At 60.5% G+C, this 57,671-nt stretch carries 44 protein-coding genes (2 of these 44 cut by a window edge); 16 read left to right on the top strand and 28 right to left on the bottom strand.

Annotated features, from left to right (window positions below):
- Positions 1-1,806: the 5' portion of a DNA/RNA non-specific endonuclease gene (locus N2597_RS22525; RefSeq protein ID WP_183596177.1), read on the bottom strand. The gene continues 165 nt to the left of window position 1, outside the view; only the first 1,806 of its 1,971 coding nucleotides appear in the window; it begins with the start codon at positions 1,804-1,806; its stop codon lies beyond the left edge, outside the window.
- A gap of 363 nt (positions 1,807-2,169) precedes the next feature.
- Here N2597_RS22525 and N2597_RS22520 point away from each other — a divergent pair, with 363 nt between their 5' ends.
- The 5 genes from N2597_RS22520 (at position 2,170) to N2597_RS22500 (ending at position 8,570) form a co-directional block, all read left to right on the top strand.
- On the top strand, positions 2,170-5,094 hold the full coding sequence (locus N2597_RS22520) for a Dyp-type peroxidase (RefSeq protein ID WP_183596254.1): 2,925 nt from the start codon (positions 2,170-2,172) through the stop codon (positions 5,092-5,094).
- A gap of 127 nt (positions 5,095-5,221) precedes the next feature.
- Positions 5,222-6,319 (top strand): hypothetical protein, encoded by a 1,098-nt coding sequence (locus N2597_RS22515; RefSeq protein WP_225881330.1) that lies wholly within the window; start codon positions 5,222-5,224, stop codon positions 6,317-6,319.
- A gap of 35 nt (positions 6,320-6,354) precedes the next feature.
- Positions 6,355-7,371 carry a heparin lyase I family protein gene (locus N2597_RS22510; RefSeq protein WP_225881331.1) on the top strand — a complete coding sequence of 339 codons (1,017 nt, stop codon included), beginning with the start codon at positions 6,355-6,357 and terminating at the stop codon, positions 7,369-7,371.
- 68 nt (positions 7,372-7,439) lie between these two features.
- Positions 7,440-7,931: a DUF1439 domain-containing protein gene (locus N2597_RS22505; protein ID WP_225881332.1), complete on the top strand. Its 492-nt coding sequence runs from the start codon at positions 7,440-7,442 to the stop codon at positions 7,929-7,931.
- Positions 7,932-7,961: 30 nt separating this feature from the next.
- On the top strand, positions 7,962-8,570 hold the full coding sequence (locus N2597_RS22500) for a hypothetical protein (protein WP_225881333.1): 609 nt from the start codon (positions 7,962-7,964) through the stop codon (positions 8,568-8,570).
- Positions 8,571-8,691: 121 nt separating this feature from the next.
- On the opposite strand, the gene N2597_RS22495 is transcribed toward N2597_RS22500, so the two are convergent.
- Positions 8,692-10,527 carry a type II toxin-antitoxin system HipA family toxin gene (locus tag N2597_RS22495; protein WP_183596173.1) on the bottom strand — a complete coding sequence of 612 codons (1,836 nt, stop codon included), beginning with the start codon at positions 10,525-10,527 and terminating at the stop codon, positions 8,692-8,694.
- A 257-nt stretch (positions 10,528-10,784) separates the two neighbouring features.
- Here N2597_RS22495 and N2597_RS22490 point away from each other — a divergent pair, with 257 nt between their 5' ends.
- Positions 10,785-12,797 carry a hypothetical protein gene (locus tag N2597_RS22490; protein ID WP_183596170.1) on the top strand — a complete coding sequence of 671 codons (2,013 nt, stop codon included), beginning with the start codon at positions 10,785-10,787 and terminating at the stop codon, positions 12,795-12,797.
- Positions 12,798-12,832: 35 nt separating this feature from the next.
- Here the strand turns inward: N2597_RS22490 and N2597_RS22485 are convergent, their stop codons facing one another.
- From N2597_RS22485 to N2597_RS22440, 10 genes are all read right to left on the bottom strand, one after another.
- Positions 12,833-14,476, bottom strand: coding sequence for an ATP-binding protein (locus tag N2597_RS22485; RefSeq protein ID WP_183596168.1), 1,644 nt, complete (start codon positions 14,474-14,476; stop codon positions 12,833-12,835).
- A gap of 15 nt (positions 14,477-14,491) precedes the next feature.
- On the bottom strand, positions 14,492-16,354 hold the full coding sequence (locus N2597_RS22480; protein WP_183596166.1) for a PIN-like domain-containing protein: 1,863 nt from the start codon (positions 16,352-16,354) through the stop codon (positions 14,492-14,494).
- A 115-nt stretch (positions 16,355-16,469) separates the two neighbouring features.
- A complete protein-coding gene (locus N2597_RS22475; protein ID WP_225881334.1) occupies positions 16,470-17,999 on the bottom strand; it encodes an ATP-binding protein in 1,530 nt (509 codons plus the stop codon).
- A 38-nt stretch (positions 18,000-18,037) separates the two neighbouring features.
- Complete coding sequence (locus N2597_RS22470) at positions 18,038-19,675, bottom strand: radical SAM protein (protein ID WP_183596161.1); 1,638 nt, start codon at positions 19,673-19,675, stop codon at positions 18,038-18,040.
- Positions 19,668-20,693, bottom strand: coding sequence for a DGQHR domain-containing protein (locus N2597_RS22465; RefSeq protein ID WP_183596159.1), 1,026 nt, complete (start codon positions 20,691-20,693; stop codon positions 19,668-19,670). The genes N2597_RS22470 and N2597_RS22465 overlap by 8 nt, the downstream gene beginning before the upstream one ends.
- 102 nt (positions 20,694-20,795) lie before the next feature.
- Positions 20,796-21,809, bottom strand: coding sequence for a ParB/RepB/Spo0J family partition protein (locus N2597_RS22460; RefSeq protein ID WP_183596157.1), 1,014 nt, complete (start codon positions 21,807-21,809; stop codon positions 20,796-20,798).
- A complete protein-coding gene (locus tag N2597_RS22455) occupies positions 21,806-23,287 on the bottom strand; it encodes a DEAD/DEAH box helicase (protein ID WP_183596155.1) in 1,482 nt (493 codons plus the stop codon). The genes N2597_RS22460 and N2597_RS22455 overlap by 4 nt, the downstream gene beginning before the upstream one ends.
- A gap of 7 nt (positions 23,288-23,294) precedes the next feature.
- Complete coding sequence (locus tag N2597_RS22450) at positions 23,295-23,714, bottom strand: hypothetical protein (protein ID WP_183596153.1); 420 nt, start codon at positions 23,712-23,714, stop codon at positions 23,295-23,297.
- A 1-nt stretch (position 23,715) separates the two neighbouring features.
- Positions 23,716-24,735, bottom strand: coding sequence for a hypothetical protein (locus N2597_RS22445; protein WP_183596151.1), 1,020 nt, complete (start codon positions 24,733-24,735; stop codon positions 23,716-23,718).
- Positions 24,736-25,182: 447 nt separating this feature from the next.
- Positions 25,183-26,184: an RHE_PE00001 family protein gene (locus N2597_RS22440; RefSeq protein ID WP_406549626.1), complete on the bottom strand. Its 1,002-nt coding sequence runs from the start codon at positions 26,182-26,184 to the stop codon at positions 25,183-25,185.
- Between the two features lie 459 nt (positions 26,185-26,643).
- On the opposite strand from N2597_RS22440, the gene N2597_RS22435 reads away from it, so the two are divergent.
- On the top strand, positions 26,644-27,552 hold the full coding sequence (locus N2597_RS22435) for a nucleotidyltransferase and HEPN domain-containing protein (RefSeq protein WP_183596149.1): 909 nt from the start codon (positions 26,644-26,646) through the stop codon (positions 27,550-27,552).
- 95 nt (positions 27,553-27,647) lie between these two features.
- Here N2597_RS22435 and lpdA read toward each other — a convergent pair whose 3' ends face one another.
- The 7 genes from lpdA to N2597_RS22400 form a co-directional block, all read right to left on the bottom strand.
- Positions 27,648-29,045, bottom strand: a complete 1,398-nt coding sequence (gene lpdA, locus N2597_RS22430; RefSeq protein WP_183596147.1) for a dihydrolipoyl dehydrogenase — start codon at positions 29,043-29,045, stop codon at positions 27,648-27,650.
- Positions 29,046-29,048: 3 nt separating this feature from the next.
- Positions 29,049-30,308 carry a dihydrolipoamide acetyltransferase family protein gene (locus N2597_RS22425; RefSeq protein ID WP_183596145.1) on the bottom strand — a complete coding sequence of 420 codons (1,260 nt, stop codon included), beginning with the start codon at positions 30,306-30,308 and terminating at the stop codon, positions 29,049-29,051.
- 3 nt (positions 30,309-30,311) lie between these two features.
- A complete protein-coding gene (locus N2597_RS22420) occupies positions 30,312-31,325 on the bottom strand; it encodes an alpha-ketoacid dehydrogenase subunit beta (protein ID WP_096764731.1) in 1,014 nt (337 codons plus the stop codon).
- A 1-nt stretch (position 31,326) separates the two neighbouring features.
- Positions 31,327-32,559 carry a 3-methyl-2-oxobutanoate dehydrogenase (2-methylpropanoyl-transferring) subunit alpha gene (locus N2597_RS22415; protein WP_106796264.1) on the bottom strand — a complete coding sequence of 411 codons (1,233 nt, stop codon included), beginning with the start codon at positions 32,557-32,559 and terminating at the stop codon, positions 31,327-31,329.
- A gap of 62 nt (positions 32,560-32,621) precedes the next feature.
- Positions 32,622-33,749 carry an acyl-CoA dehydrogenase family protein gene (locus N2597_RS22410; protein ID WP_183596143.1) on the bottom strand — a complete coding sequence of 376 codons (1,128 nt, stop codon included), beginning with the start codon at positions 33,747-33,749 and terminating at the stop codon, positions 32,622-32,624.
- A 19-nt stretch (positions 33,750-33,768) separates the two neighbouring features.
- On the bottom strand, positions 33,769-34,956 hold the full coding sequence (locus N2597_RS22405; protein ID WP_183596141.1) for an acetyl-CoA C-acyltransferase: 1,188 nt from the start codon (positions 34,954-34,956) through the stop codon (positions 33,769-33,771).
- Between the two features lie 20 nt (positions 34,957-34,976).
- Positions 34,977-35,744 (bottom strand): 3-hydroxyacyl-CoA dehydrogenase, encoded by a 768-nt coding sequence (locus tag N2597_RS22400; protein ID WP_040142589.1) that lies wholly within the window; start codon positions 35,742-35,744, stop codon positions 34,977-34,979.
- Between the two features lie 136 nt (positions 35,745-35,880).
- Here N2597_RS22400 and N2597_RS22395 point away from each other — a divergent pair, with 136 nt between their 5' ends.
- Both N2597_RS22395 and N2597_RS22390 read left to right on the top strand, forming a co-directional pair.
- A complete protein-coding gene (locus tag N2597_RS22395) occupies positions 35,881-36,888 on the top strand; it encodes an AraC family transcriptional regulator (RefSeq protein WP_183596139.1) in 1,008 nt (335 codons plus the stop codon).
- A gap of 131 nt (positions 36,889-37,019) precedes the next feature.
- Positions 37,020-37,289: a type II toxin-antitoxin system ParD family antitoxin gene (locus N2597_RS22390; protein ID WP_051650000.1), complete on the top strand. Its 270-nt coding sequence runs from the start codon at positions 37,020-37,022 to the stop codon at positions 37,287-37,289.
- A 352-nt stretch (positions 37,290-37,641) separates the two neighbouring features.
- Here N2597_RS22390 and N2597_RS22385 read toward each other — a convergent pair whose 3' ends face one another.
- Positions 37,642-37,902 (bottom strand): type II toxin-antitoxin system Phd/YefM family antitoxin, encoded by a 261-nt coding sequence (locus N2597_RS22385; protein WP_009984109.1) that lies wholly within the window; start codon positions 37,900-37,902, stop codon positions 37,642-37,644.
- A 105-nt stretch (positions 37,903-38,007) separates the two neighbouring features.
- Here N2597_RS22385 and N2597_RS22380 point away from each other — a divergent pair, with 105 nt between their 5' ends.
- The 5 genes from N2597_RS22380 to N2597_RS22360 are packed head-to-tail and all read left to right on the top strand — an operon-like array spanning position 38,008 to position 43,918.
- Positions 38,008-39,153, top strand: a complete 1,146-nt coding sequence (locus N2597_RS22380) for an isovaleryl-CoA dehydrogenase (protein WP_183596137.1) — start codon at positions 38,008-38,010, stop codon at positions 39,151-39,153.
- Entirely contained in the window at positions 39,150-40,760 is a 1,611-nt protein-coding gene (locus N2597_RS22375) for a carboxyl transferase domain-containing protein (RefSeq protein WP_183596135.1), read from the top strand. Before N2597_RS22380 ends, N2597_RS22375 begins: the two co-directional genes overlap by 4 nt.
- Positions 40,761-40,767: 7 nt before the next feature.
- Positions 40,768-42,633, top strand: coding sequence for an acetyl/propionyl/methylcrotonyl-CoA carboxylase subunit alpha (locus N2597_RS22370; RefSeq protein ID WP_183596133.1), 1,866 nt, complete (start codon positions 40,768-40,770; stop codon positions 42,631-42,633).
- Positions 42,633-43,085, top strand: a complete 453-nt coding sequence (locus N2597_RS22365) for a MaoC family dehydratase (RefSeq protein WP_040142575.1) — start codon at positions 42,633-42,635, stop codon at positions 43,083-43,085. The genes N2597_RS22370 and N2597_RS22365 overlap by 1 nt, the downstream gene beginning before the upstream one ends.
- Entirely contained in the window at positions 43,082-43,918 is an 837-nt protein-coding gene (locus N2597_RS22360; protein WP_183596131.1) for an HpcH/HpaI aldolase/citrate lyase family protein, read from the top strand. The genes N2597_RS22365 and N2597_RS22360 overlap by 4 nt, the downstream gene beginning before the upstream one ends.
- Before the next feature lie 8 nt (positions 43,919-43,926).
- Here the strand turns inward: N2597_RS22360 and N2597_RS22355 are convergent, their stop codons facing one another.
- The 3 genes from N2597_RS22355 to N2597_RS22345 form a co-directional block, all read right to left on the bottom strand.
- Positions 43,927-45,378 (bottom strand): efflux transporter outer membrane subunit, encoded by a 1,452-nt coding sequence (locus N2597_RS22355; protein ID WP_183596129.1) that lies wholly within the window; start codon positions 45,376-45,378, stop codon positions 43,927-43,929.
- 116 nt (positions 45,379-45,494) lie between these two features.
- The gene (locus N2597_RS22350) at positions 45,495-46,784 is read right to left on the bottom strand and encodes a HAMP domain-containing sensor histidine kinase (protein ID WP_183596127.1); all 1,290 of its coding nucleotides are present in this window, start codon (positions 46,782-46,784) and stop codon (positions 45,495-45,497) included.
- A gap of 2 nt (positions 46,785-46,786) precedes the next feature.
- Positions 46,787-47,473, bottom strand: a complete 687-nt coding sequence (locus tag N2597_RS22345) for a response regulator (RefSeq protein WP_183596125.1) — start codon at positions 47,471-47,473, stop codon at positions 46,787-46,789.
- 206 nt (positions 47,474-47,679) lie between these two features.
- Here N2597_RS22345 and N2597_RS22340 point away from each other — a divergent pair, with 206 nt between their 5' ends.
- Together N2597_RS22340 and N2597_RS22335 are read left to right on the top strand one after the other, a co-directional pair.
- Positions 47,680-48,780 (top strand): efflux RND transporter periplasmic adaptor subunit, encoded by a 1,101-nt coding sequence (locus N2597_RS22340; RefSeq protein ID WP_183596123.1) that lies wholly within the window; start codon positions 47,680-47,682, stop codon positions 48,778-48,780.
- Positions 48,780-51,932 (top strand): efflux RND transporter permease subunit, encoded by a 3,153-nt coding sequence (locus N2597_RS22335; protein WP_183596121.1) that lies wholly within the window; start codon positions 48,780-48,782, stop codon positions 51,930-51,932. Before N2597_RS22340 ends, N2597_RS22335 begins: the two co-directional genes overlap by 1 nt.
- A gap of 265 nt (positions 51,933-52,197) precedes the next feature.
- Here N2597_RS22335 and N2597_RS22330 read toward each other — a convergent pair whose 3' ends face one another.
- From N2597_RS22330 to N2597_RS22310, 5 genes are all read right to left on the bottom strand, one after another.
- Positions 52,198-53,619, bottom strand: coding sequence for an enolase-like domain-containing protein (locus tag N2597_RS22330; protein WP_096764448.1), 1,422 nt, complete (start codon positions 53,617-53,619; stop codon positions 52,198-52,200).
- Positions 53,616-54,632, bottom strand: coding sequence for a hydroxyacid dehydrogenase (locus N2597_RS22325; protein WP_183596119.1), 1,017 nt, complete (start codon positions 54,630-54,632; stop codon positions 53,616-53,618). Before N2597_RS22325 ends, N2597_RS22330 begins: the two co-directional genes overlap by 4 nt.
- 4 nt (positions 54,633-54,636) lie before the next feature.
- Positions 54,637-55,455, bottom strand: coding sequence for a sugar phosphate isomerase/epimerase family protein (locus N2597_RS22320; protein WP_096764450.1), 819 nt, complete (start codon positions 55,453-55,455; stop codon positions 54,637-54,639).
- 11 nt (positions 55,456-55,466) lie between these two features.
- Positions 55,467-57,332 (bottom strand): GH39 family glycosyl hydrolase, encoded by a 1,866-nt coding sequence (locus N2597_RS22315; RefSeq protein WP_183596117.1) that lies wholly within the window; start codon positions 57,330-57,332, stop codon positions 55,467-55,469.
- A 68-nt stretch (positions 57,333-57,400) separates the two neighbouring features.
- Positions 57,401-57,671 carry the 3' portion of a 5-deoxy-glucuronate isomerase gene (locus N2597_RS22310; RefSeq protein WP_010033052.1) on the bottom strand. 563 nt of this gene lie beyond the right edge of the window, so 271 of the gene's 834 nt are visible here — the last part of the coding sequence; its start codon lies off the right edge, out of view; the stop codon is at positions 57,401-57,403.

The raw sequence follows: 57,671 nt of genomic DNA, 5'->3' as shown, positions 1-57,671 counted from the left end.
GTAGGGCTTCAGTCCTGAAAATACCTTTGCCTCATACAGCGCCTGCACGTACTGGGTCTGACCGACAATGAACGCTGCAGCGGCGACCTTAGTTGGCGACTTCTGAAGCACGGCAATCTTCCAAAACGACAACGGGATTTTCCAAGGACCACCCTTTCGGTCTTTGCCGTAAAGGGGGTCGTTCTCCCGAAAGATCGGGCCAGTGAAAATGGTCAGCCGCTTATCCGTGCTTTGGGCTTTGTCGAGCAGATAGTCTTCGAGATTGCCCCAGTCGATATCATTGTAGGTTTGAACCTGTGGGGCCGCGTTGGTGTAATGAAACGTGTCCTCTGCGCTCATTTGTGACTCGGCCAGCGCCTGGTCCCTATCGGCTACGCTGCTCCAGCAGGGGTCGAGCAACCGAACCTGGTGTCCGCGGCTAAACTGCACCGGGTCTTTTCCCTTGTTCTTTTCATAGAACTCCCCATCCGGCTGGAATTCAGCGGCGATCCGCCCATCGCGCCGCCACGCGTCCTTGCGCGGGCCAGGATGAACCAGCCTGTTTCCATCGATATTGACGGCAGTCAGCAGTGGAAACTTCCTGTCCGCTCGGATCACGGAGGTGAAATGATGATAGGCCAACTCGTGTCCGGACCCATCCAGCAGTGGCGCAATCTGGTCTTGGGCCAGCCATGGTGCGTAGATGTCGGGGAGATCGATCCGCGCGCTGAGGAAGAGTGGATCATACCCGCTGACGCCGGCCCAGCGCTTGAGCGCCAGCGGTTTTCGGTCCGCTTCAAGCAGGGCTTCTCCCTGCATGCCGCCTTGAGACAGCGAAGGCAGCCCAAGTGAGTTGTCGAGCCGGTCCAGCACCAGGCCTGCCTGTGGCTGTTTGAAGCGCTGCTCTTCGAGCAGTCCGAAGATTGCACTGATGCGGACGCCTTCATTGGCGATCCATACTGTCTCGCCTTCAGGCCTTCCAGGCTTTTTCGGTTCAGGGACTGCCTTGTGATGCAGCGCCAGCACCTGCCATTGGTCGTTAAGGACCGGGGCGCCTGAGGAGCCCGGCTCCGTATCGGTGGAATAGTGGATAAAATGATCAAGATTGAGGTCCGGCGCCGCCTGCGGATCGAGAATAATGATCTGGCTCGCTCGAATGGCAATCTGCTTCGGCTCGCTGTTCGGATGCTGGATGATAGTGACCCACTCACCATCGACCGCCTTGCCGGAAAGCGGGATCAGCGGCAACCGGCCATAACGGTCGATCGGTACGCCCTCATCCGACAAAGGCGTGACCGCGACGAAGGTGATGTCGAGTTCGGCGTTGGTAAAAAAAATCTCGTGCGGACGCAGATTAAACCTGACGCCCTCACGCAGCACACCATCGATATCGTGCTCGTAGCCGAACTCGGCTTCGCACTGGCTGGCTTCGTCAGCGTTGCCGAGGACGTGGTGGTTGGTCAGCAATAGGCGTGGCCCAACCAGAAACCCTGTTCCATACCAGGCGCCGCCATCGCTCGGCACCTTGATCCGGCACACTGCTGCGGCCGCCCGCCGTCCGCGATCGAGGAAATTGATCGACATCAGGTCGCTTTGGCCGATGATGCGCTCGAAACCGTTCGGATCGCTTCGCGGGGGTTCGAGGAAATTCTTGCGAGCGGAAAAACGAATATCGGCTTCAGCGCGGGTCCGCCTCAAGCGGCGCTCTTCGGCCGGGACATAATTGGATTCGGCGAGCGCAACCTTTTCCACCTCGACGGACAATGCGGCCGACTGGGTGGCGACGATGTCCTTCTCGCCATCTGACGCTTCCGGGTCCTTTTCCATGCCATGGTCTCCAATCTTGGAAGCAGCAGTGTTGGCTTTGGCGGGTAGGCTTCCGGGCGGCGAAGAGAAGACAACGCGCGGCCCTATGTCATGCAAATCATTGAAGCATATTTCACGCTGAACGCGAACACGCTTTTTCTGTCGTCCCGTTCTGTGCGGCAGCAATCTTTTTCGCTTGATTTGACAGCTTTATGAAACGACCCACGAGACAAGTATCTCCGATGGTTTTTGCTTGTGAGTCCACAAATAAAGTGGAACATATGTTGCACGCCTGACGCGAAGATCGCTATCGGCCTCGAGGGGACCAGCGGACCGTGCGACAGCGGGAGGTTTGCGCGACTTCGTCGAGTCATAGGGGCAGGTATGACACAATCGCTTGTAACAAGTGCGATCCCGTTTGGCATCGAAAGAGCCGATCAGGTCGATGCAAAGCTCAAGGAATTTCGCCCCGAGCTGTTCGGCAAGGAAGGGCTCATCCGTAGCGCGCTGCGCGACCAGGGTGTGCATTTCATGTCGATCACCGTGGTTCGCGGCGATGTTGGAGAGCCGACGCATCTGGTGTTAGAAATGTCGGTCGATGGCGAGCCGCAACATGCCTTCGACACGGTCGGCACCAAGCTGGCAGCATTCGTCAGCGACATCCTGTCGGTGGCTGCAATTCAATCGACTGGCTCGCTCAGCCAGCTTCTTGCATCGCACCATGTTCGCACCGGCCAGGGCCTGCTCGATGTCCCAGGGCTCGACTTCTGCGGCACGCCTGGCATGACAGTGGCGCGGATCAAGCGTGAATATCTCCTCGCCCGCGAACTCCGTTCCTATTTCGACACACACCCGGCCGCCGGCGCTCCGCTAGCCACCGTTGCGCGCGTGCGGGATTTCGTCAAAGCCAATGCCGACCTGGCGCCGCTGCTGAGTCCCGAACCATTCCCCCGCCTTGCCGCCGAAGAACCGCCCCGGCTTGATTTCAGATTCATGCTGTCTCTTGTCTTCCGGGGGCTGCTCAAGTTTTTCTGGCCGGTTCTTGGTTTGCTCGGGCTTTTGGTTTTTGCCGCGACGATCGCGGCTGGACTTTCGCAAGGGGTTGCGGTCGGAGTGATTGCCTTCTTCCTCTCGGCCATCGTTGCGGCCGGGGCCGTCGCGGCGGTCGTTGTCAGTGTCTACCTTGGCCTGCGCCGGCTCGAGGCCGCCAACACGCCAGTCGACACCTTGGTCAATCCGGATGTAATGGCTGCGCTGACCGAGGCCGAAAATCTCAAGGATACGCAGCAGAACCATCTTGCCGGCATCTCGATCATGCAGGCAGGGCGGTTGCGCAGCCTGACGCTCAGGATGGCCTTCTGGGTGATCGGGCAGATGGCAACGAGGCGCTTTCGACCTGGCTTTCTTGGCGACATCAGCACGATCCACTATGCCCGTTGGCTGCGACTGCCGAAAACCAACAAACTCCTGTTTTTCTCGAACTACGGTGGCAGTTGGGAAAGCTATCTGGAGGATTTCATCACAAAGGCATCCACTGGCTTGACCGCCGCGTGGAGCAATACGGTCGGTTTCCCTCGTACCGAAAATCTGTTCTTCAAGGGTGCGACAGATGGCGACCGATTCAAGCGCTGGGCGCGCCGCCAGCAGCAGCCGACATGGTTCTGGTACAGCGCCTATCCCCACCTGACGACCGCGCGCATTCGCACTAACGCCGCAATCCGCCAGGGACTTGGAACGGTATCAACCGAAGACGAAGCCGCGGCGTGGCTCGGGCTGTTCGGCTCAAAGGTAAGACCGGCCACGTTGATCGAGACTTTCGAGGTCCAGACGCTTCTTTACGGCGGGCTGAGCAAACACCCCTATGCGACATGCCTTGCGATCAGGTTATCCGACGACTCCAAGCAGGCATGTGCCTGGCTGAAATCGATCGAGGATCAGATCACCTTCGGAGATCAGCCACCCGCCGACAAGGTCTTGATCTGCGCGCTGACAGCAGATGGCTTAAGACGGTTGGGCTTGCCCTCAGATATCGGGGACGCCTTTCCGACCGCATTTCGTTTGGGGATGGGTTCGCCCGGTCGAGCCAATCTGCTCGCCGATACCGGCGACGACCAGGCCGGGCAATGGCTATGGGGCGGTCCGGAGAATGCGGTCGACGCGGCGCTGCTCATCTATGCAAATTCTGAACCTACTCTTGCCTCTTACGCCGGGGAATTGACCTCAGGCATCAATGACGCTGGCGGACGGGTGATGCATCGGGTAACGCCGACGCCGCTGCCACAGCCAGGACCAGGTGAAACGGCGGCGCAGACCGTCCGCGAGCCGTTTGGCTTCGCCGACGGAATTTCCCAACCGATCATCAAGGGAACCCGCCGCTGGATGCGCCAGTCGGACACAATCCATGCGGTCGAGCCGGGGGAGTTCCTGCTCGGCTATCCCGACACGCGTGGCTTCTTCCCGCCATCGCCACAGGTGCCGGCTGCGATGGACCCCGGCAAACTTTTGCCGCTCGCCGAGCCTGCGCACTCCCGTGGCGCGCTCCAGCCTGATTTTGGCACGAGCGGCGCTACCGCCGCGCGCGACCTCGGACGGAACGGCACATTCCTGGTCATCCGTCAGCTTGCGCAATATGTCGATGTATTCAACGACTATGTGAATACGGCGGCCGAACGCTACGCCGATCATCCGGCGGTACCCGATCAACTCGATCCAGCGCTTTTGCCGGAATGGATCGGCGCCAAGATGGTTGGGCGTTGGAAGGATGGCTCCTCGCTGGTGCGCTATCCGCATGGTCCGGCGACCAGAAAGCAGAACGGGGGGCATTTTCGGCCCGACAACGATTTCCTGCCGGGCGCCGAGGATCCGCTCGGCGAACGCTGTCCCCTCGGCGCGCACATTCGCCGCTCCAATCCTCGCGACAGTCTGGCCCCGGCCTCAAAGGATGAACTTTCAATCGTCAATCGTCATCGCATCCTGCGTGCGGGGCGAGGCTTTGACGCAGAGGGAGCCAATGATCCGAAGGAACAAAAACCCGGCCTGCTCTTCATGTGCCTGAATGCCGATATCGAACGTCAATTCGAATTCGTTCAGCAGACCTGGGCCATGGCCTGGCAGTTTCACGGTTTGGAAAACGAGGTCGATCCCATCACCGGCCGCGGGGGCGGCATGGGGCGGCTGACGATACCGTCACCGCGTGGCCCGCTGAACCTGACCGGAATAAAGGATTTCGTGCGGATGCGGGGCGGAGCTTATCTGTTCATGCCGAGCAGGAGCGCGGTCCGGTTTCTCGCTCGACTCGTCAACGATTAACGGCTGCCCTAAAGGGTCGCTGAGTTTGCCGAGCCAGAAAGACGTACGGCACGGCGTCATCGATGACATGCACTTCGCTGATAGAAATAGCCACGCACCACAGGACTATCCATAAACGGAGGGGAAAATGCTGACACGCTCGACATGCATGATGCTCATCTCCCTGGTCGTACCGATGCAGGCAGTGGCAGCGGAATTCACGGTCGGCAACTGGAACATTCAAACGCTGGTCTACCCGAGCGACCCGAAAACCGTCTTTCCCGATGACCATATCCGCACCAGCCAAGACTATACGGACCTTAGACACTGGCGGGACGCAGTCTCCGCCGAGGTGATGTTTCTCCAAGAGGTAACAAGTCCGGCTGCGCTCGACGCGGTCTTTCCGGTGGCCGACGGTTGGGAGCATTGCATCAGCGGTCAATTCGCGGAGGCCGAGGGTCAGGCCGTCGCTCCTGTTTGTACCAAGAGCGGCATGGCCGCCGTCAAACCGACAACTGCGACCCGCGTGCAGTATCCGGCAGTGGTCTTGCGGCCGAACTCACAGCTGAAGATCATCTCCGTAGCAGACTACAAGCCGCTCGACGTCACCTTTGACGATAACGGAACAATCCGCCGAATCCGATGGGGCTTGGACGTCACGATCCAGTCAGCGGCCGGATCGACGTTGCGGGTGCTTGACGTTCATCTTAAGAGCGGCTGCTTCGACGACTTCATCAGTTTCAAGCTGTGGAACACCGACCCGGCGACGGGACAGCCGGCCAGCCGGGCGTGCGATACCCTCGGACAGCAGATGTATCCGCTTCGCAAATGGGTGGAGGCGCGCGAAACTGCAGGCGAAGCGTGGATGATTGTCGGTGACTTCAATCGTCGCCTTGATGCGCAGCCGGGCGCGATCCCAGACGAAGTCTGGATTGCACTCAGCGGCTATAGCGCCGACAAGTCCGGTCACGACAGAGATCCGCGTTCGGATATCCAACTGTTCCGACAGCCATACAAAAACATGTCGACATGCTGGCGGGAGTTTCGTCAGCCGAACCCGTCCGGTATCGCTAACCCCGACGCCTATAACATTCTACCCATCGAGTTCTTCATCTATGGCACCCGGGCCGCGACCATGATCGTGCCGGAATCGGAAAAGCAGTTTCCTTGGCCTACCCCGACGCCGGCCGACAAGATACGTCTTTCCGATCATTGCCCCAGCAGCTTAACCATCAAGATGGACTAGGAGGGCCGACCATGAATGGGCGATGGAACTGTGCAATGGTTGTGATCCTGGCGATGGCTGGCGTCCCGCAGGCGAACGCGGCCTCACCGACGATCCGGGACGAGTTCGAAGCCGCGAGCGTCTCCGACAATTGGTTTTCATGCAGCCGGGACGAAAACAGCTTCTCCTTCGGCAAATTGGCAGGCGACGCCAGATCTGCCGCAACGCAGGTCGTGAGAGCCCTGCCGCAAAACAACGTGCTGGCCTTTGCCTGGCGCCCGAAAGGATGTGCCCGGGAAGATGGTTCCTATGACCGCGACGGCAGCGAACGCTCGGAGCTATGGGAAGCCCAGAAAATCCTGGCGCCGATGGGAACCGACATCTGGTACCGGTTCGATATGTTCATCGACAACAGCATAACGCCGACCACCGGCCGATTTGTCATCGGCCAGTGGAAACAAACGAATTCTCCGAAAGACGCTCCTGTCCTGGCGCAACGTTTCAACGGTCGGGCCTTTACCGTCTCCCTCGAGCAGGACAACGCCGATCCGGACCGCGACCCGAAGAATGTCTTATGTCGCGTCTTCATCGCCTCGCAAGAGACTGCTCCGGTCGAACCAGGTTTCGGCACCCCACATATGCTCGTCAAGCCGGCGCAGGTCTTCTCCTTGATGAAGACCCAGACGCTGTCGGTCGGACACGACACCGACGACCTCGCCCATGGAACAGCACCGTTGTCGCTGCCGGGTTTGACGGGCTGTGCACAAGGGTTGTCGGTCACCCGCTACAATTCGCTGCCCGATCCGTTCGGGAAATGGACGACCATGGTCTACCACTTGCGTCTGGTTTCAGACCAAACAGGTCTGATCGAAATCTGGGCCGACGGCAAAAAGATTTCCAAGACCGAGGGCACAATTGGATTTAAGCCGTTTCTGGCAAAGGAGAGCCAATATTTCAAATTCGGCTCGTATCGCAACCACGCGGAGTTCGAAACGGTAACGCGCCTCGATCACTTCATCCGTAGCGAGCGGAGGGAGGATGTCGATCCAGACGGTACGCTCGCGCCGCCCTGATCGACGACACGCTGGCGCAATGACGCAGTAGAGGGAGAGTTAGCATGGATGAGCGGAGGCTGACGGCAATGGCCATACTGAACAAACCTGGATCGCCCAGGTCATCCGAACTCTGGCGAATCTTTCTCGCCACTTCCGTGTTGCTGGCCCTGGCGCCCTCTGCAAAGGCCGGAAATGCCCTCGAGAACGCGATCGAGAAGGCGCAGCCTTGCCAAGCACTAAAGGTAAAGACCGGGTTGTTCACCATCGGCGTCGACCACTTTGAGAAAGTTGAAATCGAAGAACTTGCCATCGACGTGAAGGGGGATGTTGCAACGACAAGAGCCATAGGTTCTCTGACTTGCCGGACATCAGATGCAGCGGCACTGAAGGGTAATGTCTCGGCCCGGCTTAGTTTCGACGCGGAAATGAACCTCGCCACCTGCGCGGTCAACCGCCGCGAGATCAAGCTTCTTTCTACCGGCGGGACATTCGGCGACGTCGTGAAGGCGCTCGGCGAACAGATTTCTCAATCACTGGGCGATGGCCTGTCCAACGAGGCCAAGAAATTGTGCCCGTAGCACGGGCAATAGCAAGAGGGAGAGCTGTCAATGAGCGAAGCATCCACGGAAGACGCCGGAACGTTATTGAAGGATCCGGTTGTCCGGCTTGCCCTCATTACTCTGGCGGGCCTCGTTCTTGCCCTATGGATCGCACGCGCGCCGACAAGCTATACCGGCAACCTCCCCTTGATCGGTGACTATGTCCCTCTCAAGTTGAATGCCGTGTACTTCATTATTCTTGGTCCCATGCTTGCGTCTTTGATCGCCGGAGTTTTGCGGTTCCAAGCGGCTCGCCGCGGGCGAGTGCAATCTGGCAAGCTGTCATCTGGCAACGTCGGTCGCGACGGAATCGTGCTCGTGATTGTCTTTGCGCTTATTGTTCTCGCATCGGCTGCATTGTCGCTACAGTATTTCCTCACCTTGGCGCCGGCGGAGATGTGTCCATCACGGCCGCATTACGACTTCCTCTGGACGAATGTGCCTGGACCGACGCGCATCACCCACTGCATGAGCGGCACCGAGGAAATAAACATGGAAGCGCCATACTATCTCGAGCCGCAGATCCTCCAATCGTGGGGACATGTCGTATGGCCTGTTCTGACAGCGTGTTTACTCATCGGAACATGGCGTTCATGGTGCAGAACAAGGGGCGAATAAGGCGCAATTGCTTCGGCTTGAAAGGATGTGAACCACAGACCTGTGGTCGTCGACCCCATTTGATTGAATCTGCTCAATTTTCAGGCGCAGTCCTCAGGCCGGGTGAAGTCGAAGCTAAGTTTCAGATGAAAGAACTCGTGCGTTCGGCAATTATGCCACGCACGCGATCTAACATTCGACCTCCCATCACTTCATACTCCTCCGGAAGTTCAAGGGCCGCCGCGCTGTCCACCAGCTTTCGCGCCAGAGATGCCATCGCTTCTGAGGCCCAGCGAGCGGGTAGTTCAATGGTGCGGGCCAAAGTCGAGAAGTCGTCGGGACCGAGCCTATCATCTCGCCCATTAAGCTTCAGCGCCATGCGATCGTTTTCTAATCCTGGAAACACGCGCGTCGTCACTGCATCATAAACTGGTGCAAAGCGGACCGAGCTGAAATGATCACTCCCTATCTCTGCGGTCTTCAACAGTGCCAGGTTCTTGAGATGCATGTCGCCGTCAGCAATGAACCATGCGTAAAGCGCCCTGAGAAACAATATACGGAGATCGTCATCCGGGGCCGTCGACAGCGGGCGCAGGCCGCGCGCCATGCGCTCGATCGTTCCTTCATACTTTCGCTCTGCAGGCAGCTCGAGGATTGAGCAAAAGTCTTCCATTGCGATCAGACGCGTGTCGTTTGCCGATCGTCTGATGTCGAAACGTTCGACCAAAAGAGCCGGCGAGAGATTTCGAGCTATTGGCACAAGTGCTGCTTGTGGCACTTCGAAATCGACCGACTTGGCGAGAGACAGTCCAATCCACTCGACGATCGGAAGCATCTCAAATCCATTCGTCCCTGCCGGCTTCAATATATGCGTGAAGGGCTCCTCGACAGCGGCGATCAGATTACCATTTTCCCTCAAGCACATAGGCGCCTTTATCTGGACCCCCGAAAGGCGTGGTGTGGCGGCCGAGGCAAAGAGCCGGGCCAGCTTCTGTTGAAAGCTGTCATCAAAATCCTTTTGCCGAGGTCCCTTGTAGCTGCCTGTGAACAACCCATCCTTTTGGAAATGCAGAAGCCGCCCTTCGAGGACATCCGCCGGTACAGCTGCCAAGTCATCGACATTCTCGACGATTGCCATGTTCGACATATAGCGTCTGCCGCTTTTGAGGACCTCCCGCTCGTCACGGCGATCGAGGACCTGAGCAAGCCAGCCCTCTGGCATAAGAGACTCAATAAAAGGAGGCAAACTTCCCGGTCGTGTCGGACGGACCAGTGGCGGCCGAGAACCCGGTTCGATCGACCACCTCCATTCTGCACCATCATGAACGAGGTGCCCCACAATCATTCCATGCCATGCCACCGTTAGGTCGATGGCCGCTTGATTCCTTGGCGCCCAGCCTTCGATTAGATCGTTTTGAAGATATTGCTCTGCCGCCTCGGCTTCATTTGTCCACCGATTAGACCTGCCGACAGTCCACAGCGCGTCGGCGGCGGCGGCAGGTGAACCATATTCCTCAAGGAGGCGTTCGGCCATCTCCCGGCGCATATCGAGGCCAATTGCGCTCGCGTGTTCACTGCGACGGCGAAACGCCTCCAGGAAGCGCTGGCGTGGCGACGAAGCGGTTAGCGTGATCTCCCCCATACTGTCGCCAACAATGACGGGAACGGTTGACGGATGGTCTGGCGCTTCGTTCTGGATGATCTCCAGTGCGCGAATTCTATTGCGTTGATTTCGGCGCCCACTTAAAAACAGGCGGCCATCGGGGGTTGGGGAAAGTGTCATCGCACTGGCACCGGACAGATAAGCCTGCGGATAGAAGAAAGCCGCGATTCGAACGGCGTGGTCCATGACAACACGATTGGCATCGTCGCTGGCATCTACGTAAACGCCACGAGCCAAGTTGACTAACTCGCCAGCTTGGGCGGCAGCATGTGCCCGCTGGCGATCGATATTTAAGCCAACCAAATACAGGGTCATTTTATTTTCTCGCATTTCACATGCGCGAAAGTTAGGTGAAAGACGCGAATTTTAAAAGAGGCTTGGCAAAAATGCGCGCAAAAACCAGCCACAATCCAAACATCCGCACACGCGGCATATACATATTGCGAATTTTCGCAGTTTAGGTATTCTCAAAACAGGAAAGTGAGGAAAGTATGAGAACGCCTATTCCCGCAGAGGTCCTACGTCACGTCCGTGAAGCAAGCAATATGAGTCAGGCAGCCTTGGCGAAAGCCATGGGCACCGTCGCAAGCGTTCTGTCCAAATTGGAAAAGGCCGACGAGGCCGAACCCGAAATCGCGGAACGGTATCTGACTGCCGTCGGATCTGACCTCGCTCGAGAAGTCGAGGACTATTACCGGCGCGATTGGCTTCAGCAGCCTCCCCCCTCCTTTCTCCATCCCGACCGTGAAGCGCTTTGGGTCATCGATCAGGCTCTGAAGACACTCGAAGAGTTTGAAGCCGAAAAGCAAGATCCGATTTTGCGCGGGCCAATCGACCTATTGCGCGGCGAGCTCCGCGCTTCTGAGGCCTACCTCCGTCGCCGCGACCATACCGTTGCATGGGTCGGCGATATCGGGGTGGGAAAAACCACAGCTCTGAGTTACGCGGTCGACCTCCTCGTCGGAGACGGCCGAAGTGGAAAAAGGCCGGCCTTTCCAGTGGGGCCGGGCCGAACGACGGTCTGCGAAATTGCGATCCGCGTTGCGCCCACCTTTGGGATCCTCGTCGATGCAATTGACGAAGAGGAAGTCGTTCGGCTGGCGCGTGACTGGGTCTCCGGTCTCGCGCCAGGCGCAGCAGGGGTCGGCGTTTCTGCCGAAATCGGCCGCCTGCTTCGAAACATGGCCAAACTGAAAACGACGACAACGATGGTAGGAGACGAGCTGGTTACCAAGGACCCAGTGGTCGACCTCCTCAATGACGGGCTCGGCATCGATGAGGTCACGGACCGGGTCGTTGGGTTGATGGCGCTCAAGGAGCGAACCGAACGTCAGATCATTCTTCCGGAAGGCAGTGATGATGGCCTTTCGTGGGTTTCCCGCTTGGCGACGGACATCAATTCGGGCCAAGATTGGCGTTTCGGCGTGCCCAGACGGGTGGCCGTTCTCATGCCTTCCAAAAATCTCAATGCCGATGGGCAGCAATTGTCGATCGTCGACACGCGTGGTGTCGAGGGCGTGACCCAGCGTCCAGACCTTACAATCCACAACGACGACACGCGCACCCTCGTTGTCCTTTGCACGAAATTTGCCGACGCGCCAAATGCAACCGTGCAACGGCACCTGCGGGAGTCTGTCGATGCGGCGTCAGACGCGATACAACGCCATCGACGGTGCATCCTCGTGCTGCCACGAGGCGATGAAGCACTGGAAGTTCCAGGTTCAGATGGGCCTGTTTCATCGCGTGAGGAGGGATATGCATACAGGCGCAAAGAAATTGAACTCTCGCTTGTAAATGCGCAGCTTCCGTCGATACCGGTCTACTTCTTCGACGCTCGAAATGACGCCTCGGACAAGATTTGGGCGCGTCTGCGCGGGCAAATCGCGCAAATGCGGAAAGGCTATGCGCTGCGCGGCGCGACCGCAGCCGACGGCGTGCGCGATCTCATTGAGAATGTTGACGGTGTCCGCACGCTTGAGGCCCGGCGTGAAATAGAGCAAGAAATCGCTCGTATGTTGGAGGATGTCACCCCGTTGACCGGCAACATCCGGCCAGCTTACCTCAATCTCATCGAGCAGATGGCGATTGGACACCATAGCTCCATCGCCGCCTCCGTCCATCGCCGGGGCGCGTGGGACAATTTCCAGTTCGCGCATATTCTTGGCAACGGCGTGCGTATCGACGCTAATCTGCGGTCGCAATCGCTGGTCAGCCGCATCGATCACCGGCTCATGGATTTCGAAAGCAAATACAAGGATATGGATCCAGTCTTGCGCAACCTGGCAGCATTGAGGGCAAGGTTGGGTGAAGGACGGCAAGATTTCCTCGGCGCTGCCCAGACGATTGGCCGGGATGCGTACAGTTCGCTGCTCGCGAAAGAAGGCGACGTCTGGAGCGACAGCGCGAAGCGTTACGGAATGGGGCCAGGCTATAAGAGCGACGTCGCCAAACTCTGGAAGGAATGGTTCGAACAGTCGGCCGACGCCCATGCCGCATCCGAATCCGTGACCGAGAGACTGCAGGATGCCTGGACGGCCTGGGTTCTGGAACCGCTTCGGCGGGCGACGCAAGCAACTGCCGACTGAGATTATGTCGGGCCGAAAGCTCGGCCTTAATCAGGCTATTTGAGGCGTCGTTCCAGCTCGTCCTTTACGTCTTCATAGACGTCGATATCGAGATAACGATTCAAAACAGACAATGTCACCTTGAGAAATTCTGCTTTGATCGCTGCACGAAAGCGCTCGTACTCCGGCGTCTTTGGCTGTTCCAACAGGCCTACCCGAATCTGGGTGATTTCCTTTGTGAGTGACTTCAGTCGTAGCTGTTCGGTCGACGGCGCTCCGAGACTTGCCTTCTCAATATCCTTTTGCAACGCATCGCTGTCACGGAGAATTTTTTCAGCCTTCTTTACGTCGTAGGTCCTGGAATTTACGGCCTTAAGATAATTTGTGCGGAGTTTTTCGGCCTTGTCACTCAACACTTCAACTGAAGTCTGGTGCTCCTTCGAAACGCGGCGGGCCTCAGCCGTCAAATCTTGGCAAACCTCGTCCAGCTCCTTGCGGATCGCAAGCCATCGGGGATCCTCTTCGAAGTTGTCACGCCGAGCGTTAGGGACCACTGCCCGCGGATCAATATGGATCTCCCCGATGAACCAGTTGGACCACCGGAACGCCGATCTAATTTCGTTTGTTGTGGGGACCAGAGTGATCAGCTCATTTCCGTCAATCTGGATGTTCTTCAGACGAAATCTAAGGCCGCTAACTGCGTCTTCCTGATATTCGCCGGGCTTGGTTTTGTGGCCTATCCAGCCCCACCACGCGCCGCTTTCGCCGGTGTGAACAGTAACATCCCGCAACGGAACGTTGTCGCTGTCGGCGACTCCGAGCTTCTGCCGGTAGGGCTTGAAAACCTGCTCCTCGCGACCTGCTGCTCCGCCACGGATGACAACCGACACATAGCTGAAGGGGATGCGCTCGAGCATTGTCCCGGACTCATCCTCCAGAACTGACCAGTCAGGAAGTTCGTCGTCTTCTTCTTCTGGGGGCTCCTGCAAGTCCGGCGTAACCAGCCCCTCGACTTGTTCAAGGATTTGGTCCCGATAGGCTTTGAAGTCCGGGTGAAAATCGACAGGTGCCACCTGCGACAAAAACGTTCGCAGCTGCAGCGGGTCGGTCGCCTCGGCTGGCGCGTTCTTCAGGCCAATCAACGAGACCTCAAAATAATGGGCGCGGTCATCCGCTACATCGGGCTGGTCATAAGTGGTGCAGGCGGTGATCAATTCGGCAGCCGGTTTCCTGCCGGAACTAAGCATTCCCTCCCTGAGTTTATCGCAATCGAATTCTACTATGGTCTCGACATCGTCTCCTGCCGCTTTCGTGCGAAACCGCAGGGTCTTGCAGAACGCTATTCCCGCCAGACGACCAATGCCACGGAAGCCGGCCTCGCGTCCTCGCTCCTTGCGGGAGGCACCGACGGCCGTCAGCGTATTGACTGCGACCCGATAGGGGAGCCCGACACCATTGTCGAGAATCACCAATGTCTTCGCATCCGGGGACAAGGTGAGGGTAACCTTCCCGGCTCCCGCACGAAGGACCTTGCCCTCGATAGCCGCCTGGATGCCATCATAGCTGTTTTGAACATATTCCCTGATGGCGTTTTTTCGCTCGCCATACATGCCGGTCGTGATCGACTCGAGAAGGAAGGAGCCGATCAAAGGTGCGGGGACGGCTTTGCCACGGGAGCGGGTTCTTGGTCTTATAGTCATGATTTCTGCCTCCGCTCAGATGTCGACTTCGACGCCGGCGTATTGCGGCACGCGGACTTCTTGATCGGTATTGATGTTAACTTTGATCAACTGCCTGGGCAGCCGATGGTAACGGGCAATGACGTCGATCAGCGATCCGATATCGGCATCGAAGGCCTCGTCACCTTTGCCCAACAGCTGTGAAAACTGATGGGGTTTTTCATCTTGGAGCGTGGTGATGAGATTGGTGTCCGCAAGTTTGATCGCTTGAAGGTCCGCTTTTGACTTGTTATCGGCGGCCGGCTTCGTGACCACCTTGATTTCCAGATCGACCTTCCCGCTCCCCGGTTTGTAGAGCAGACGTGCCTCAGCCAGGCCATCCCCGATTGCTGCAGCGGCGTGCCGAACCTCCGATAGGGCGACAAGATCGAGCAGGGTCAAGGCGACAGGCGAATTTGTCGGAGCACGGATGGTGAGGTCATCAGCGAAGTACGCAGCGCCAAGCGCTCCGAAGTAAAAACACTCTCGAAGTTGCTCAGAGAGGCTTGGCGTGCAATCCCTGAAGTTTGCGATAAAATCGAGTGAGGCGGGATCTCCCGAGTCGGCGGCTCGGAGGAGTGTGCGTCCAAACGCTATGATCGCCGCGGCATCCCAACCCTCCAACTTTTCCCAGTCCAGGTTTTGGAGAATAAGTGCGCGTTTGGCCGTGTCTGCGCTGGCCAGGGCATTCAAAGTTTGACCAACAATCCTGGGCAAAGCAATCGACGGCTTCAGGCTTTCCAATTCCAGAACCGCAGGATCGAACGGTATCTCTTCCGGTAGCACGCCGCCTTCGTCTTCGTCGCCTTCGGCGGTCTCTGCAGCTCCGCCGCCAAAGAGGCTCGCGGCAACGCCAAATCTTCCAGCCCAGCTGCGAGCCGCCGAAGCCTTGCCAGGAAGTCTCGGCAACTGCGTATCCAGGGCTGTGGATGCAAAGTTGCGATAATCGTGTCCCTCAGTTTCGAGGAGCACGCCGCAATACATCGGGTCCAGGAGTAAGAATTGACCGATGCCTCTGTCGAACGCTTCGCGCTTCAAGAGCGGATGCGGTGCCGGAACGGGTCGCGGCTTTTGGATTCGCCTGCGTATCGCCTCGGTCAGGCCCTTGTCGCCGTGCTGGTTTTCAAACCAATCGTTTTTGCGGTCGGCGGTCAGCACGACAATCGTCGAGGCATTGACCGATGATGCATGTCTCAACACCTCGCGCCAAAAGACAAGGTCGCCAAAGCTGTTGTCACCCGCAACTTGTTCGTCCTCGCTTTCACTGTCAGTGCGACGTCCGCCGCGTTTGTGTGCATCTTTGAAGCTGGGTGGAATGACGCCGCGGTTTCGCACACGTTCATCTAAATCGATGTTTGCGATGATTTCGTCGAGTGGCCCGGAAAGTAAAAAGTCGTCAATAAACGATGATACAGCCTGGACACCTTGCTCAAACTGATCAGACTTCTGGGCCAGTTGCAGCATTCCGCGTATCGGCTGGATCGTCCGCGTATATTCATCCAGGAACATCACACCACTGTTCTTGAAACCGAACAACTCGTCCGAACAGTAGAGTTTTAGTTTCTCATAAAGATTGCTGGCTGCATCGTCGAACGCCTTGGCGTCAGCAGCGAACTCCTTTGCGACAGTCTTCTTCAAGCGGTGCTTAAAAAACTCGTGAGCCGCCCAGAGCGGCACATGGAAGCGGGCGCTTCCAATCTTGCTTTGCCAGCTGGAGAATTCCGCTCTCGTTGGTTCTCCGGCCTTCGCCAGCCACATCAAAAAGGAGGTATCGAAATAGAGATGGGTATGTGCGGCCTTAACCAACTGCTTGAGCCGCATTAGATAGTCATCAGCATTCTCAGGTCCGGCCCCAATCAACGGACCTTCCCATCGCCGTTGAAGCGGCCGTGACTGAACCTGGGCTCTGCCCTGTCTCAACTTATAAGGATAAACCACGTTCTGACCTGAAAAAAATGATCCCACTCTGCTGGTGTTACTCCAGTCGTAGCAGGATCCTGTCAATCAATGCTTTAGCTGCAACACGATTTGCCGAGCATTCGTAAATCAGCTCAAAGAAACTCTCAAATCTTTTCCGGTCTTCTTCCGGCAGCCTCGCAAGCGGTGAGGAGACGGGATGTTCGTCCGCCATTAAGTCCTGAAGTCTGCCGCGCAATTCGGATATCGTCTGGTTACGATCAGACGCCTCGTTTACGAGGATCGGCATGTCGGCAATCTTGGCCATCTTCAGGATGTTTTGCTCGGCCGCCAGCGCCACCTGATCTCGCGCTTGGACACCCAAGCTTCCTTGTTTGATGACGCTGAACGCTTCGCGCACCGAAGTGGCGGAAAGCTCAAATTCACGTTCCCACTTCCGGCGGACCGAATTGGTGCGGCAATGCTTGGCGATATCTCGCGCAATTGGAGCCAATTGGTTGGTTAGGTTGTGATAATGTGCATTTTGCTCGAAGTGATCGCGTCTACCGTTCGGCACGATCTTGCGGTCAATGACGTGAATCTCACCAACCGCCCATCCGTTAAATCGCGTCTCGGGAAACAGCTCCTCAAGCAATGCGTGCTCACCGATCTGGACATTGCCACACCGCAAGCGCAAACCTTTAATGCCCGCTGCGCCAGGTACCGCGCCCTCATAGTCGTGGTGCAGGACCCAAGCAATGGCGGCAGGATCTCCATCTATGCCGGGAATCGTGCTCACCGACAGGTCATCGAAACTTATCATTCGACCATTATCGTCCTGATAAGTGTCGCGATGCGGCCGGTAGACTGGATGATCGTTGCCTTCGATGCGTATGGTGAGCTCGCCAAGTTCAACGAACTGTGCAAGGGCTGCCCTAATTTCCGGTCCGAACTTAAACTCTGGGGCGAACGGCACCGGTGCTACCTGGGCTAAATAGTCCTGCACGGCGGCAGGGCTCATGAGCCGGTCACTTCGAAGCCTGATAACGCCTCGCAGCTCGACTTCGAAAAACCGCTCCGGGAAATCAGCAATCGGTCGCTTTCGAAACGCTGTGACTGCGCGGATCAAATCCTGGATTTCGCCATCGCCCTGACGCAGTCCAGCCTTCAATTTTCGGCAATCCCAAGTCAGCTCGCAAACTGCATCGTCGCCCTGCGTTTTGGACCTGAAGATCAGCTCCTGTGCGTAGCCTAGTCCAGCAAGGCGACCGACGCCTCTGAAGCCGCGGGCTTTTGTGCCGCGTTTCCCGCTGGAGCCGAGAGCGGCCATTTTGCGTGCGAAATCTTTGTTGGAGATTCCAGTGCCGTTGTCGCGGATGCGGATCGTCCGTGAGCCGGCATCTATTGCAATGGCAACATCGCCGCTCTCGTCCGGCAGTAACAGACCGTTCGCGCGCGCTTCATCAATAGCATCCGCGGCGTTCTGGACATACTCGCGATACACTGTCATTGGGTCGATGTACATCGCACTCGACACAAGTTCGAGAACGTCGCGGCCGACGACCACCTCATCAAGCGGCATGGTTTCGCCGGCGTTTTTGGCAGCCAAGAGCTCAGCCCGCGTTAGGCGGGAAGCGGATTCGGATGTCATGCGACAGCCCTTTGTTTTGTACTGGATTTCGGAATAACGGCGGGAGCTGGGGCATCATCCTCATAGTCGAGACCGGCGTCTTCGACACGCTCGTCCTCTGCCAAACCAAGGTCGGAAACGGATTCCATCCGAACGAATTCCTTTTGCTTAGCCCAGATAGCGGTCAACTCGTCCTTCGATACGGGAACATAGAAGCGCAGGATTTTGCTCACCTTATCATTCGATGCGTGCTCCCCGAGAGAAAAGAACTCGCGCGGGTCCCGCGAAGAAAGCAACTCCAGCAGTTCTGCACGATCATGATCGTCCAACTGAGCAAATTCACTTTGGAATTCGTAGAGTTTCTGATCCGGGTCGTAACGCTCGTACCAATTGCGGTTAAAGATAAAGTCATGCGGCATCAGCAAGATGCGGGAGTAGTCGTCAAACGTATCGCCAAAAGCCCGCTTGAAGAACTCAGGAGCGCCGCTGACGATTCCGTGCGTCGCCTGAAGAATGATCTGCATCGAGCGGAGCTGATAGCGGGACCACTTCTCACCGATATGCCCTCGGTCAGGTCGATTGGTTGGCTGGTACCGCATTGGAAAGGACCAAATACGAATGCCCAGCTCTTCGTTTAGGGTGACGTTGAGACGCATGCGCTCGAACAGGTCTTCCGGACCATCATGGAAATTGTAGAGCATGTAATTGGAGAGTTCGGTCAGTCCGTATTCTGCGGCGTAGCGCACGGCCTGTTCATATGGCTTTTTCACACCGAGGTGGTCGAAAGCGATGCGTAGCGGCTTCAGGCAAATCGTCGCGAGCTCACGCAGGTACATCGGGTCCTTGCAAAGAATCCTAGCGTCGACACCTTGATTGAAGTCGACGCGACGCTGGACTGGCACCTTTGCGCCTGGCCTCAAAAGCTTGGCGCCGGGAACAAAGCCGAGGTCGCGAATTTCCGCGATGATCTCCTTAAACCTTGGCGAGGCGACAACATTGTTGTCCATCAAGATCAGATCTTTCTTGGGACCATAATGCTCGTCGATAGCCTTCACCAGATCAGTGAGGGATTCTGTATCGCGCTGCATGCCTTCAAGCTTCGGCACGCCACAAAAATGACATTTCCGAATACAGCCGCGCGAGGTGTAGGCAAAATAGGCATCCCTGACGGGATACCTGTAATCGATCTGCGAAAGAATATTGTAGTCCGGCACCAGATCTTCGATAGGCCGCCCCGCGATGTCGTCGGAATAAAGCTCCTCTGCGAATTCGTCCAATTGCAGGGAGACTGCCGGCGCGTCCGAAAGAAGCCCCTTGATGAAGCGGATTCCATGCCATCGGCGCTCGTCAAGAAAGCGTTCATGCATCAAGGAAGCGGCGATGCCGCCTACAAAGACCTTGTCAGCCTGACCGTTCGCTACTTCCAAGGCAAAGTCGATCGACTGAGATATTTTCGGGTACTCAAACGAAAATAGCGTAGTCACATAGATGCGATCCCACGCTTCATTCATCACTGAGCGATCCTCGCCCTTGATAAATCGCACCTTATCGCGCTTTCCGCGCGGCCCATGATATTGCGCAATTTTCATAAGGCCGAGGGGCGGATACTTGTTCTTGTAACCTGGCTCGATGAGAAGGATTTTCTTGTTAGCCATTGCTTACGACTTTCAAATGCGAGCGCTTGCGCATCTCCCGGATATAATCGGCGGCCTCATTCACGCCGCCCTCACCACCAAGCCCCTTCAGGCGTCCGCTGGTTGTCCAATCGACATCCTGTGCGAAGTCCGTGAGCCGGTTGACAAAATAGGCGCGGTCGAGTTTGGCAGAGGCGTCAGCTTCATTGTAAAGATCAGCGGCGATGTCCATCAGCGCGTAGACCCCGACGCCTTTGGTTAGGATATGCTTGCGCGGGGTGGTCCATTGGGCAGGCAGCACTTCAGCGATAGCTCGCCAGAATGCGAGTACGATCTGGGCGATTTTTTCTGGCGAACGTGTCTTCAATGCCCGGCTCGCGGCGAGGAAACGCTTGATAGCTTTCTGCATTGTCCGCAGCGAAGCACGCCGGGCCATGCCCGATGTGCTCTCACCGCCGAGGTCAAGCTGTCGACACCAGGGCGACTCGGGGTCGTTGTTGAGATGCAGCGCAATGAATATCTCCGGACGGTCCTTTGCGAGGTCACCGGCAAGGTGTGCGTCGTGGAAGTCGAGAAGGCTGGTACTGAGGCCCTTCGCCTTGCTGTTAATGGTGCTGAAGACTTCCATTTCTTCTTTCAAGGAAAGTCCCACGTAGCACATGAAGGGCAAGGGGATGTCGAGGTCTCCCAGACAGCCAAGCCGATGCTGGCAATCTACCTGCGCCATGACCTTGCCGGCGGACGCCTCGATTTCGAGTCGCGCTTGGCCTGAACCCAGGTCATCGACCTTCCACCCCTTTTCTTGAGGTCTCAAGTTGAGAGTTAGGGGAATGGTCGAGGCGCCGGGCTGACGAATGTAGCGGCGAAAATCCTGGCTATGCTGCGAATTGAAGCGCCGCTGGTAGCCAAGACCAGTGTCTTCGTTGAGAACGTCGGCAAAACTATAGGCATGGAGCAGCTTTGCCGGTGCAAAACCGAGAAGAACCGGCCTGTCGACTGATAGACCAGTCGAACAAAGTATGACATGGGGCTTGGCCATTGCATCCCTTCAATGCCGAATTTGCATTCGTGGAGTGCATATTCCGCAGCGAGTAGGTACAAGTCAAGGAGTCGCCGACCGCAAAGTGGCGGCGGAGTTCGATTATTTTCTAGGATTTAGCTTCTGGGTCAGCGCATCGATCCGGCCGGACAGTTTGCCGAGTTCGAACAGAATTTTCCGCCGCGTTTCGTCCTGCGCATGATTAAGTGCTGTTTCCGTCTCGGGAAGGACCAGCCACTGCCGAAACTTGGCGATTTTCTTGAGAGGCGTGTTGTCAGCCCCCGCCTCCACCGCATGGTCGAAGGCGTCCTCGAATCCAGATGCGCGACTGGCAAACTTTTGGAGAGCCTTTGGCGCCGAACAGATCACAGGCAGACGGTCGCGAACATCGACCGCCCTGGCAATCTCCTCGCTCTTGATCTTTTCGACAACCAGGTCGTCAAACGACGCGTTCGCTAAGCGAGCCTTCTTGATTTTGGAGGATTTCAGATACTCATCATAATAACTCCATTTGGCGGTGTCTGCCTCATCATGATCGAGCATGAATTGATAAACGGCGATCAGATGTTCGACCTTGCGCCTGGAGAGGCCGATTTCCTGGGCAAGCTTCCCCGTGTCGACGTCGTGGGTTTTATGGCGCCGATAAAGGAAGCCGGCCTGCTCAAACGGCGCCCAATCCTTTTTTCCCTTTATGTGATACTGACCAAGGAGAGCAAAGATCAGTGTCTCGTCTATGTCTCGTGGAAGCAGGCGAACCTTCATGTGACCCCATTTCACGGGGTCGGATTTAGCTAGCGCCCTGTATGCTGCAAGACGGCTGTTGCCTTCCAGGACCTCGAGCGTTCCGGACCGGACAACGACCGGATCCGTCAGCCCGCCGTCGCGCTTTATATCCTGAATCAGTGCCTTAACGTGATCCATCTCCAGCAGTTTTCGTTCAATGTCTGCCTGGCTGGGCTCTCCGCCATCCATGCGCAACACCGAATATACCCGCGGGTTTTCTACGAAGAACCGGAGGTCTTTCTGGGGAAGTGAGCCAAGTTCGACTGGAACATTGACCCCACGGATGAGGATCGCGTCGCCGGCCGACAGCGGAGATTTTTCTATCGCGTTCATGTTTCCTCCTGAGTATCGAGCCGCAGCACGTCACGAATTATGTCGGCAAACGCATAGTCGGCGCGTTTATCATATTCAGCCCGGCTAATATCACCTTGTCCGAGTTGGGCTGCCAGGTGTTTGGATGACAGGAGCGCATCCACCCAACCATCGACCGTATCGGAGGCTATGAGGTTCGTAACAAAGCAAGGCTTTTCCTGCGATATGCGATGGATCCGATCCTGCGCTTGCAAGTAATCATCAAGGCTGAAGCTGCGGTCAAAAAACACGGCGTGATTGGCCACAGTCAGCGTCAACCCTTCCTTTGCTGCACCTGGCGTCGCCACCAGAACGCGGGTCTGCGGATCGGTTTTGAACGATCGCAGCGAGTCCTCGCGTGCTGACATCTCAATCCCGCCATGGACCAAAACCGCACCAAACTCGTCCAGGTGCCTGCGAATAACCTCGGCATTCTTTGTGAAATTCGTCCAGACAACGATTTTCTCACCGGCATCGACCGCTCCGGTGACAAGCTCATCGAGGGCACGCATCTTGCCTGGTACGGCCTTGTACGATTGGTCGACCATCGCCGGGTTGGACGCAACTTGCACCAGCCGCAGGAGGCGCTTCAGGATATCTTCCGCATCATCCAGGATCGGACGGCCTTGTCGTACGACGATTGCTGCAAGTTCATCGCGGAACTGCGCATAAATTTCCGCCTGCCGCGGTTCGAGCTCACACTCCAGATTGCGTATTGTCTTGTCGGGCAGCTTGAGCCCAGCCGTCTTCTTCGTTTCTCGAATGGAGAACGGCCGTATCTTCTCAAAGACGGCCTCCAATTCATTTGCGAACGCCTGAGCGCGGTGGTCGTCTCTACTGAGATCGTTGCTGAGATCGAGTTCACGTTTGAACGCCGTGAACTCGTTGCCGAGACTCTCACCGAAATCGAGAAATTTGATCTGCGACCATAGATCGTAGGGGCGATTTGCGACGGGGGTTCCTGTCATGATGACACGCCGAACAAAGCCAGAAGAGAGAGCGTGCAGAGCCTGACTGATCTCCGCATCGGGATTTTTGATCTTGTGCGCCTCATCAAGCAGCACCGCTACCTTGCGCGTCTTCAGAAAGAGGTCCAACCTCTTCCGCTCTGAGACAATGGTCTCGTAATGCGTCAGGTAAAGACGGGCCGGACTGTTGAGCGCATAGAAATTCGCGTTGCGATCCTGACCGAGGATGCGTGGACGCAAATGGCTGTGATCGGATATTTCATTTCGCCAGTTTTCGATCAGACTTTTCTTGGTGACGATCACCACTGAATCTGCGACATCGCGCGCTAGCCATGACAAGGCCAGGTCGAGGCCAATTTTCGTCTTCCCCAAGCCTTGTTCATGGAATACTGCAGCGTAGGTCAAGTCCTTGACCGCAACAAACGCATCCAGCTGGTGCGTGAATGCTGCGCGTTTGGATTCAAGGCTTACCGTTTTCTGTAGTTTCAACATCGCCGCCTCAGCATCTCATTACACTGATCCCGTCGATGACGACGATGCGTGTTTCAGCTGTGCTAAAGGGAGTTTTGAGCCGGGCAATCAGTCTGCGACCTGTCGCAGCCGCACTCAGCGGGACACTAAGGACAAAGATTCCATTCGGCGTTTGTGACAGGTAATCCAGGAATGCGTGGATCTGGTCTTGTGTGTGTGCGGTCTCGAGGTCGGCACGCGTTTTGGCCTCACCGATCAGTGTCGCCGTCGTCGGTACGTCGGTGGCAAAAACGTCTGGCACATAGCCGTTGATCCGCGGCGGCCGCTCCCCCCTCAGAGGGCGGACCGCATCGTTTCGAATGGAAAGATTGACGAGCCCTCCGAGCTCGGTCGCGGCATAAGCGACCAACGCCTCAACCAATCCGGCATGTACCGCGGTTTCGCCCATGTCACGAAGTCAATCTGAGACTGGCCAAAAGCTTGGTCAGTTCGGCCTGCGCATCAATCAAAGCCTGTGCTGATTCTCCGCCTGGGTCCGCCTCTATTCGTTGCTGTTCGTCGTACCGGAGAGCCGCTATTCGCGTAACTAGCGCGCGTGCGAGCTGACCGATTTCGGCATCCTGAAGTGTTTTCGTCAGGTCGGGCTTTTCGAGAACGGCCTCCGCTTTCTTTATTCCTTGCTTCAGGAATATTTCCCGCGCTTTCTCGTGGCGCAAAACCCGAGGCAGAACGCGCACTTTTTGAAGCGGATGTAATTTGCCGTCATGAATCCATCTGGCGAAATCAAAGCAGTCGAAACCAGCGGAATGGATTGCCTGCTTTATTCCTGCCTTTTGCAATTCGACAAAACCGCTGAAGCGGGTTGTGTCAAACTCACCATCTTCACCGACGACAGGACGATAGTATTTCTCGATATCAGCGTAGGCGTTGATGCTCTCGAGCACCTCTGATTGTCGACCGCCACAGTAGTCAACGATGGTGGCGAAGGGCAGGTGCTCCTGCGTCCTGAGTTCGTATAGATATTTTGCTTTCGAATACGGATCCCAGGGTCGAGTTCCGACCAAATGGATCTGAAGCCGGATGGCATGCACCGACGCATCGTCGATTTCATCGTGAACTAGCGACGGAATGTGCGTCCAGTTTCCTTTTACGCCCTCGTCCAGGAAGTTCTTATAGAGGGCGACTCGAGTGTTACCTTCGACGCAAACCAGCGTTCCATCTGCACGCCGATTGAGAATGACCGGTTGAATTATGCCGCCATTCGTTAGGATCGATTGCTTCAATTTTTCGAAAGTGGTGCTGCTTGAACTTCCCGGCTCGTCCTCGTTGCCAGCACCCAGCGCCAGATAGATCGCTTCTGGGGAGGGGTTGTCACCATACATCTCAAGGAATTTTCGAATGCGAGGGTTCGACTGGTCGAGCTCGATCTCATCGACTGCTACATTCTGATGCTGGCCTGCGTTGACCACTGATTCTCCCCCAATTTCTGTACGCCAGCACTCTAGACCGTGTTTGAAGTCGATTCCAACTATGACGGAGTCAACGAGTGCAACTTTTGGTGGGAAGCGTTAATCAGCACGCAGAGTATTCCCAGTTTCTATTTAATTTTTGTTACATGACTACTGCTCCAACATAGAGAGCATAGAAGGGGTTGGACCTTTCGTACGCGATCGTCCAACAATATCTTTCTCTCTGATCGGCGTGCCTACAGAGTTGTCCTAAACAGCCACAATGAAGTCCGCAAAGATCCCAAACTTCGCGCATACCGCGCGTGCGATCACAACGTCGCGTTCGACGCAGGCCGTTGTATAAAGCACTGTCTCCGGTCCTTCGCTGTCGCTATACTAGTGCCTGCACCTATACCGGCGCAGAATTTGATAGCATGCGGGTGATCGGTGAAATCGGGAGGATCCGGTTTATATTACTCCCCATGCTCGAAACCTCCCCCTGCCGGTCATCTCGCGCAACCCAAGCTCCTCGACAATCCTCAGCGCCGCCCTCGGCGTCACCTTCAGCGTCTCGGCGACCATGCCGGCCGAGACGAGCGGCCGGGACATCACGAGCTCAATCAGGCCCGGCAGATTGGAGGACGATCGCCGGCCGACCAGGCGCCGCTCCATCATTTGTTTTGCGAGCGCCAGCCGGTCATGCTCCTTGAGGCCAAGCTCGGCGGCCGCGATGACGCCGTTGACGACCGCGAGCAGGCGGATGTCGCGCGCGCGATGCCGGCGGCGCTCCACGGGGATCGATTTGAGGCCGAGATTGACGGCAGCGAGATGCGCCGCAGTGGTGAGACCCGCTTGCCGCAGCGTTTCGGCGGCGAGCAGCCGGCCGAGCCAGGGCGCGTGCTGAAGGACGGCCAGCTCGTTCCAGGCGTCGAGGGCGATGATCGCCTGTAACACCGATGGCAGATCGTCGGTCTCCGTGAGGACCGCGTGCCACTCCTCGAGGCGTTCATCCTCGTCCCAATCGAGATCGTAGACCAGCGATTCCGTCTCCCTCGCCGCACCCCGTCTCGGCGTCTTCGCCTCGGCAATCGCGGCGTCGGAACGAGCCAGCACGGCGTCGATCGCCGCCAATTCCGCGGCCAATGGATCCGACGTGTCCGGCTCAGCCCCCTCCCCTCCCCCGGGCGCTTCTGTAACGGTCGCAGCCCGAAGCTCGGATTTTGGGGTTGCCGCCTCACCGGGTTCGGCGCCTGTCCCCTCGCCGCGCAGTCGGCGCAGGCCGTCGGGGCTGAGCGCCCAGCCCGAGGGCTGGGCTGCAATCCGCCGGCGGCTTCGCAGCACGTCGCTGGCGATGGTCAGCTCATGGGTCGGCGCGCGGATGTCGGCGCCGCCGTCGTGCAGCACCAGGTCCTCGAGGTGGACTAGCTCGCCGTCGATCCACAGCGAGGCGCAGGCATCAGTGAAGTGCATGCGTTCGATCCAGCCGGACCCGACCGGCGGCGGGCGATGCGCTCATCGAGCCGCACCAAAACCGCAGTCGCGTCGACAACCGGTTTTTGCAGGCTGGCGATAGGCAATTTTGACAAATCATAAGACATTGAATTCATGGTAAATGATTTGCTAAACGGACGATATCGGATAGTTAGAGTCCGTCACCGGATAGTTTGCTTCAGGCCACGCCTGACTTCCGATAAGTACTGCTTATCGGAAGTGACGTATTGTAGATCCGCAAACGATATTGTTGTCTTATTAGTCCATAAGAAAGCCATTTATGTATTTTGGCACGATTCTCCGATGTCTGAGATTTAGCCACCACAGCTTGTCTATTCATCGTTAAAGCTGAGTATTATTCCGCTCGGCGGACCAAACGTGAACCCCTATCAAAACTGCCGGTGGACGCTGCTGAATCTTTCCCCTATCGATGGTACCATGAAGTCGTCTCTCGATCACATTCCGCTTCGCAAGCAGCGCGAGATTGGCCGTGTCCTGGAAATCCTCCATGAGGAGTTCGAAGACGCGCTGAAGGATGGAACGGCAGAATTCAAGAAGCGCGGCCGGATCCTGAAGATCATCCTGTTTGGCTCCTATGCCAAGGGCGGCTGGGTCGATGAGCCCTTCACGATGAAGGGATATCGCTCCGATTTTGATCTCCTGATCATCGTCAACAACCGCAAGCTCTGTGACTTCGCCGAGTACTGGCACAAGGCGGCCGACCGGTTGATCCACGACAAGTCGATCGAAACGCCGGTGAGCTTCATCGTCCATTCCAGGCGCGAAGTGAACACCTACCTGAAGGAAGGGCAGTACTTCTTCTCCGATATCCGCAAGGAAGGCATCGTCCTCTACGAGCTCGATGACGAGCCGCTCACGGAGCCCAAGCCACTATCGCCGGCCGATCGATTGAGGGTGGCGAAGGAGCACTATGATGATCGGCTTTCACTTTCCCGGTCTTTCCTTAGGATAGCGACTTCTTGCCTCAGCCAAAAGGAACTTCGGATTGGCGGATTCCAACTCCATCAAACGATCGAGCAAGCCTATTCTTGTGTCTTGCTGACCCTCACCAATTACGGACCGCCTTCCCACAACATAAAATTCCTGCGCTCGCTTGCCGAGGAACAGGATCGGCGTCTTGCCGAGGCGTTTCCCCGGGATCAGCATCGAGAACGCGCGTGGTTCAACACGCTGAACGAGGCTTATGTGAAAGCGCGCTACTCCAAGCACTTCGAGATCAGTGAGGAGGCTCTTGGTTGGCTTTCAGAGCAGACTGCTTCTTTGCTTGGGCTGGTCGAAACGGTGTGCTCCGAGCATCTGACGATGCTGGAGCGCAACAGTAGGTAGCGGCGATTCGGCGGCTCTGGTACGGCCGAGGTCGCGAGCCACACAGTTAGCGCTCCGTTGAGCGCCGCCACTCGCCGTCTTGGCCAAGCATCGGCTCAGATATGCAAAGCGCTTCCCAAAGCCTTCAGCGCCGCTTCCATGACGGCTTCGCTGCGGGTCGGATGGGCGTGGATGGTCCCGGCAATGTCTTCCAGCCGCGCGCCCATCTCGATCGCCAGGGCGAACGCCGCTGATAGTTCGGAGACACCTGCCCCGACCGCCTGCAGGCCGAGAACGAGATTGGTGTCGGCGCGGGCGACGACGCGCACGAAGCCCTCCTCCGAGACCATCGTCATTGCCCGCCCATTGGCGCTGAACGGAAACTGCCCGGTGCGGATTTCATAACCTTGCGCCTGCGCCTCCGCCGGGGAGAGGCCGGCGCTGACGATCTCCGGATCGGTAAAGCAGATGGCGGGGATGCAGCGCTTGTCCCACGCACGCTTCTTGCCGGCGATGATCTCCGCCACCATCTCCCCCTGTGCCATGGCCCGATGGGCGAGCATCGGTTCGCCGGTCACGTCGCCGATCGCATAGATGCCGCGCATCGAGGTGCGGCAACGATCATCGATCCTGAGATAGGGACCGGCGCGATCGAGATCGAGTTCTTCGAGACCGGAGCCTGCCGTTCGCGGCCGGCGGCCGACGGTGACGAGAATGCGGTCGGCCGGGAGGCTCTCGCACCGGCCATCGAGGGTTTCGACGAGCAATGCCTCGCCATTGTCGGCAAGTCCCGTCGCCTTTGCGCCGGTCAGCACCCGGATGCCGCTTTCGGTGAGCTTGCGCATGACGGGGCGGACGAGTTCGGCATCATAGAGCGGCAGCACCTGCGGCGTCGCCTCGACCACCGTCACATCAGATCCCATCTTGGAGAAGGCCATTCCGAGCTCCAGCCCAATATAACCGCCGCCGACCACGACCAGCTTCTTCGGCAGTTCCGTCATCGCCAGCGCCTCGGTCGAGGAAATGACTCGACCCCCGAATGGCAGGTTGGCAAGCTCAACCGGATCGGAGCCGGTGGCGATCACCACGGTCTCGGCGCGGATGATTTGCTGGCCGGTTTCCGTCTCGACCTCCACCGTCTTGCCGTCGCGAAAGTGAGCGCGGCCGTGAACGATCTTCACCCGCGACTTCTGCAACAGCCCGGAAACGCCGCCCGTAAGCCGGCCGACGATGCCGTCCTTCCAGGCGATCGTCCTGCCAAGATCGATCGAGGCGCCTTCGACACGGATGCCCATCGGGTTCTTGCCGGCGAGCATCTTTTGCGTGGCGTCGAACTCCTCTGCCGCATGGATCAGCGCCTTGGAGGGAATGCAGCCGACCGTCAGACAGGTGCCGCCCGGCTTGCCCGCTTCGACGATCACGGTATCGATACCAAGCTGCCCGGCGCGGATGGCGCAGACATAACCGCCCGGGCCGGCGCCGATGACGAGGAGCTTGCAGACAATCTCTTTCATGGATCAGCCTTCGATGAAAATGAGCGCCGGCGTTTCGAGGAGCGTACGGACGCGCTGCACGAAGGTCGCCGCATCCCAGCCGTCGATGATGCGGTGATCGAAGCTGGAGGAGAGGTTCATCATCTTGCGGGGCACGAATTGCGTCCCGTCCCAGACCGGCCGGGTGGCGATCTTGTTGACGCCGATGATCGCCACCTCGGGATGGTTGATAACAGGTGTCGAGACGATACCGCCGAGCGCCCCGAGCGAACTGATGGTGATGGTGGAGCCTGAAAGCTCTTCACGCGTCGCGGTCCCAGAGCGCGCCGCGTCCGCCAGCCGGACCATCTCGGCGGCGCAATCCCAGATGCCGCGGGCTTCCGCATGCCGCACCACCGGCACCGTCAGACCGGCGGGCGTCTGCGTGGCGATGCCGATATGCACGGCGCTGTGGCGCGTGATGATGCCGGCATCGTCGTCGAAGGTTGCATTAACGTTGGGCTGCTCGGAAATCGCCTTAACCAGCGCCCGCATCAGGAAGGGCAGAACCGTCAGCTTCAAATGATCCGGCCGGCGGTCGCCGTTCATGGTGGCGCGCAACTCCTCGAGTGCGGTCATGTCCACTTCCTCCACATAGGTGATGTGGGGAATGCGCGAGGTGGACAACACCATCTTCTCGGCAATGCGGCGGCGCAGGCCGGTCAGCTTGATTTCTTCAGTCGCCGTCTTCCTGGCAAATCCGTTCCTGGTCGCCGCGGGAGCTGTTCCCTGAGACAGAAACTGCTCCACATCTTCGCGCAGGATTCGACCGGCCGGTCCGCTTCCCTGCACCTGTCTGAGATCGACGCCGCTTTCCCTGGCGAGCAGCCGCACGGAGGGCGCGGCGATCGGCTTTTCGACCGGCACAGGCGCGGGAGCAGGCACAGGTGCAGGTGCAGGTGCAGAAACCGGCGCTGTCGGGACGGGCTTGGCAATCTCGGCCTTGGGCGCTTCGGCGACCGGCGCCTGCGAGATCCGTATGGGCTGAGCCTCGCCGGTTTCCCCTGCCGTTTCGATCCGCACCAGCGGCGCCTTGACCGCGATACGGTCTCCGATCTCGCCGGCAAGCCAGATGACGGTGCCGCTGACGGGAGAGGGAATTTCCACCGTCGCCTTGTCGGTCATGACGGCGGCGATCACCATGTCCTCACGGACCGGATCGCCTGTCTTCACGTGCCATTCGACAAGCTCGGCCTCGGCGACCCCTTCCCCGACATCCGGCATCTTGATGATGAATTCGCCCATGGCTCAGGCCTCCATGACTTCGGCAAGCGCCCGCCCGACGCGCGCTGGACCGGGGAAATAGTCCCACTCCTGCGCATGCGGATAGGGCGTATCCCAGCCGGCAACGCGCACAACCGGTGCTTCGAGATGATAGAAGCAATGTTCCTGCACCAGAGACACGACCTCGCCGCCGAAGCCCGACGTCAGGGTCGCCTCATGCACGACAACACAGCGCCCGGTCTTGGTGACCGATTTGACGATCGTATCTAGGTCGAGCGGCAGCAGGCTTCTGAGATCGATCACTTCGGCATCGATGCCGGCATCTTCGGCCGCGGCAAGCGCAACATGCACCATCGTGCCATAGGCAACCACCGTCACCGCAGATCCCTCGCGCCGCACCTCGGCCTTGCCGATCGGGATGGTGTAATGGCCGTCGGGAACTTCGCCGAGGTCGTGTTTCGACCAGGGTGTGACCGGCCGTTCGTGATGACCGTCAAAGGGGCCGTTATAAAGCCGCTTCGGTTCCAGGAACATGACCGGATCAGGGTCCTCGATCGCTGCGATCAGCAGGCCTTTGGCGTCATAGGGATTGGAGGGAACGATCACCTTCAGGCCGCAGACGTGAGTAAAGAGCGCTTCCGGGCTCTGGCTGTGGGTCTGGCCACCAAAAATGCCGCCGCCGGTCGGCATACGCACGACGATCGGGCAGGTGAAATCGCCGTTGGAGCGGTAGCGGATGCGTGCGGCCTCCTGCGTCAGCTGGTCATAGGCGGGATACATGTAATCGGCGAACTGGATTTCGACGCAGGGCTTCAGCCCGTAGGCGGCCATGCCGATTGCCGTGCCGACGATGCCGGATTCGCTGATCGGCGTGTCGAAGCAGCGCGTCCTGCCGTATTTTGCCTGCAAGCCTTGGGTGCAGCGGAAAACGCCGCCGAAATAGCCGACGTCCTCGCCGAAGACCACGACATTGTCGTCCTTCGCCATCGAGACGTCCATGGCGCTGCGCACGGCCTCGATCATCGTCATTCTGGCCATGTCAGTACCCTGCCTTCTGCCGCTGGCGGCGGATATGCGGCGGCATTTCGGCATAGACGCCCTCGAAAATGTCGCGCACCGAAGGACGGCCGCCGGCATGCAGCGTGCCATGCGCCTCCGCCTGGCGCTGCGCCTCGATCACCTCGTCCATGATTTCGGCTTCCGCCTGGACGTGGCGCTCCTCCGACCAGACGCCCTTGACGATCAGATGCTTCTTCAGGCGCAGCACGGGGTCGCCGAGCGGCCAGGCTTCGGATTCCGTCTTCGGCCGATAGGCGCTCGGATCATCCGAGGTGGAATGGGCGCCGACACGGTAGGTCACATGTTCGATCAGCGTCGGGCCGAGATTGCGCCTGGCCCGCTCCGCCGCCCAGCGGGAGACGGCATGGACGGCGAGGTAATCGTTTCCGTCGACCCTCAGCGCCGGAATGCCGAAGCCGAGGCCGCGAGCGGCAAAGGTGCCGGAGCCGCCGCGGGCAATGCCCTGGAAAGTGGAGATTGCCCATTGATTGTTGACGATGTTGAGGATCACAGGCGCCTTGTAGGTCGAGGCGAAAACGAGCGCCGAATGGAAGTCGGATTCCGCCGTCGATCCATCGCCAATCCAGGCAGCGGCAATGCGGCTGTCATTCTTGATCGCCGAGGCCATCGCCCAGCCCACCGCCTGCACATATTGGGTGGCGAGATTGCCGGAGATGGTGAAGAAGCCGTGTTCCTTGGAGGAATACATGATCGGCAGCTGCCGGCCGTGCAGCGGATCGCTCTCGTTCGAATAGATCTGGTTCATCATCTCGACCATCGGATAGTCGTCGGCGATCAGCAGCCCCGCCTGGCGATAGGTCGGGAAATTCATGTCTCCCTTGTTGAGCGCCTTGCGGAAGGCACAGCTGACGGCCTCTTCGCCGAGATGCTGCATGTAGAAGGAAGTCTTGCCCTGGCGCTGCGCCATCAGCATGCGGGCGTCGAAGGCGCGCAGCTTCATCATGTTGCGAAGCCCGGTCAGCAATTCCTCATCGGAGAGCGACCCCGCCCAGGGGCCGACCGCCTCGCCATCACGGTTCAAGACGCGGATGATCGAATAGGCAAGCTCGCGGATTTCTTCCGAGGCGACATCGACTTCGGGACGCGGCACGGAACCGGCTTTGGCGATCTTGACGTTGGAAAAGTCGGGCTGACCGCCGGGGCGGACGGCAGGTTCGGGGACGTGCAGGCTCAAACGAGCGGAATCCACCATATTTCTTCTTTCCTCCCTTTGCCGGCCGTGCGTCCCTCCCCGGAAACAGGCCGGTATGGTTCTTATAAATTGCGGGCGATCACCATGCGCTGCACGTCGCTCGTTCCCTCATAGATCTGGCAGATGCGCACATCGCGATAGATGCGCTCGACCGGATAATCGGCCATGTAGCCATAACCGCCATGGATCTGGATTGCGTCGGAACAGACGCGTTCGGCCATCTCCGAGGCAAAGAGTTTTGCCATCGAGGCTTCCGAAAGGCAGGGCAGCTCCGCCTCCCTCAAGGCGGCCGCGTGAAAGACCAGCTGGCGCGCCGCCTCGATCCGCACCGCCATATCGGCAAGGCGGAAGGCGACGGCCTGATGCTCGAAAATCGGCTTGCCGAAGGCCGTACGTTCCTTGGCATAATCACGCGCCGCTTCGAAGGCCGCCCGCGCCATGCCGACCGCCTGCGCGGCGATGCCGATCCGCCCGCCCTCGAGATTGGCAAGCGCGATGCGATAGCCTTCGCCTTCCGCCCCGAGCCTCAAATCGACAGGAATGCGCATAGCGTTGAAGGCGATCTGGCAGGTATCGGTGGAATGCAGCCCGAGCTTTTCCTCCACGCGGATCACCTCGTAGCCCGGCGTCTCCGTCGGCACGATAAAGGCGGTGATGCCCTTCTTGCCGGCATCAGGATCGGTGACGGCAAAGACGATGATGATATTACCGTTCTTTCCCGAGGTGATGAATTGCTTGGCGCCGTCGAGCACGTAATGATCGCCGTCGCGTCGTGCCCGAGTCTTCAGGTTGGAGGCGTCGGAACCCGCCTGCGGCTCGGTCAGTGCAAAACCGCCGATCCATTCACCGCTTGCCAGTTTCGGCAGGAAGCGCTGGCGCTGCTCCTCGGTGCCGAATTTCAGGATCGGCACGCAGCCGACGGAGGAGTGCACGCTCATGATCGTCGAACAAGGCCCGTCGCCGGCGGCGATCTCCTCCAGTGCCGCGGCATAGGCGAGCACGCCGGTATCCGAGCCGCCATAGGCCTCCGGCACCAGCATGCCGAGCAGTCCGAGTTCGCCCATCTCCTGCAAATCGTCGCGCGGGAAAAGATGCTCGCGGTCGCGTTTGGCCGCTCCCGGGGCCAACCGGTCGCGGGCAAAGTCGCGGGCGACATCTGATATCTGCTGCTGGAGTTCGGAAAGGATCATATGGCTCCTCCTCTTCCCGCTAGTGCCGCTCGATGGCGACAGCCGTCGCCTCGCCGCCGCCAATGCAGAGCGCCGCCATGCCTCGTTTCAGGTCGTAGCGCTGCAGCGCTGCAAGCAGCGTCACCAAAATCCGGGCGCCGGACGCGCCGATCGGATGGCCGAGCGCGCAGGCGCCACCATGCACGTTGACCCTCTCATGCGGCAGGTCGAGGTCGCGCATCGCCGCCATTGCGACGACGGCGAATGCCTCGTTGATTTCGAACAGGTCGACCTCCGAAAGCGCCAGGCCGGTGCGATCGGAGAGCTTCTGCAGCGCACCGATCGGCGCGGTGGCGAAAAGATTGGGCGCCTGCGAATGCGTGGCATGACCGAGGATCGTGGCAAGCGGCTTGAGCCCGCGCAGTTCCGCCTGCGAGCGGTGCATCAGCACCAGGGCTGCCGCGCCATCGGAGATCGAGCTGGAATTGGCCGCCGTCACCGTGCCGCCCTCGCGGAAGGCGGGCTTCAATGTCGGAATCTTGTCGAGCTTGGCCTTGCCCGGCTGTTCGTCGCGGCTTGCCACCTGCTCGGCCTTGCCCGATTTGACCGTGACCGGCACGATCTCGCTTTCAAAACAGCCGTCCGCAATCGCCTTCTGCGCCCGCGTCAGGGAGGCGATCGCATAGTTGTCCTGCGCCTCGCGCGTGAACTGATAGGCCTCGGCGCAATCCTCCGCGAAGCTGCCCATCAAGCGCCCCTTGTCATAAGCATCCTCCAGCCCGTCGAGGAACATGTGATCCACGACACGCCCATGGCCAAGCCTGTAGCCGCCACGAGCCCTGTCGAGGAGATAGGGCGCGTTGGTCATGCTTTCCATGCCGCCGGCAACCGCCACCCAGGCACTGCCGGCGGCGATCAGGTCATGCGCCATCATGACAGCCTTCATGCCCGAGCCGCACATTTTGTTGACGGTGCTGGCGCCTGTCGAAAACGGCAGGCCGGCATGGATGGCCGCCTGGCGTGCCGGCGCCTGCCCCTGCCCTGCCGGCAGCACGCAGCCGAAGACGACTTCCTCGATCGCTTCGGCCTCGACGCCGCTGCGCTCAAGTGCGGCGCGGATCGCAGTTGCGCCAAGCTCGGGTGCCGCCGCATCCTTCAGCTCTCCCTGAAAGCTGCCGATCGGGGTGCGTGCCGCACCGACGATGACGATAGGGTCCTGCAATGCCATTTTTCCTCCTCGGGCGACGCTTAACGCGCGCCCATCCGCAATGCGCCGTCGAGGCGGATGACCTCGCCGTTGAGCATGTTGTTTTCAAAGATATGGCGCACCAGTCCGGCAAATTCCGCCGGCCGGCCGAGTCGCGGCGGAAAGGGCACGCTCTTGCCGAGCGCTTCCTGCACTTCCGCCGGCATATCAGCCATCATCGGCGTCTCGAATATGCCGGGCGCGATCGACACGACACGGATACCGTGCCGCGCAAATTCACGGGCGATCGGCAAGGTCATCGCCGCCACCCCGCCCTTGGAGGCAGCATAGGCCGCCTGACCGATCTGTCCGTCGAAAGCGGCAACCGAAGCCGTGTTGACGATGACGCCGCGTTCGCCTTCCGCATCCGGCTCCATGATTCGGATCGCGGCTGCGGCAACCCGGATCATGTTGAACGTGCCGATGAGATTGATGCCGATGGTGCGGGCGAAACTCTCCAGCCGGTGCGGTCCGTCGCGGCCGATCACCTTTTCGGCCGGCGCGACACCGGCGCAATTGACCAGTCCGCGCAAACCGCCGAAAGCTTCGACCGCAGCGGCCACCACAGCCGCACCGTCCTCGCCATCGCTGACATCGGCCTTGACGAAGCGAGCCTCGCTGCCGAACTCCCGGGCAATCGCTTCACCTGCTTCCGCATTGAGATCGGCGATCGTCACGCGCCCGCCGGCTTCGACGAGCATGCGCGCTGTTGCGGCGCCGAGACCGGAGCCGCCGCCGGTGACGATGAAATTTGCTCCTGCGATCAGCATGGATCCAGTCCTCCCTGCCGGCACGCGCCCTCCTCCGGGCGCAACCGACAGCAGCGATTCTATTCGCTCTACCTATTGCAAGCGATGACAAAACTGCTCCATAGTTTCGGACAGTTTTGCCATAGTGAGGATTGGCATGGCCGAGATCGAGCGACGCATGATCGCGCCGGGTTTCGTCGAGGAGGCGCTGGACAGCCTGCGGCGGCTCAGCAAGCCGACGGCACCGATCCTAGCCCGCGTCGGCCTGCCTGCTGTCATCGACCAGCCGGTTTCGGCGGAGACCTATGGCGCGCTGTGGCTTGCAATTGCTGGCGAACTCGACGACGAATTCTTCGGCATGGGCGCGCGCCCGATGCGCAGCGGCAGCTTCACGCTGCTTTGCCATTGCGTGCTGCATGCGCCGACGCTCGGCCACGCGCTGCGCCGGGCCTTGCGCTTCCTCGATGTCGTGCTCGACGATCCCAGGGGGCAGCTCATCATCCGCGATGGCCTCGCCGAGGTCGAGCTCAGGGATGCCGGCGGCCCACGTTCGGCCTTCGCCTATCGAACCTACTGGATCATCCTGCACGGCATCATCTGCTGGCTGGTCGGGCGGCGCATTCCGATCCGCCTCGTCGATTTCCGCTGCGCCGAACCCAAGCAAGGCGCCGACTACCGGCTGTTCTTCGGCGCGCCCGTACGCTTCTCCCAGGCCATCAGCCGGCTCGGCTTCGACAGCGCCATGCTCAACCTGCCGATCTCCCGCAGCGAACAGGCTCTGAAACAGTTCCTGCGCGGTGCGCCGGCCAATATCCTCGTGCGCTACCGTTACGACGCCGGCATCGCCGCCGCCGTCCGCCGCCGCTTGAACCAAGCCACGCCCAATGCCTGGACGAGTTTTGCAGCACTTGCCGCCGACATGCGCATGCCCTCCTCTACACTCCGCCACCGCCTGCACGACGAGGGACAAAGCTATGCCGCCATCAAGGACGATATCCGCCGTGACCTTGCCATCGAACTGCTGCTGAACACCTCGAAGACCATTGGCGAGATCGCTGTACAACTCGGCTATTCCGAGCCCAGCGCCTTCTTCCGGGCCTTTCGGAAATGGATGGGCAAGAGCCCGGAGGCTTTCCGGCGGGAGGAAGCGGAAAATCGAGGCTAAGTCAAACCGCTCAACTTGACCCGATTGGCTTCGCGTACCGGCACCAGTGTAGAATAGTGATATCCACTAATTTTCACTATATGCTATAAGAAAAAGTAAAGGAGACCGTAGCCATGAAACCATCCGGACAGATGACCGTGAGCCTCACCGGCGAACTGGAGCAATTCGTCCGCGATCAGGTGCGCACCGGCGCCTTCGCATCGAGCAGTGAATATATCCGCGACCTGGTACGCGAGCGCTATAACCAGCAACGCGATCGCGCCGAAAAGCTGAAGGCGTTGGATGAGGCGCTGGCACGCGGCATCGCCGACGCCGAAGCCGGGCGTACCATGCCCTTGGATGTGGCATTCAAGCGGCTCCGCGAGGAACTCGGCCTCTTGGACCAAAGCGCCGGGAAATGAAGGTCAGGATTACCGATGCAGCATGGGAAAACATGCTGCATATTGGCCGCTGGATCAAGGACCGCAGTCCGGCTCGCGCCGAAACGGTCGTGAGGGAGCTTTACGAACGGTGCGAATCACTGGGGCATATGACCCGCTTCTTTCCCTTGCTGCCCGGCCGGGAAGAATCCGGCATCCGCCCGCGCGCCCCTACGGCGACTAGCGATTGCCGACGCGGTCGAAGTGCTGCATGTCCTGCACGGCGCGGTAGAATATGAATGATTGCTGTTCCCGGACGAATAGGGGCGACTGCCGATTACCCGTCCCGTGATTCTCGGCCGGCACGCATTGAAAAGATCGGGCAGAGCGAAACTCATGGCTCGTCGTCGTACCCTTCGCCCTTCGCCAGCTGCTCGATCGCCTCACCTAAGAACTGGCCATGTTCGTCCGACATCTTCGCGATGTGATGGGCACGACGCGGGTCCGGGCCGCTGCGCATGCGCTCGTAATGCTCATAGCTCATCAGCACGAAACGTGGCTTGTTATGGCGGGTGAGAACGACCGGCTCCCGGCTCGCAGCATCGGTAACATCGCCGACCTGCCTCTTGAGGTCGCCTGTCGTGAACTGTCGCATGGTAAACCTCCCGGCTTTCGAAGGGAAAGGCCTTACCCGCATCAAAATCAAGAGCACTTTGAACCTTTCGCAACCCGCGCTACATATTTTAGCGGGAGGAGTGCCATGTTTGATTTTTCGCTTGGCGAAACCGCGGATGCAATCCGCGACACGACGGCGCGGTTTGCCGCCGATCATATTGCTCCGCTGGCAGCCGAAATCGACGAAAGCAACACGTTTCCGCGCCAGCTCTGGCCCCAGATGGGGGCGCTCGGCCTGCATGGGATCACCGTCGAGGAGGAATTCGGTGGCGCCGGTCTCGGCTATCTCGAGCATGTCGTCGCGATGGAGGAAGTGTCGCGCGCCTCAGCCTCGGTGGGCTTAAGTTACGGCGCCCATTCCAATCTCTGCGTCAACCAGATCCGCCGCTGGGCCTCGCCGGAACAGAAGCGCCGCCATCTGCCGAAGCTGATCTCCGGCGAGCACGTCGGCTCACTTGCGATGTCCGAAGCCGGCGCCGGCTCCGATGTCGTCTCGATGCGGTTGCGGGCCGAGCGCAAGGGCGCCCGCTACATTCTGAACGGCACCAAATTCTGGATCACCAATGCGCCGCATGCCGACGTCCTCGTCGTCTATGCCAAGACCGATCCCGCCGCCGGTCCGAAAGGCATTTCCGCTTTCATCATTGAGAAGGGCATGCCCGGCTTCAGCGTCTCGAAGAAACTCTCCAAGCTCGGCATGCGCGGCAGCGATACGGCCGAGTTGGTCTTTGAGGATTGCGACGTGCCGGCCGAGGCGCTGATGGGGCGCGAGGGCGAAGGCGTGAAGATCCTGATGTCCGGTCTCGATTACGAGCGCGCCGTGCTTGCCGGCGGTCCGCTCGGCATCATGCAGGCCTGCCTCGATGTCGTGCTGCCTTATGTGCGCGATCGCAAGCAGTTCGGCAAACCGATCGGCGATTTCCAGCTGATGCAGGCCAAGATCGCAGATATGTATGTGGCGCTGAACTCGTCGCGCGCCTATGTCTATTCCGTCGCCCGCGCCTGCGACGCTGGCCGCGCCACGCGCACCGACGCGGCGGCCGCGATCCTCTTTGCCAGCGAGAATGCCGTGAAGGTGTCGCTGGAGGCGATCCAGGCGCTCGGCGGCGCCGGCTATACCAAGGAATGGCCGGTCGAGCGTTTCCTGCGCGACGCCAAGCTCTACGATATCGGGGCCGGCACCAACGAAATCCGCCGCTACCTGATCGGCCGGGAGCTCATCGCATCATGACGGTGATTTCGACCGCGATCGATCGCGACAGCGAGACCTTCAAAGCCAATGCCATCAAGAACAAGGCGCTTGTCGACGAGCTCTACGAGCGCTCGGCAAAGGCGCGCGAGGGCGGCGCGCAATCGGCACGTGAACGTCACACGGCCAAGGGCAAGCTTCTGCCGCGCGACCGCATTCAGCTGCTGATCGATGCCGGCAGCCCCTTCCTGGAGGTCGGCGCGCTGGCGGCCAACGGAATGTATGGCGACGAGGCGCCGGGCGCCGGCATCATATCGGGCATCGGCCGCGTATCCGGCCGTGAGGTCATGATCGTCGCCAATGACGCGACGGTAAAGGGCGGCGCCTATTTTCCGATGACGGTGAAGAAACATCTCAGGGCGCAGGAAATCGCCATGCAGAACCGGCTGCCCTGCCTTTATCTGGTCGATAGCGGCGGCGCCAATCTGCCGCATCAGGCCGAGGTCTTTCCCGACCGCGATCATTTCGGCGCGATCTTCTACAACCAGGCGCAGATGTCGGCCGAAGGCATTGCCCAGATTGCCTGCGTCATGGGAAGCTGCACCGCCGGCGGTGCCTATGTTCCCGCGATGTCCGACGAAACGGTGATGGTGCGCAATCAGGGCACGATCTTCCTCGCCGGCCCGCCGCTGGTCAAAGCCGCGACCGGCGAAATCATCTCGGCCGAAGAGCTCGGCGGCGCCGAAACCCATGGCCGCCGCTCCGGCGTCGTCGATCATGTCGCCGAGAACGATGAACATGCGCTGCTTCTGGTGCGCGATATCGTCGCCAGCCTCAACAGCGTCAAATCGGTCGATATAGACATTCAATCCCCCCGGCCGCCGAAGCTCGACCTCGAGGACCTTCACGGCATCATTCCGGAGGATGTGCGCTCGCCCTATGACGTGCGCGAGGTGATCGGCCGAATCGTCGACGGCTCGGAACTGCATGAGTTCAAGCCACTCTACGGCACCACGCTCGTCTGCGGCTTCGCCCGCATCTGGGGCATGCCTGTCGCCGTCATCGCCAATAACGGCGTGCTCTTTTCCGAAAGTGCGCTGAAGGGCGCGCATTTCATCGAGCTCGCCTGCCAGCGCCGCGTGCCGCTGCTCTTCCTGCAGAATATTTCCGGCTTCATGGTCGGCGGCCGTTATGAGGCCGGCGGCATCGCCAAGGACGGCGCAAAGCTGGTGACGGCGGTGGCGACCGCCACCGTGCCGAAAGTCACCGTCATCATCGGCGGCAGCTTCGGCGCCGGCAATTACGGCATGTGCGGGCGCGCCTATCGCCCGCGTTTCCTGTTCACCTGGCCGAACAGCCGCATCAGCGTCATGGGCGGCGAACAGGCAGCCTCGGTGCTTGCCACCATCCGCCGCGACGCGATGGAAGCGCGCGGCGAGGATTGGCCGGCCGCCGAGGAAGAGGCGTTCAAGGCGCCGGTCCGTGCCGGCTACGAGGCCGAGGGCAATCCCTATTATGCCACCGCCCGCCTCTGGGATGACGGCATCATCGACCCGCGCCAGACGCGAGATGTGCTGGGTCTCGCCTTTTCCGCCTGCCTGAATGCGCCGATCCCGAAAGGGCCGCGCTTCGGCCTGTTCAGGATGTGAGGCGGCGATGATGGAAAGTCTTCTCATTGCCAACCGGGGCGAAATCGCCCGCCGCATCATCCGCACGGCGAAAATACTCGGCATCCGCACCATTGCGGTCTATTCCGAGGCCGATGCCGGCCTGCCCTTTGTGAGAGAAGCGGACGAGGCAATCGCCATCGGCCCGCCGCCCGCCCGAGAGAGTTATCTCTCCGAGGCACGCATCCTGGAAACCGCCCGGAAAACCGGCGCTGCGGCCATCCATCCCGGTTACGGTTTCCTGTCGGAAAATGCTGACTTTGCCGAAGCGGTCGAAAATGCCGGCATAATCTGGGTCGGCGCGCCGCCGGCCGCCATCCGCGCCATGGGGCTGAAGGACGCCGCCAAACAATTGATGCAGGCGGCAGGCGTCCCGGTGACTCCCGGTTATCTCGGACCGGACCAGAGCGAAAAGCGGCTGGCCGCCGAGGCGGATGCCATCGGTTATCCCGTGCTGATCAAGGCCGTCGCTGGCGGCGGCGGCAAGGGCATGCGGCGCGTCGACCGGCCGCAGGATTTTGCCGAAGGTCTCGCCTCCTGCCGCCGCGAGGCAGCCGCCTCTTTCGGCGACGACCGTGTTCTGATCGAGCGCTATATCGCCAATCCGCGCCATATCGAGGTGCAAGTCTTTGCCGACACGCACGGAAACTGCGTTCATCTCTTCGAACGCGATTGTTCGCTGCAGCGCCGGCACCAGAAAGTCATCGAAGAGGCCCCTGCCCCTGGCCTTGATGCCGCCACCCGCGCGGCGATCTGCGATGCGGCGGTCAAGGCTGCAAGAGCGGTGAATTATGTCGGCGCCGGCACGATCGAATTCATCGCCGACGCCTCCTCGGGCCTCAATGCCGACCGCATCTGGTTCATGGAGATGAACACGCGCCTGCAAGTCGAGCATCCGGTTACCGAGGCCATAACAGGCGAAGATCTGGTGCTTTGGCAGCTGAAGGTCGCGAGCGGCGAGCCGCTGCCGAAAAGCCAGGACGAGATCACCATGAACGGCTGGGCCTTCGAAGCCCGGCTCTATGCCGAAAATCCGGCCGCCGGCTACCTGCCCTCGACCGGCCGGCTCGATCATCTCAGACTGCCTCAAGCGGTTCGCGTCGACAGTGGCGTCGTTGAGGGCGATGAGATCACCGCCTTCTACGACCCGATGATCGCCAAGATTATTGCGCATGGACCGAACCGTGAAGCGGCCCTTTCGAAGCTCGCCGCCGCATGCTCCGGTATCGAGGTCTGGCCGGTCCGGTCCAATGCCGGGCTTCTCGCACGCGTCACCAATCATCCGGATTTTCGCGCCGCAAGGATCGATACCGGCTTCCTCGACCGCCATGGCGAAAGCCTCGTGGCCAGCGAGCCGGATGAAACCGTCATCGACAAAGCAGCCACGGCACTTTCGAAGGGCATGGTTGGCGATCCCTGGTCTGCGCTGACCGGCTTCCGCATCGCTGGGCCAAGCGACAGCCGCGTGCGCGTGCGCATCGACGGTCATCTCCACTGGGGACACGCATACACCGACCTCGAAGCAAAGACGATCGAGATGGACGAGACAACGGTGCTTTTCGATGCGGGCAATGCCTGGTCGATCGGCCTGCCTCACGCAGGCGAGGCCGAGGCGAATCACGGTGTGGGCGATGGCGCCATCCTGTCGCCCATGCCGGGCCTCGTCATTTCGGTGGAGGTCACGGAGGGCGATCGTGTCGCCAAGGGAGACCGTCTGCTGACGGTCGAAGCCATGAAGATGGAACATTCGCTGCGGGCACCCTTCGACGGCATCGTCGGCAAACTGCAGGTTTCCCCCGGCGTCCGCGTTTCGGAAAATCAGCTGGTCGTCACCGTCATGAAGGGAGAGGAGTGATGGCCGGCCGCTATTTCGACGAATGGACGGTTGGCGACCGGATCGCCCACGACATTCGCCGCACGGTCACCGAGACCGACAATCTGCTGTTTACGACACTCTCCCACAATCCGCAGCCGCTGCATCTCGATGCGGAATATGCGGCCGGAACCGAGTTCGGCCGGATCGTCGTCAACGGCACCTTCACCTTCGCGCTGACCGTCGGTCTTTCGGTCAGTGACACCACGCTCGGCACGCTTGTCGCCAATCTCGGCTATGACAAGGTGACAATGCCGAAACCGGTCTTCATCGGCGATACCCTGCGGGTAGAAACCGAAGTGACGGAGCTGCGCCGCTCGAACTCCCGCCCCGATGCCGGCATCGTCACCTTCCGACACATCACTTTGAACCAGCGTAACGAGATCGTCTGCCAGTGCCTGCGTACCGCCATGCTGAAGGGGAAGCCATCATGAGGCTGCGTTCGCTGCTCTTCGTGCCCGGCGACCGGCCGGAACGTTTCGAAAAAGCGCTCACATCGGGCGCCGATGCCGTCATTCTCGATCTGGAAGATTCCGTCGCGCCGGCCAGCAAGCCAAAGGCCCGCGACAGCGTCCATCAATTCGTGCAGCGCCATGCCGGCGAGACCAAGCTCCTCATCCGCATCAATCCTCTCGCCTCGCCGGAATGCGAGGTCGACCTCGCCGCCCTGAGCGATCTTCAGCCTTTCGCGCTCATGCTGCCGAAGGCCGAAGGCGCCACTTCGGTGCGCAAGCTTGCAAGCTCGCTCGCGGCGGCTCCTCCCATCCTGCCGATCGCGACCGAAACGCCGGCGGCGATCTTCGAGATCGGCAGCTATCGCGAGGTCTCGGATAATCTCTGCGGCCTGACCTGGGGCGCCGAGGATCTGCCGGCTGCGATCGGGGCTGCGACCGCGCGCAGGACGGACGGCCGCTATACGCCGCCTTACGAGCTTGCCCGCTCGCTCACGCTCTTTGCAGCCCATGCCGCAGCCATTCCGGCAATAGATACTGTCTATCCCGATTTTCGCGATCTCAACGGTCTGCGGGCCTATGTCGGCCGGGCCCGGCGCGACGGTTTCTCCGGCATGATGGCCATCCATCCGAGCCAGGTGGAAACGATCAACCACGCCTTCACGCCGGATGCCTCCGAGATCGCCTGGGCGGAACGGGTCACCGCCGCCTTTGCCGCTAAGCCCGATGTGGGTGTCATCCAGGTGGACGGGCGCATGCTCGATTTGCCGCATCTGAAGCTCGCGACCCGCATTCTGGAGAGCGCCGGACGATAGAGTGCAGGTTAGCCCGACTTCGCGGTTGGCTTGGCGGCGACCTGTTCCGGCTCGAGGTAACCTGCGCCGATAGCGACATAAAGGTCCACGTAGTCCTTGGCGACCTGCTGCACGGTGGCGGCAAGGCTTGCCTCAGCGTCGGAGACCGAACGCTGCGCGTCGAGGACATCGAGCAGCGACGAGGCGCCATCCTTATAGCTCGTGGTCGAAAGCGTGAGTGATTCCTGCGCCGTCTCTACCTGCCGGCGCAGCGGCTCCAGCGTCTGCGTGTCGCGACGAACGGCCGTCAGCGCGTTTTCGACTTCTTCGACGCCGTTCAGCACCGCGGCTTTCCAGGCGAGATACTGGGTCCTGGCGTCGGATTTTTCGATCTCGACATTGGCGCGCAACGTGCCGCCGTCAAAGATCGGCAGGTTGAGCGATGGCCCGAACGACCAGCTGGTCAGACTTCCGCCGCTGGCGCCCGACGATTTAACCCAGCTCGGCGAGATCGAGCCGGACAAGGTGATCGATGGATAGAGCTGGGCTTCGGCCGCGCCGATATCGGCAACGGCGGCCGCCAGCTCGCGTTCGGCCTTGCGAATATCGGGACGGTTGCGGATGAGGTCGGCCGGAATACCGGCGCGGAGGTCGCCGCGGAAGACCGGCTGGCCCGCACTCTTCTGCAACTCCCCCATCAGCGAGGACGCCGGCATTCCGATGAGCGTCGCGATGTGATGAGCCGACTCGGTGAAGCTCTGTTGGAGGCCGGGAATTTCCGACTTCGTCGACTGTACGAGGCCCTCGGCCTGAACGACATCGAGGCGGGAGGCCGCACCAGCTTTCAACTGCAGCTGCGTGAGTTCATACGTCTGTTGACGGGATTTCAAACTCCCTTTTGAAAGCGCAATGCGCTCCTGGTAGTAGCGGGCGTCGATATAGCTCTCGACGAGATCTTTCAGATAGGTGAGCTTGGCATTGTCAGCCGTCGCATAGGCGGCGCCGAGCGAGGCGATTGCACTTTCCCTGGAGCGACGAGACTGGCCGAAAAAGTCGAGCAGCCAGGACAGGCTGGCTTCGCCGCCTGTCGTGTTCGTGGTGCCGACGCTCGTGCGCAGCCGGCCCTTCTCGCCGGAGACCGTATGCGATGCGCCGACGGTCAGACTCGGCAGGCCGCCGGCGCCGGCGACGGTGACGTTGGCAGAGGCCGAATTGATGCTTTCGAGCGCCTGCAGCACGTCGAGGTTCTCGCGGAGGCCATGGGTCACCAGTCCGTCGAGCCGCTTGTCGCGATAGGCCGTCCACCACTCGGCCGTCACGACATTGCCGTTGCTCTTGCTACCGCCCTCTTCGAATTTGGCGGGCAGCGGCATTTGCGGGGGAACGTGATCCGGGCCCCTGACGCAGCCTGCCAGCAGAATTGTCAGGAGCGATGCGGCATAGCGGAGGGATGATAGTCTTGTGCGAAGCGACGTACTCACGGGCGAGCCTCTTGAACCGGGATCGTGGGTTCAGGCTTAGCGGCGCCAGCGTTAATGGCGGTTAAGAAACTGTAAAATTGGGTAAAATCCGGCACCGCCCTGTCGAGCGATGCTGATCAGCTTTCACCGCCGGCCGCACCATAAGGCATCGGCCGCCTCGGAAGCTCGAGCGTGATCGCCAGGCCGCCGGCTTCCGGCAGCGAGGCATGCACGCGCCCGCCGTGACGCTCGATCGCCTGCCTGGCGATAGCAAGGCCCAGACCATATCCGCCGCGCGGCATGGCATCCTTGCCGCGGGAAAACGGCTGGAAGATCCGTTCGAGCTCATCACGCCCGACGCCTGGCCCCTGATCGGTGACGCAGATCCTGAGGCGGTCGGCCATCGTCTCGCAGGATACGGCCACACGCGAATGCTCGGCGGTATATTTGACGGCGTTGCGGACGACATTTTCGAGCGCCCTGTAGATCAGTTCGCCTTCCACCTCGGCACGGAAGATGCCGTCGACGCTCGCCGTGATCGCGACCTCCCGCGCCTGGGCTTCGAATGCCGCATCGCCCAAGATTTCGTTGAGGAGCTCGATGATGTCGAGGGTCTGCGTCTTCAAGGGCCGGCCGGATCCCGCCGTCAGCCTCGCAAGGGTCAGAACCTCGCCCACCAGCGTATCGAGCCGTTCGACCTCCCGGTCCATACGGTCCAGCATGGCGCCGAGTTTGGCCGGGTTCTGCCGGAGCACGCCGACGGCAGCCTGCAGCCGGGACAAAGGCGAACGCAGCTCATGAGAGACGTCATGGAACAGCCTCTGCTGCGCATCCTGAAGCTCCTCAAGCCGGGCGGCGCTCGCATCGAAATCATAGGCAAGGGCAGTCACTTCATCCTTTCGCCCCGCCATTTTATCGCTGATGCGAAAGTCGAAACGACCATGGGCGAGCGCGCTCAGACCGTCGCGCAGATGCACGACGGGACGAATGAGATATCGCGCCAACGCGCCGGCCGCGATCGTGCTGGCGACCAGGATGGTGAGCCACGGTAGGAATGGGCCAAGGCTGTCGAAGGTGGAACCGGCCGGAGCCGACACGGAAAGCCGATAGCAAACTCCATCCTTCGGCACGGATCGGGTAGTCACCGTGTTCTCCTCGGCGCAGGCATCGGCCTCGGCAGGCTTCGACAGGGTCAGGCCGAGCGGTTGCGTCTTTTCGCTTGTAGTCACGAAACGCGCCGCGGCCGCTTCGCCGTCCTCAGCCAGAATATTTGCAGTCAGGTTGAGCACAAGCGTCCGCCGCTCATGTTCCAGCTCGCTTGCGAAGGGAACCGCCTGAAGGAGTTTGACGATAAGGATAATGGCAGCAAGGCTTGCCGCCAGAGTCAGCCAGATAATCCTGAAGAACTTCCAGAAAAGCCGGGGCATGGTCAGTCCACGAGAAGTTGATAGCCCTGGCCGCGGACGGACTGGATCCAGGATTGCCCGTCCTCCCGCAGCCCGAGCTTCTGGCGAACGCTGCTGATATGGACGTCGATGCGGCGATCGAACGGCGTGAGCGGTTTTCCGAAGGCCCGCTTCGAAATCTCCTGCTTCGATACCAGCTGGCCGGCGCTGCGGGCCAGAACCTCGAGCAGGCTGAATTCGGTACCGGTCAGCTCCAAAGTCTCGCCGCGCCATTCGGCGCTTCTATTACCGGAATGGATCACGAGCTGCCCCGCCCTGATCGTGTCGGTCGATACACCCGCCGCCGGCTGACCCGCGCGGCGCAGGATCGCACGCAGCCTTGCCGCCAGTTCGCCCGGGGAGCAGGGTTTCGGCACATAGTCGTCGGCGCCGAGATTGAGGCCCGATATCCTGTCGACGTCATCGCCTCTTGCCGTCAGCATGAGGACGGGAACCTGGCTCAGCTTCCTGATCCGCTGCAGCACCTCGATCCCGTTCATCCGCGGCATCATGATGTCGAGCACGATGATATCGACCGTATTGCCGGCAGCCGCGGCAATGGCGGCGCGGCCATCCGTATCCGTTGCGACGTCATACCCTTCCTCGACCAGATATTCCTGCAGAAGCGTCGTCAGCTCGGCATCGTCGTCGATGAGGAGAACCTTGTTCATTCGCGTTATCCGTCTTTAATCCCGGCGAGCCATACCGCACGAAAGCGCGCGGGCGGCCAAGTTTTACCTAACTTAACACTAACTTGACCGCGCTTAACGTTCGTCCCGTTACTTATCCTGCCATGACATGGATGCGCACCAGGACGGGTCGCCTCGACATCAGCGGCAGTCCTTCGTCGCGTTCGCGCGGAACGCAAAGGCCACCCATGCCTTTGACCACAAGGAATGCTTTGTTGAGAAAACCATCCAGAATATTTGCCGCCGCGCTTGTCGCGGCAGCTCTTGTCTCGCCCGTGCGTTTTGCCATGGCGGAACAGGCCGCTGCAACCGCTCTCACCGTCTCTCTGACGGCGCCGATGCAACGGGACTGGCCGGAGACCGTTCCGGCGAGCGGATGGCTGAAGCCGTGGCAGGAAGCGGTCATCGCCTCCGAAACCAGCGGCCTGCGCATCACCGATGTCCTGGTCGATGTCGGGTCCGTGGTCACGAAGGGACAGACGCTCGTCCGGCTTTCCCAGGAAAGCGTGCTCGCCGACCTTCGCAAGCAGGAGGCGGCCGTCGAGAACGCCAAGGCAAGTCTTACGAAGGCCAAGGCCAATGCCGACCGGGCGCGGCAGCTGCGTCCTTCCGGCGCGCTCTCCGACGAGAAGATCGTCGAATACCTGGCCGACGAGCAGACGGCGACGGCAAGCCTTGCATCCGAAGAGGCCGCACTCGACAGCGAAAAGATCAAGCTTGCGCAAACCACGATCACGGCCGTCGATGACGGCCTTATAACCTCCCGTTCCGCCGATCTCGGTGCCGTCGTCTCCGCCGGCACGGAGCTGTTCCGCATGGTCCGCCAGCAGCGTGTCGAATGGCAGGCGGAGATTTCGGCGCGCTATCTCTTGCGTATTTCTGAAGGCTTGAGCGTCAAGATCAACGGGCCGGACGGCCAGGTCATCGACGGCAAGGTGAGGCTTGTCGGACCTTCGGTCAGCACCGACACCAGCCGGGCGATCGTCTATGTCGCGCTTCCCGCCGATGCCCGTCCGCGCACCGGTCTTTACGTCACCGGCAACATCGAATTGCAGACCTCTCCGGCACTGACCGTACCCGAGACGGCGATCGTGTTCCGGGACGGGATCAGCTACCTCTTCACTTCAGGCGAGGATCAGCGGGTGCAAAGGGTCAGGGTGGAAACGGGCCGCCGCAACAATGGCGAGGTGGAAATCGTCTCCGGCATCGACCGCTCGTCGAAGGTGGTGACCTCGGGCGGCGCCTTCCTGTCGGACAATGACCTCGTGAAGATTGCGGAGAAAAACTGATGAACTTCTCATCCTGGTCGATCCGCAATCCCGTACCGGCGATATTGCTGTTTGTGATGCTGACCGTCGGCGGACTGTTGGCCTTCAAGCAGCTGCCGATCCAGAACTTCCCCGACATGGACCTTCCCACGATCAACGTCACCGCCACGCTCGAAGGCGCCGCACCGACGCAGCTCGAAACCGAGGTCGCCCGCAAGATCGAGGATGGTCTTGCCGCCCTCAGCTATCTCGACCATATCACCACGACGATCACGGACGGCACCGTCTCGATCAAGGTGTCCTTCAAGCTGGAAAAAGACAGCGAAACGGCCCTGAACGAAGTCCGCAATGCCGTCGACAGCGTCAAGGGCGATCTGCCGGCGCAGATGGAAACACCGAGCGTCAGCAAGGTCACGGTGCAGAGCTCCCCTTTGGTCACCTATGCCGTCCGCTCCACCGCTCTCAACGAGACCGAACTTTCCTGGTTCGTCGACAATGATCTGACCAAGGCGCTGCTGTCGGTATCCGGCGTCGGGCAAGTCAACCGCATCGGCGGCATCGATCGCGAGGTTCATGTGGATCTCGATCCCGCGACGATGGCGTCGCTGGGCGTCACTGCGGCCACCGTATCGTCGCAGCTGAAGGCGGTGCAGACGGATACGTCGGGCGGCCTCGGCGAAATCGGCGGCACCCGCCAGACCTTGCGCACGCTCGGCGCACTGCCATCGGTCGAGGCGCTGACGGGGCTCAAAATTCCCCTGGCGAACGGCCAGCAGGTTCGCCTCGATGACGTGGCATCCGTCACCGACAGCTTCGCCGAGCGCTCCTCGATGGCCTATCTCGACGGCAAGCCGGTGATCGCGGTCGAGATCAAACGCTCGAACGGATTTTCCGACAGCGGTGTTGCCGCCGACGTCGACCAGGCGGTCAAAGCGTTCGCAGCCAAGCACTCCAACGTTGAGATCGACGAGGCTTACAGCACGATCGGACCGATCATCGGCAATTACGACGGTTCGATGCACATGCTCTACGAAGGCGCGATCCTGGCGATCATCGTCGTCTGGCTTTTCCTGCGGGACTGGCGGGCAACGATCCTGTCGGCCGTGGCGCTGCCCCTGTCTGTCATACCGACCTTCCTTGTCATGTATTTCGCCGGCTTCAGCCTGAATATCGTCACGCTGCTTGCTCTGTCGCTGGTGGTCGGCATCCTCGTCGACGATGCGATCGTCGAGATCGAGAACATCGCCCGCCACCTGCAGATGGGCAAGCGGCCGATCGACGCCGCGCTGGAAGCGGCCAACGAGATCGGGCTTGCCGTCATCGCGACCACCTTCACGCTGGTCTCGGTCTTCCTGCCGACGGCCTTCATGAGCGGCATACCGGGCCTCATTTTCCGCCAGTTCGGCATCACCGCCGCCGTCGCCGTCCTCGCCTCGCTCGTGGTCGCGCGCCTGCTGACGCCGATGATGGCCGCCTATTTCATGAAGGCCCATCCGACCGAGGAGAAGGATGGCCGGATCATGCATGCCTATATATCAATCGTGAAGGCTGCCATGAACCGCAGAAAGACGACCGTGGCCGTCACCGCCGTCGTCGTGGCGCTGTCGCTTGCGACCATCCCCTTGCTGAAATCGGGCTTCCTGCCGGCGTCCGACGACGCGCGAACCCAGATCACCCTGACCATGCAGCCTGGCGCCACCATCGAGCAGACGGATGCCACGGCCAGGAAGGCCGCGGATATTGTCGGCAAGCTTCCCGACGTAACGCATGTCTTTTCCGCCGTCGGGTCGACCTCCTCGGGCGGCGGCCCCGACGCCAGCACCACGAGCGATGTCGGGTCGGCGACGATCGTTGCCGTGCTGCCGCCCATCGACGAGCGCGACCGCAAGCAATCGCAAATCGAAAACAATATCCGACAGGCGCTTTCCGTCCTCCCCGGCGTGCGTGTGGAGGTCGGCGGCGGCGGCAATGGCACGAAGCTCGAAATCACGCTCGCAAGCGACGATGCGAATGTCCTCGACAGCGCCAGCACGGCGCTTGAGGAACAGCTCCGCTCGCTGCAGGGCATCGGCGCGGTGACATCGACCGCGGCCAGGCAGGCGCCCGAGATCCAGATCACGCCCGATTTTGCACGCAGCGCCGCGCTCGGGGTCACGTCGAGCGCTATCGCCGAGGTCGCACGCGTGGCGACGAACGGCGAATATTCCTCCGATCTGCCGAAGCTGAACCTGCCTCAGCGGCAAATCCCCATCGTCGTCCGCTTCGCGCCCGAGACGCGCACCAATCTGGACGACATCAAGAACATGCGGGTGGCGGGAACGAACGGCAACGTCGATCTCGGATCGATTGCCGATGTGAAGATCGGCGGCAGCCCGTCGGAGATCGACCGCATCGATCGGATGCGCAATGTCACCCTTTCCGTCGAACTGAACGGCCGCATCCTCGGCGACGTCAACCGCGAAGCGCAGGCGTTGCCCGCTCTCCAGCACCTGCCGGCGGGCGTCACCCTGGTCGAACAGGGCGAACTTCAGCGCAGTTCGGAGCTGTTCCAGAGCTTCGCTCTTGCCATGGCAATCGGCGTGTTCTGCATCTATGCGGTCCTCGTGCTGCTCTTCCACGACTTCCTGCAGCCGCTCACCCTGCTGATGGCTCTGCCGCTCTCGCTCGGCGGCGCGCTGCTGCCGCTGGTGCTTACCGGAACCAGCTTCTCCATGCCTGCGGTCATCGGCCTGCTCATGCTGATGGGGGTGGTGACCAAGAATTCCATCCTGCTCATCGAATATGCGATCATGTCGCGTCAGCGTGGCATGACCAGATTCGACGCCCTGCTGGATGCCTGCCACAAGCGCGCGCGGCCGATCGTCATGACCACCATCGCCATGGCCTCGGGCATGCTGCCGGCCGCACTCAGCCTGATGGGCGGCGATTCGAGCTTCCGCCAGCCGATGGCGATCGTAGTGATCGGCGGCGTGGTGATGTCGACGCTGCTCAGCCTGATCGTCATCCCCGTCATCTTCACCTTCGTCGACGATTTCGAACAGATCCTCAAACGGGTCCTGCGCCGGCTCGGACTGGCCCAGGACACCGCCGAGGATAAGCCGCATGCGTCCAACGATCACGCAGCGATCGCCTTCCAGCCCGAGCAGGCAAGACGAGGGCAAGGTCAGAGATGATGTCCGCTGCCCGACAAGGCAACAGCCGGTGACGGCAAGCTCTTCGGTCGCGTTCTCTCCCCCACGGGAACAAGACCGCGGGACGTACTCCCCCGCAGGCGGCCTCAAGCCGCCTGCGCGTCCTGCATCCCAGTCAGGAGCTACAGAAATGGTTCGGAAAGAGCGTGATGCCCTGTCAGGAGACATATCAATTGGTGGAACGGGGTGATCCGATCTCCCAATTCAACAGAGCAGCGCTGCTGCCTATGCTGAATGTTGCCAAGTCTCACGACAATGGCTTCATCGATCCGAAATCGGGTAAAGCGCCGCTCGCGTAGCCGACGGCACCGAGCGAAGCGATGGCGATCCGGCCGTCGCGGATCGACAGCAGCGGCCCCTCCCGCCCCTGCTCGTAGAGATCGGAATGGGCAGCGGCAAAATGCACCTTCTCCGCCTGCGGCGCGCCCTGCATGCCGGCCACATAATGATGGCCGTTGCGCTCGACATGGGAGAGGCCGAGCAGCGAAACCAGCGCCAGATCCTGCTGCACGGCAAGCCCGGCCTGGCAGGTCAGATCCTCGCCGGAGAGAAACAACCCCGGCACGCCTGCCGTTTTGATGCGGATCGCTTTCAGCAGCGAGCGGTAAATGCCCTTGCAGGTCTTCGAGGAGACGCCGGTATAACCAAGTGTCCGCGCACGCGCGAAAGCGCCATCACCATCGTCGCTCTCGTCGATCAGGAAGGGCAGTTCCGCGGCCAGATTTCCGAGCGGTGTTTCCATGGTGATCGCGCGCGAGAACGGCTGCTCGACAAAGGCAATGGCCGCACTTAGCCGCGCCAGCCTCGGCGTGGCCGCGATCCGCACCAGCAGGGCAGCAAGCTCGTCGACTGCTGTGAACTGTTCATTGCCATCGACCGTTACCCGATAGTCCGGCAGGCGGTCCAGCACGGCGGCGATCCGCGCGAGGCGGTCGATATCGGCATCGGCCGCGCCGGAAAGCTTGATCTTGAACCAGCGGTTGCCATAACGGGCAATCACTGCCTGGAGACTTTCCGGCAGGCCATCGCCGACAGGATCGACGATCTCGTCCTCGGTAATGGGGTCGAGCAGTCCGATCGTATGCCGGGCCGAAATCGAGCTGGCAGGGCGAAGGCCGGCGAGCATCGTCGAGGCGGCATCCACGTCGATATCGCCTGATAGCATCGGGCCGCCGATGCCGACGAGATTGCAACGCACCGCATCGAAGAAGGAAATGCCGGCAAGGCGGCAATAGGCATCGAGTGCCGCGCGGGCGATCAGCGAAGGGCCGAAACCGGCGGCCAAAGGATTTCCAGGCAGGCGGCGGGCGGTTTCCATCTCGTTCAGGCGGGCAGCGGCAAACAATGTCGCCGGCGCGGACGCTTCGAGCGATGCTGCGGCCGCGGTGCGGATCGAGCCGCGCAATTGATCGACATTCTGCGCCGGCGTCAGCGCTGGGTTTTTATCGAACCATTTCGGCACCATCATTTCGGCGGCAGCGCCGATGGCGGTTTTCCCCTCCTCGTCCTCGACGCGCACTCTGAGGAAGGCCTGCGGCGCCTTTTCGAGGGTTGCCGCACCGAAGCGAAACGGCAGGCGCAGCCTGATATCGCGCTCGAAGGCGTCGATCTCGACGATTCTGACACGCGGCGCGGTCACGGAACCTCCGATGCTTCGGTCCATGGTCACGCCATCCGCTCGAGCATGGCGCGCGACACTTCGTGCTGAAGCGGTTCACGGCGCAACAGCCGGCCGATCTCGTCGACCATGGCCTGCCCTTGGGCGAAATGTGCCTCTTCGGTGTGGCCGGCGGCATGCGGCGAAATGGTGATATTCGTAAGCTGAGGGTCGCGGAACGGACTGTCCTGAGGCAGCGGCTCTTGATCGAAGACATTGAGAGCCGCCTCGATGCGGCCGGACCTGATTTCGGCGAGCAATGCGGCTTCGTCGACCAGCTCGGCCCGCGCCGTGTTGATGAACAGCGCGCCTGGACGCAGCAGCGCCAGTTCGCGGGCGCGGATCATCCGGCGCGTCTCGGGCAGGACGGGCGCATGCAGGGAAATCACATCGCTCTGGGCAAGCGCGTCGTCCAATCCTGTTCTGACGACGCCGAGCGCTGCGGCCTCGCCGTCGTCGAGATAGGGATCGACGACAAGCACGCGGCAGCCGAATGGGACGAGCAGACGCATGGCTGCCCGCCCGACATATCCGGCCCCGACAATACCGACCGTTCTGGCGCCGAGCAATCTTTGCGGCACGGCGGCGCGGACATCGAGCCATTCACCGCCTCTGCGCAATCGATGATGCAGCCGGTGAATGCCGCGCATGGCGAGAAGCGCTTCGGCGACGACGAATTCGGCAACCGAGGCGGCAATTTTCGAGGCGGCATGGCTCACGCGCAGGCCGTCATCGAACAGACGGGCGGGAACGAGCGTGCGGATGCTGCCGGCCGAATGGGCAACGAGGGCAAGTTGCGGATGGCGCTGGCGCGCGGCCGGATCGAAGGGCGGCGTGCCCCATCCGGTCAGGCATGCCGTAGCGCCCTGCAGCAACCGGTCGGCATCGGCGGCATCGATCGTGGCGCCGGCCGGCCAGCGCACCTCGCCGAGGCCGCTCAACCGGGCGGTCGCCGCATCGTCCAGCATCATGCGGCGGGTCTTTTCGGTCAAAAGGACGGCGATGATGGGAGCCTGTTTGCTCATGGTTCTACTCTTTCGCTGCGGCGACGAGGCGCCTGAGATGGGCAAGATCGGCGCGAGCCTTGGCGAGCGCCTGGTCCCGGGGAACCCGGTATTGCGAATGCATCGAGAGCACGCCGGCAAATCCGGTGGCGATGAGATACGGGACGATATCGTTCCAGGGCACCATGCCCTCGTCGAGCCCATACCAGTCCGAATGCCATGCGCGCTGACCATGGGCGCCGTAGGCGCCGGGAAACCAGCCGCAATTCTTGACGCCGATGCAGCAGAACCACGGTTCGAGAAGGTCGAGGGTCAGACGCCAGTCCTCGCTGCCCTCGCGAATGAGCTGGTTGGCCGGATCGGGATAGGCGCCGATCCTGATCGGATCGCTCCCCGCCAGCAGTTGCGCGGCGAGCGCACCCGAGGCGTGCAGGGTCCCGCCGTGAAGCTGGACGGTCAGCTTGATGCCGAATTTGTCGGCGAGGTGTTCGAAGCCATCGAGGTCGCCGCGCGCTTCGTCGAGCTGCGCCTGCCAGCGCCGCGACGGATCATACCGCCAGAAGCCGAGCCGAACCTGTCCAATGCCGGCCTCGCCGCAGCAAGCAAGCAGCCGGGACGCGGCATCGTCCGGCTGCGTGGCGTCGATGGTCGCCATGGGCGTGCGCAGGCCGGCCGCAGCAAAAAGCTTGACCGCCTTGACGATTTCCTCCGGCCGGTCGGGCGAGACGGCGTGACCCTCGCGAATAAGAAGATCGGCACAGTCGAAGCCCAGCCCCGCCGTGATCTCTGCCGCCGTCTGTAACGGCAGGCCTTCCAGGGTCTTGGTGAAATAGGCGATATCCATCGTTGCATTGCTCATCGACGAGAAACACAGAGCTCGCTGTGGCGGCCGAATGCATCCCGGGCGCGCACCGCGTATTGCGCACCCGCCGGCGGCGACATGTGCAGGAATGCCGTCGAGATCAGCGGCGCGGGGCTGACCTTTTCAAAGGTCTCGCCATCCCTGCTGACGAGGACATCGTAGAAGATGGCGGGGCTGCTATCGCCGGCCGCCCAGAACAGCATGCGCTCCTCCCGGCCGCCGAGACCACGGTAGCGTTCGACGGTAAGGCCGGTGGGTGCGGCCGGAGACGCGCCGGTGTCGGGGACGACGAGCACCTGCGTCAGCGACGGCAAGGGTACATCGAGATCGACGCTGATCCGGCCCTCGCCGCATTCAACGACACTGATCGGATGCAGCAAAGCCGGTTCCTGGGCGCGGCGCAGTTCGCCAAACTGCGCTTCATCAGGTTCGGGCGGGGCGCCCACCGGCTCGAAGGGTCCGCGCGGATTGCTTTCGTCGCGCTGGGCCTCCCAGACTTCCATCGGATTGGTGAATTCCTCGTCGATGCGCAGCAGGCACAGTGCATGGCGACCGAGAGCGAGGCCGCCGACCTCCAGGCGCACGGCGGTCCGGCCCGAACGGTTGATGGCATCAACGCTGTGGATGAGGCTGATCGAAACACCCCCGCCCGGCAGCCGCGTCGGCAGGATCGCCAATCCATCCTGGTCGGGGGTCAGCGGCGGCTCGGCCGTTACCTTGCAGACGGTGTCGCCGAGCGTCGCCAACAGTTCCATCGATGTGAGGCCGGGTTTCTTGATGATGTCGAAGGGCGGTGCCGTATCGATGTCGGTGACCAGCCTGTCCAGATCAGTCTTATGCTCCCACTGCGCCTTGGTGAAATTGCGCGAACCGAAATAGGCAAAGATCGTGCGCTGGCTCCAGCCGCCGATAAAAGCGTGATCATTGCTGAGGAAGGTGAAATTCGCCGCCTTCGGGGCGATGATGCGCCGGTCGTGCTGCTCGATGATGCGGGCGATGATGCCGGCATAATAGGCCTTGCCGTGCCAGCTGTGATGATCGCTCCAGCCGAGCTGCGGGTCGCATTCGTCGTTGATGATCGGCAGGCCGGCAAGGCGCGGATGGTGCTCCTTGATGTAATCGACGACGAGTAGCGTGCGGTCGACAATGGCATGGGTTTTCGGGGTCAGATCGTCCTTGCTGCCGTTGACGCCCTTCTCGTGGATCGAGATGTAGTCGAGGCGCGGCGGACCCTCGCTGCTCAGGCAGCTTGTGCCGCTGTCGCAATGGGCCATCAGGGCGCGAAAGATCGGCGAGAGCGTGCGGGCCGTACCTGGGCCACCCATCGGCAGGTTGGGATCGACCGCATCCAGCCCCGCGACGCAGGCGTCGTAATAGTTGGTGTAGCCCTTGATCCCATAGGTCCACCAGCCGGAATCGGCCTCGTTCGTCGTTTCGAAGTACCAGGTGCGCAATTCGTCCATGCCGTAACGCGCTCCGTAGCGATCCGCCGTCGCCGTCACCAGATCCCGCCAGAGCTTGACCTGATCCATGTCCTCATAGTCGGTGAAGAGGCCCGAGGGATTGCCCATCAGCTCGAAGAACGGCTTCAGGCGGTGTTCGATCATCACGTCGAGCGCCCGGTCGAGCAGGGACCAGTCATAACCGGCGCCGCCGGTCGAGCGCAGCAGATTGTAGAGATAATGGACGCGCAGATATCGGATGCCCTCGTTCGGCAGGCCGCCCATATAGGCGAGCATCTGGCGCATTTCGGGTTCGAGCAGCAGCTCGGCCGGCGAAAAGCCAGTGCCGCGCCAGAACCGGTTGAACGGGCGCACGGCCTGGCCGGCATCAACGTTTATTCGCGTACGCTCGCGCATGGATCGTCTCTCCTAGGGCGGAAATCTGGCGGTGACGACTGAGCCGGCACAGGCGGCCAATGGCCCGACTATTTGAACTTGTCGCGCATCGCATCGATGCCGGGGATGGTTTTGGTCAGATGCTGATGGGCGGGATCGAAGCGCTGGATCAGCCCGCGGCGATGTTTGCCGACCAGGATGGTGAAGATGTAGCCCCGATGGCCGGGCGAGGTGACGGTCGGGTGGTAACCGCGATCGACCAGGACAGTGTCACCATCGCGGGTCATCAGGATCTTGACCGGACCGTCGTCGTCATAGGTGATCTGGCTGCCGAAGCCGGTCTCCGGCAGGAACCGGTAG

Origin of the sequence: Rhizobium sophoriradicis (genome assembly GCF_025200795.1) — a bacterium.
Taxonomy (GTDB): domain Bacteria; phylum Pseudomonadota; class Alphaproteobacteria; order Rhizobiales; family Rhizobiaceae; genus Rhizobium; species Rhizobium sophoriradicis.
Note: the sequence above shows the minus strand (reverse complement) of the source record. Positions and strands in the feature narration are given on the sequence as shown.

What these genes read in the sequence shown, in the direction of transcription:
- N2597_RS22360 (WP_183596131.1), top strand. Translation starts at nt 43,082, where the DNA reads ATGAGGCTGCGTTCGCTGCTCTTCGTGCCCGGCGACCGGCCGGAACGT.
- N2597_RS22505 (WP_225881332.1), top strand. Translation starts at nt 7,440, where the DNA reads ATGGCCATACTGAACAAACCTGGATCGCCCAGGTCATCCGAACTCTGG.
- N2597_RS22500 (WP_225881333.1), top strand. Translation starts at nt 7,962, where the DNA reads ATGAGCGAAGCATCCACGGAAGACGCCGGAACGTTATTGAAGGATCCG.
- N2597_RS22470 (WP_183596161.1), bottom strand. Translation starts at nt 19,675, where the DNA reads ATGGCTAACAAGAAAATCCTTCTCATCGAGCCAGGTTACAAGAACAAG.
- N2597_RS22395 (WP_183596139.1), top strand. Translation starts at nt 35,881, where the DNA reads ATGGCCGAGATCGAGCGACGCATGATCGCGCCGGGTTTCGTCGAGGAG.
- N2597_RS22335 (WP_183596121.1), top strand. Translation starts at nt 48,780, where the DNA reads ATGAACTTCTCATCCTGGTCGATCCGCAATCCCGTACCGGCGATATTG.
- N2597_RS22440 (WP_406549626.1), bottom strand. Translation starts at nt 26,184, where the DNA reads ATGCACTTCACTGATGCCTGCGCCTCGCTGTGGATCGACGGCGAGCTA.
- N2597_RS22365 (WP_040142575.1), top strand. Translation starts at nt 42,633, where the DNA reads ATGGCCGGCCGCTATTTCGACGAATGGACGGTTGGCGACCGGATCGCC.
- N2597_RS22370 (WP_183596133.1), top strand. Translation starts at nt 40,768, where the DNA reads ATGATGGAAAGTCTTCTCATTGCCAACCGGGGCGAAATCGCCCGCCGC.
- N2597_RS22325 (WP_183596119.1), bottom strand. Translation starts at nt 54,632, where the DNA reads ATGAGCAAACAGGCTCCCATCATCGCCGTCCTTTTGACCGAAAAGACC.
- N2597_RS22390 (WP_051650000.1), top strand. Translation starts at nt 37,020, where the DNA reads ATGACCGTGAGCCTCACCGGCGAACTGGAGCAATTCGTCCGCGATCAG.
- N2597_RS22435 (WP_183596149.1), top strand. Translation starts at nt 26,644, where the DNA reads ATGAAGTCGTCTCTCGATCACATTCCGCTTCGCAAGCAGCGCGAGATT.
- N2597_RS22450 (WP_183596153.1), bottom strand. Translation starts at nt 23,714, where the DNA reads ATGGGCGAAACCGCGGTACATGCCGGATTGGTTGAGGCGTTGGTCGCT.
- N2597_RS22410 (WP_183596143.1), bottom strand. Translation starts at nt 33,749, where the DNA reads ATGATCCTTTCCGAACTCCAGCAGCAGATATCAGATGTCGCCCGCGAC.
- N2597_RS22385 (WP_009984109.1), bottom strand. Translation starts at nt 37,902, where the DNA reads ATGCGACAGTTCACGACAGGCGACCTCAAGAGGCAGGTCGGCGATGTT.
- N2597_RS22340 (WP_183596123.1), top strand. Translation starts at nt 47,680, where the DNA reads ATGCCTTTGACCACAAGGAATGCTTTGTTGAGAAAACCATCCAGAATA.
- N2597_RS22405 (WP_183596141.1), bottom strand. Translation starts at nt 34,956, where the DNA reads ATGGCATTGCAGGACCCTATCGTCATCGTCGGTGCGGCACGCACCCCG.
- N2597_RS22520 (WP_183596254.1), top strand. Translation starts at nt 2,170, where the DNA reads ATGACACAATCGCTTGTAACAAGTGCGATCCCGTTTGGCATCGAAAGA.
- N2597_RS22420 (WP_096764731.1), bottom strand. Translation starts at nt 31,325, where the DNA reads ATGGCCAGAATGACGATGATCGAGGCCGTGCGCAGCGCCATGGACGTC.
- N2597_RS22490 (WP_183596170.1), top strand. Translation starts at nt 10,785, where the DNA reads ATGGGCACCGTCGCAAGCGTTCTGTCCAAATTGGAAAAGGCCGACGAG.
- N2597_RS22465 (WP_183596159.1), bottom strand. Translation starts at nt 20,693, where the DNA reads ATGGCCAAGCCCCATGTCATACTTTGTTCGACTGGTCTATCAGTCGAC.
- N2597_RS22350 (WP_183596127.1), bottom strand. Translation starts at nt 46,784, where the DNA reads ATGCCCCGGCTTTTCTGGAAGTTCTTCAGGATTATCTGGCTGACTCTG.
- lpdA (WP_183596147.1), bottom strand. Translation starts at nt 29,045, where the DNA reads ATGAAAGAGATTGTCTGCAAGCTCCTCGTCATCGGCGCCGGCCCGGGC.
- N2597_RS22415 (WP_106796264.1), bottom strand. Translation starts at nt 32,559, where the DNA reads ATGGTGGATTCCGCTCGTTTGAGCCTGCACGTCCCCGAACCTGCCGTC.
- N2597_RS22380 (WP_183596137.1), top strand. Translation starts at nt 38,008, where the DNA reads ATGTTTGATTTTTCGCTTGGCGAAACCGCGGATGCAATCCGCGACACG.
- N2597_RS22495 (WP_183596173.1), bottom strand. Translation starts at nt 10,527, where the DNA reads ATGACCCTGTATTTGGTTGGCTTAAATATCGATCGCCAGCGGGCACAT.
- N2597_RS22425 (WP_183596145.1), bottom strand. Translation starts at nt 30,308, where the DNA reads ATGGGCGAATTCATCATCAAGATGCCGGATGTCGGGGAAGGGGTCGCC.
- N2597_RS22320 (WP_096764450.1), bottom strand. Translation starts at nt 55,455, where the DNA reads ATGGATATCGCCTATTTCACCAAGACCCTGGAAGGCCTGCCGTTACAG.
- N2597_RS22315 (WP_183596117.1), bottom strand. Translation starts at nt 57,332, where the DNA reads ATGCGCGAGCGTACGCGAATAAACGTTGATGCCGGCCAGGCCGTGCGC.
- N2597_RS22345 (WP_183596125.1), bottom strand. Translation starts at nt 47,473, where the DNA reads ATGAACAAGGTTCTCCTCATCGACGACGATGCCGAGCTGACGACGCTT.
- N2597_RS22515 (WP_225881330.1), top strand. Translation starts at nt 5,222, where the DNA reads ATGCTGACACGCTCGACATGCATGATGCTCATCTCCCTGGTCGTACCG.
- N2597_RS22375 (WP_183596135.1), top strand. Translation starts at nt 39,150, where the DNA reads ATGACGGTGATTTCGACCGCGATCGATCGCGACAGCGAGACCTTCAAA.
- N2597_RS22460 (WP_183596157.1), bottom strand. Translation starts at nt 21,809, where the DNA reads ATGAACGCGATAGAAAAATCTCCGCTGTCGGCCGGCGACGCGATCCTC.
- N2597_RS22400 (WP_040142589.1), bottom strand. Translation starts at nt 35,744, where the DNA reads ATGCTGATCGCAGGAGCAAATTTCATCGTCACCGGCGGCGGCTCCGGT.
- N2597_RS22510 (WP_225881331.1), top strand. Translation starts at nt 6,355, where the DNA reads ATGGTTGTGATCCTGGCGATGGCTGGCGTCCCGCAGGCGAACGCGGCC.
- N2597_RS22455 (WP_183596155.1), bottom strand. Translation starts at nt 23,287, where the DNA reads ATGTTGAAACTACAGAAAACGGTAAGCCTTGAATCCAAACGCGCAGCA.
- N2597_RS22485 (WP_183596168.1), bottom strand. Translation starts at nt 14,476, where the DNA reads ATGACTATAAGACCAAGAACCCGCTCCCGTGGCAAAGCCGTCCCCGCA.